This window comes from Autumnicola lenta, from assembly GCF_031846515.1.
Taxonomy (GTDB): domain Bacteria; phylum Bacteroidota; class Bacteroidia; order Flavobacteriales; family Flavobacteriaceae; genus Autumnicola; species Autumnicola lenta.
Genome location: NZ_JAVRHO010000004.1, coordinates 57672 through 115342, shown reverse-complemented (window position 1 = coordinate 115342; position 57671 = coordinate 57672). Strand labels below are relative to the sequence as shown.

52 protein-coding genes, 2 tRNA genes and 1 pseudogene (2 of these 55 cut by a window edge) are annotated in these 57671 nt (G+C 39.0%); 26 read left to right on the top strand and 29 right to left on the bottom strand.

Going from position 1 to position 57671, the window contains the following annotated elements; translation table 11 throughout:
* Nucleotides 1–497 carry the 5' portion of a glycosyl hydrolase 115 family protein gene (locus RM545_RS03880; protein ID WP_311494001.1) on the bottom strand. The gene continues 2377 nt to the left of window position 1, outside the view, so only the first 497 of its 2874 coding nucleotides appear in the window; its start codon is at nt 495–497; its stop codon lies off the left edge, out of view.
* 142 nt (nt 498–639) lie between these two features.
* Between RM545_RS03880 and RM545_RS03875 the strand changes: the two genes are divergently transcribed.
* Together RM545_RS03875 and RM545_RS03870 are read left to right on the top strand one after the other, a co-directional pair.
* Nucleotides 640–1989 (top strand): nucleoside hydrolase-like domain-containing protein, encoded by a 1350-nt coding sequence (locus tag RM545_RS03875; RefSeq protein ID WP_311494000.1) that lies wholly within the window; start codon nt 640–642, stop codon nt 1987–1989.
* A gap of 137 nt (nt 1990–2126) precedes the next feature.
* On the top strand, nt 2127–3635 hold the full coding sequence (locus RM545_RS03870) for a nucleoside hydrolase-like domain-containing protein (RefSeq protein ID WP_311493999.1): 1509 nt from the start codon (nt 2127–2129) through the stop codon (nt 3633–3635).
* A 111-nt stretch (nt 3636–3746) separates the two neighbouring features.
* Here the strand turns inward: RM545_RS03870 and RM545_RS03865 are convergent, their stop codons facing one another.
* The 6 genes from RM545_RS03865 to RM545_RS03840 form a co-directional block, all read right to left on the bottom strand.
* The gene (locus RM545_RS03865) at nt 3747–4160 is read right to left on the bottom strand and encodes a DUF6691 family protein (RefSeq protein ID WP_311493998.1); all 414 of its coding nucleotides are present in this window, start codon (nt 4158–4160) and stop codon (nt 3747–3749) included.
* A gap of 5 nt (nt 4161–4165) precedes the next feature.
* Nucleotides 4166–4723 carry a YeeE/YedE family protein gene (locus RM545_RS03860; protein WP_311493997.1) on the bottom strand — a complete coding sequence of 186 codons (558 nt, stop codon included), beginning with the start codon at nt 4721–4723 and terminating at the stop codon, nt 4166–4168.
* Between the two features lie 78 nt (nt 4724–4801).
* A complete protein-coding gene (locus tag RM545_RS03855) occupies nt 4802–6139 on the bottom strand; it encodes an MBL fold metallo-hydrolase (RefSeq protein ID WP_311493996.1) in 1338 nt (445 codons plus the stop codon).
* Between the two features lie 199 nt (nt 6140–6338).
* Nucleotides 6339–7136, bottom strand: coding sequence for a sulfite exporter TauE/SafE family protein (locus tag RM545_RS03850; RefSeq protein ID WP_311493995.1), 798 nt, complete (start codon nt 7134–7136; stop codon nt 6339–6341).
* Between the two features lie 73 nt (nt 7137–7209).
* Nucleotides 7210–7842 carry a Crp/Fnr family transcriptional regulator gene (locus tag RM545_RS03845; RefSeq protein ID WP_311493994.1) on the bottom strand — a complete coding sequence of 211 codons (633 nt, stop codon included), beginning with the start codon at nt 7840–7842 and terminating at the stop codon, nt 7210–7212.
* A 505-nt stretch (nt 7843–8347) separates the two neighbouring features.
* A complete protein-coding gene (locus RM545_RS03840; RefSeq protein ID WP_311494081.1) occupies nt 8348–8635 on the bottom strand; it encodes a DDE-type integrase/transposase/recombinase in 288 nt (95 codons plus the stop codon).
* Nucleotides 8636–9155: 520 nt separating this feature from the next.
* Between RM545_RS03840 and RM545_RS03835 the strand changes: the two genes are divergently transcribed.
* The 3 genes from RM545_RS03835 to RM545_RS03825 all read left to right on the top strand — a co-directional run bounded on the left by RM545_RS03835 (nt 9156) and on the right by RM545_RS03825 (nt 11988).
* The gene (locus RM545_RS03835; protein ID WP_311493993.1) at nt 9156–9902 is read left to right on the top strand and encodes an IS1595 family transposase; all 747 of its coding nucleotides are present in this window, start codon (nt 9156–9158) and stop codon (nt 9900–9902) included.
* A 40-nt stretch (nt 9903–9942) separates the two neighbouring features.
* Nucleotides 9943–10830 carry an RraA family protein gene (locus RM545_RS03830; RefSeq protein WP_311493992.1) on the top strand — a complete coding sequence of 296 codons (888 nt, stop codon included), beginning with the start codon at nt 9943–9945 and terminating at the stop codon, nt 10828–10830.
* Between the two features lie 654 nt (nt 10831–11484).
* Nucleotides 11485–11988, top strand: coding sequence for a cupin domain-containing protein (locus RM545_RS03825; RefSeq protein WP_311493991.1), 504 nt, complete (start codon nt 11485–11487; stop codon nt 11986–11988).
* Between the two features lie 37 nt (nt 11989–12025).
* Here RM545_RS03825 and RM545_RS03820 read toward each other — a convergent pair whose 3' ends face one another.
* A complete protein-coding gene (locus tag RM545_RS03820) occupies nt 12026–14017 on the bottom strand; it encodes a retaining alpha-galactosidase (RefSeq protein ID WP_311493990.1) in 1992 nt (663 codons plus the stop codon).
* A gap of 704 nt (nt 14018–14721) precedes the next feature.
* Here RM545_RS03820 and RM545_RS03815 point away from each other — a divergent pair.
* Together RM545_RS03815 and RM545_RS03810 are read left to right on the top strand one after the other, a co-directional pair.
* Complete coding sequence (locus RM545_RS03815) at nt 14722–15405, top strand: hypothetical protein (RefSeq protein ID WP_311493989.1); 684 nt, start codon at nt 14722–14724, stop codon at nt 15403–15405.
* A 78-nt stretch (nt 15406–15483) separates the two neighbouring features.
* On the top strand, nt 15484–16182 hold the full coding sequence (locus RM545_RS03810) for a hypothetical protein (RefSeq protein ID WP_311493988.1): 699 nt from the start codon (nt 15484–15486) through the stop codon (nt 16180–16182).
* Between the two features lie 63 nt (nt 16183–16245).
* Here RM545_RS03810 and RM545_RS03805 read toward each other — a convergent pair whose 3' ends face one another.
* The 3 genes from RM545_RS03805 to RM545_RS03795 all read right to left on the bottom strand — a co-directional run bounded on the left by RM545_RS03805 (nt 16246) and on the right by RM545_RS03795 (nt 19214).
* Complete coding sequence (locus RM545_RS03805; RefSeq protein WP_311493987.1) at nt 16246–17040, bottom strand: response regulator transcription factor; 795 nt, start codon at nt 17038–17040, stop codon at nt 16246–16248.
* Nucleotides 17041–17320: 280 nt separating this feature from the next.
* On the bottom strand, nt 17321–18601 hold the full coding sequence (locus tag RM545_RS03800; RefSeq protein WP_311493986.1) for a sensor histidine kinase: 1281 nt from the start codon (nt 18599–18601) through the stop codon (nt 17321–17323).
* Nucleotides 18594–19214, bottom strand: coding sequence for a DNA-binding response regulator (locus RM545_RS03795; protein WP_311493985.1), 621 nt, complete (start codon nt 19212–19214; stop codon nt 18594–18596). Before RM545_RS03795 ends, RM545_RS03800 begins: the two co-directional genes overlap by 8 nt.
* A 430-nt stretch (nt 19215–19644) precedes the next feature.
* Here RM545_RS03795 and RM545_RS03790 point away from each other — a divergent pair, with 430 nt between their 5' ends.
* Nucleotides 19645–19809 (top strand): hypothetical protein, encoded by a 165-nt coding sequence (locus RM545_RS03790; RefSeq protein ID WP_311493984.1) that lies wholly within the window; start codon nt 19645–19647, stop codon nt 19807–19809.
* On the opposite strand, the gene RM545_RS03785 is transcribed toward RM545_RS03790, so the two are convergent.
* The 6 genes from RM545_RS03785 to RM545_RS03760 form a co-directional block, all read right to left on the bottom strand.
* Complete coding sequence (locus tag RM545_RS03785) at nt 19781–20767, bottom strand: aldo/keto reductase (RefSeq protein WP_311493983.1); 987 nt, start codon at nt 20765–20767, stop codon at nt 19781–19783. The genes RM545_RS03790 and RM545_RS03785 overlap by 29 nt on opposite strands.
* Before the next feature lie 458 nt (nt 20768–21225).
* Complete coding sequence (locus tag RM545_RS03780) at nt 21226–21807, bottom strand: PAS domain-containing protein (protein WP_311493982.1); 582 nt, start codon at nt 21805–21807, stop codon at nt 21226–21228.
* 213 nt (nt 21808–22020) lie between these two features.
* On the bottom strand, nt 22021–22179 hold the full coding sequence (locus RM545_RS03775; RefSeq protein ID WP_311493981.1) for a hypothetical protein: 159 nt from the start codon (nt 22177–22179) through the stop codon (nt 22021–22023).
* Between the two features lie 273 nt (nt 22180–22452).
* Nucleotides 22453–24036, bottom strand: coding sequence for a carboxylesterase/lipase family protein (locus RM545_RS03770; protein WP_311493980.1), 1584 nt, complete (start codon nt 24034–24036; stop codon nt 22453–22455).
* Nucleotides 24037–24230: 194 nt separating this feature from the next.
* Nucleotides 24231–24545 (bottom strand): hypothetical protein, encoded by a 315-nt coding sequence (locus RM545_RS03765; RefSeq protein WP_311493979.1) that lies wholly within the window; start codon nt 24543–24545, stop codon nt 24231–24233.
* Between the two features lie 40 nt (nt 24546–24585).
* Nucleotides 24586–25317, bottom strand: a complete 732-nt coding sequence (locus tag RM545_RS03760) for an SDR family oxidoreductase (RefSeq protein WP_311493978.1) — start codon at nt 25315–25317, stop codon at nt 24586–24588.
* A gap of 1365 nt (nt 25318–26682) precedes the next feature.
* On the opposite strand from RM545_RS03760, the gene RM545_RS03755 reads away from it, so the two are divergent.
* Entirely contained in the window at nt 26683–27198 is a 516-nt protein-coding gene (locus RM545_RS03755; RefSeq protein WP_311493977.1) for a hypothetical protein, read from the top strand.
* 131 nt (nt 27199–27329) lie between these two features.
* Here the strand turns inward: RM545_RS03755 and RM545_RS03750 are convergent, their stop codons facing one another.
* The 3 genes from RM545_RS03750 to RM545_RS03740 form a co-directional block, all read right to left on the bottom strand.
* Nucleotides 27330–27584, bottom strand: coding sequence for a hypothetical protein (locus RM545_RS03750; protein ID WP_311493976.1), 255 nt, complete (start codon nt 27582–27584; stop codon nt 27330–27332).
* Nucleotides 27585–27688: 104 nt separating this feature from the next.
* Nucleotides 27689–28243: a DinB family protein gene (locus tag RM545_RS03745; RefSeq protein WP_311493975.1), complete on the bottom strand. Its 555-nt coding sequence runs from the start codon at nt 28241–28243 to the stop codon at nt 27689–27691.
* A 57-nt stretch (nt 28244–28300) separates the two neighbouring features.
* The gene (locus RM545_RS03740) at nt 28301–28837 is read right to left on the bottom strand and encodes a Crp/Fnr family transcriptional regulator (RefSeq protein ID WP_311493974.1); all 537 of its coding nucleotides are present in this window, start codon (nt 28835–28837) and stop codon (nt 28301–28303) included.
* A 336-nt stretch (nt 28838–29173) separates the two neighbouring features.
* On the opposite strand from RM545_RS03740, the gene RM545_RS03735 reads away from it, so the two are divergent.
* The gene (locus RM545_RS03735) at nt 29174–30982 is read left to right on the top strand and encodes a DUF885 domain-containing protein (RefSeq protein ID WP_311493973.1); all 1809 of its coding nucleotides are present in this window, start codon (nt 29174–29176) and stop codon (nt 30980–30982) included.
* Nucleotides 30983–31022: 40 nt separating this feature from the next.
* Here RM545_RS03735 and RM545_RS03730 read toward each other — a convergent pair whose 3' ends face one another.
* From RM545_RS03730 to RM545_RS03720, 3 genes are all read right to left on the bottom strand, one after another.
* Complete coding sequence (locus RM545_RS03730; RefSeq protein ID WP_311493972.1) at nt 31023–32198, bottom strand: type II restriction endonuclease; 1176 nt, start codon at nt 32196–32198, stop codon at nt 31023–31025.
* Nucleotides 32137–33375 carry a DNA (cytosine-5-)-methyltransferase gene (gene dcm, locus RM545_RS03725; RefSeq protein ID WP_311493971.1) on the bottom strand — a complete coding sequence of 413 codons (1239 nt, stop codon included), beginning with the start codon at nt 33373–33375 and terminating at the stop codon, nt 32137–32139. Before dcm ends, RM545_RS03730 begins: the two co-directional genes overlap by 62 nt.
* Nucleotides 33376–33478: 103 nt before the next feature.
* Complete coding sequence (locus tag RM545_RS03720) at nt 33479–33904, bottom strand: very short patch repair endonuclease (RefSeq protein ID WP_311493970.1); 426 nt, start codon at nt 33902–33904, stop codon at nt 33479–33481.
* Between the two features lie 167 nt (nt 33905–34071).
* Between RM545_RS03720 and RM545_RS03715 the strand changes: the two genes are divergently transcribed.
* Nucleotides 34072–34296 (top strand): hypothetical protein, encoded by a 225-nt coding sequence (locus tag RM545_RS03715; RefSeq protein WP_311493969.1) that lies wholly within the window; start codon nt 34072–34074, stop codon nt 34294–34296.
* A gap of 20 nt (nt 34297–34316) precedes the next feature.
* On the opposite strand, the gene RM545_RS03710 is transcribed toward RM545_RS03715, so the two are convergent.
* Nucleotides 34317–34601 carry a hypothetical protein gene (locus tag RM545_RS03710; protein ID WP_311493968.1) on the bottom strand — a complete coding sequence of 95 codons (285 nt, stop codon included), beginning with the start codon at nt 34599–34601 and terminating at the stop codon, nt 34317–34319.
* Between the two features lie 63 nt (nt 34602–34664).
* Nucleotides 34665–35075, bottom strand: coding sequence for a DUF983 domain-containing protein (locus RM545_RS03705; RefSeq protein WP_311493967.1), 411 nt, complete (start codon nt 35073–35075; stop codon nt 34665–34667).
* 139 nt (nt 35076–35214) lie between these two features.
* On the opposite strand from RM545_RS03705, the gene RM545_RS03700 reads away from it, so the two are divergent.
* The 7 genes from RM545_RS03700 (at nt 35215) to RM545_RS03670 (ending at nt 43714) form a co-directional block, all read left to right on the top strand.
* Nucleotides 35215–37134, top strand: a complete 1920-nt coding sequence (locus tag RM545_RS03700; protein WP_311493966.1) for an ABC-F family ATP-binding cassette domain-containing protein — start codon at nt 35215–35217, stop codon at nt 37132–37134.
* A gap of 65 nt (nt 37135–37199) precedes the next feature.
* Nucleotides 37200–38315: an efflux RND transporter periplasmic adaptor subunit gene (locus RM545_RS03695; protein WP_311493965.1), complete on the top strand. Its 1116-nt coding sequence runs from the start codon at nt 37200–37202 to the stop codon at nt 38313–38315.
* Nucleotides 38316–38337: 22 nt separating this feature from the next.
* Nucleotides 38338–41535, top strand: a complete 3198-nt coding sequence (locus tag RM545_RS03690; RefSeq protein ID WP_311493964.1) for an efflux RND transporter permease subunit — start codon at nt 38338–38340, stop codon at nt 41533–41535.
* Complete coding sequence (locus RM545_RS03685; protein ID WP_311494080.1) at nt 41519–42856, top strand: TolC family protein; 1338 nt, start codon at nt 41519–41521, stop codon at nt 42854–42856. The genes RM545_RS03690 and RM545_RS03685 overlap by 17 nt, the downstream gene beginning before the upstream one ends.
* Before the next feature lie 16 nt (nt 42857–42872).
* Complete coding sequence (locus tag RM545_RS03680) at nt 42873–43055, top strand: CPXCG motif-containing cysteine-rich protein (RefSeq protein WP_311493963.1); 183 nt, start codon at nt 42873–42875, stop codon at nt 43053–43055.
* A 77-nt stretch (nt 43056–43132) separates the two neighbouring features.
* Nucleotides 43133–43486 carry a SpoIIAA family protein gene (locus tag RM545_RS03675; RefSeq protein WP_311493962.1) on the top strand — a complete coding sequence of 118 codons (354 nt, stop codon included), beginning with the start codon at nt 43133–43135 and terminating at the stop codon, nt 43484–43486.
* A gap of 155 nt (nt 43487–43641) precedes the next feature.
* Nucleotides 43642–43714: transfer RNA gene (locus RM545_RS03670), tRNA-Met, on the top strand.
* Nucleotides 43715–43827: 113 nt separating this feature from the next.
* On the opposite strand, the pseudogene RM545_RS03665 reads toward RM545_RS03670, so the two are convergent.
* A pseudogene (locus tag RM545_RS03665) lies at nt 43828–44267 on the bottom strand (ISL3 family transposase).
* Between the two features lie 82 nt (nt 44268–44349).
* Nucleotides 44350–44422: transfer RNA gene (locus RM545_RS03660), tRNA-Phe, on the bottom strand.
* A 101-nt stretch (nt 44423–44523) separates the two neighbouring features.
* Between RM545_RS03660 and RM545_RS03655 the strand changes: the two genes are divergently transcribed.
* The 6 genes from RM545_RS03655 to RM545_RS03630 all read left to right on the top strand — a co-directional run bounded on the left by RM545_RS03655 (nt 44524) and on the right by RM545_RS03630 (nt 52146).
* Complete coding sequence (locus RM545_RS03655; protein WP_311493961.1) at nt 44524–45255, top strand: type III pantothenate kinase; 732 nt, start codon at nt 44524–44526, stop codon at nt 45253–45255.
* Entirely contained in the window at nt 45252–46487 is a 1236-nt protein-coding gene (bamG, locus tag RM545_RS03650) for a BamG family beta-barrel-assembly machinery protein (RefSeq protein WP_311493960.1), read from the top strand. Before RM545_RS03655 ends, bamG begins: the two co-directional genes overlap by 4 nt.
* A gap of 15 nt (nt 46488–46502) precedes the next feature.
* Entirely contained in the window at nt 46503–47879 is a 1377-nt protein-coding gene (locus tag RM545_RS03645; protein WP_311493959.1) for a hypothetical protein, read from the top strand.
* A gap of 1 nt (nt 47880) precedes the next feature.
* Nucleotides 47881–48450 (top strand): LPS export ABC transporter periplasmic protein LptC, encoded by a 570-nt coding sequence (gene lptC, locus RM545_RS03640; protein ID WP_311493958.1) that lies wholly within the window; start codon nt 47881–47883, stop codon nt 48448–48450.
* Nucleotides 48451–48639: 189 nt separating this feature from the next.
* Nucleotides 48640–49929: a hemolysin family protein gene (locus RM545_RS03635; protein ID WP_311493957.1), complete on the top strand. Its 1290-nt coding sequence runs from the start codon at nt 48640–48642 to the stop codon at nt 49927–49929.
* Nucleotides 49930–50025: 96 nt separating this feature from the next.
* Entirely contained in the window at nt 50026–52146 is a 2121-nt protein-coding gene (locus RM545_RS03630) for a peptidylprolyl isomerase (RefSeq protein WP_311493956.1), read from the top strand.
* 674 nt (nt 52147–52820) lie between these two features.
* Here RM545_RS03630 and RM545_RS03625 read toward each other — a convergent pair.
* The gene (locus RM545_RS03625) at nt 52821–53738 is read right to left on the bottom strand and encodes a GYDIA family GHMP kinase (protein ID WP_311493955.1); all 918 of its coding nucleotides are present in this window, start codon (nt 53736–53738) and stop codon (nt 52821–52823) included.
* Nucleotides 53735–55066, bottom strand: a complete 1332-nt coding sequence (locus RM545_RS03620) for a hydroxymethylglutaryl-CoA reductase, degradative (protein ID WP_311494079.1) — start codon at nt 55064–55066, stop codon at nt 53735–53737. The genes RM545_RS03625 and RM545_RS03620 overlap by 4 nt, the downstream gene beginning before the upstream one ends.
* 175 nt (nt 55067–55241) lie before the next feature.
* Here RM545_RS03620 and RM545_RS03615 point away from each other — a divergent pair, with 175 nt between their 5' ends.
* Both RM545_RS03615 and RM545_RS03610 read left to right on the top strand, forming a co-directional pair.
* Nucleotides 55242–57413, top strand: coding sequence for a S9 family peptidase (locus RM545_RS03615; protein ID WP_311493954.1), 2172 nt, complete (start codon nt 55242–55244; stop codon nt 57411–57413).
* A gap of 22 nt (nt 57414–57435) precedes the next feature.
* Nucleotides 57436–57671, top strand: the start of a protein-coding gene (locus tag RM545_RS03610; RefSeq protein WP_311493953.1) for a peptide MFS transporter. Its footprint extends 1372 nt past the window's final position; 236 of the gene's 1608 nt are visible here — the first part of the coding sequence; its start codon is at nt 57436–57438; its stop codon lies beyond the right edge, outside the window.

Genomic DNA, 57671 nt, shown 5'->3' with positions numbered 1-57671 from the left:
GGTACATCTGCCCAATAGTACCAGGGAGAGACTCCCATTTTTTCGGATAGGCTGAAGACTCCAAAAGCAACTCCTCTTCTGTCACTTCCTATAATAACCAGCGCATTCTTCACACCAGGAAAAGGATCTTTAATAGTTTGTATAATAAAACGTTCCCATTGGTCTTTTAAAGGATCGACATTTATCCTTCCCTGATCGATCAACTCTTTAACTAATCTATTATTTCCTACAGTAGCTAAAATAATCATATTGCTATCTGTTGTTTTCTGAGCTTCGGATACACCGGGTTTCCTACCAGTGACTCTCTCAATATCTTCCGCTAAGAATTCAGCAGATTTCTTTATGAGGATATTTTCAGAGGAATCATAAAAAATGGAGGCTTCTCCAGAATTGGAAACAATTGGAAAATTTTTTATCTCATTTCCGGAAGTGCTAATATTTATTTGAGAATATAAAAATGGAGGTATTAGCAGGAAGATTATGAAGAAGTATTTCATGAGTAATGATTATATTTCTTCGTAAATATAACGCAATCGATTGCGTATTTACAAAAAATAAAGTAATTTTATTTTTGGTTGAAAAACCCAGCAACCATTCACATATATTAGCATTTAATTTTTCTTAATAAATAAGTTTTCTATGAAGTCAGTTTCTTTAAAAATCTTATTTTCTTCTTTTTCGTTATTGCTTTTCATACAGCCACTTTGCGCTCAACACGAAGAAAACAGAACTCATAATTATAAACCGAGGGTAATTAACACCACCGATTTAGGCGCCGATCCAGATGATGAGCAGTCTATGGTACGTCAATTGGTTAGTGCAAATGAATTTGATATTGAAGGTTTAATTGTAGCTACCGGTTGCTGGAAAAAGTCGCAGAACAATACGGATATGCTGGACAAGCTTGTCGAAGCTTATTCTCAGGCATACCCCAATCTGAAAACTCATGCTGACGGATATCCTTCACCAGAATATTTAAAATCTATCTCTGTAATGGGACAGGATGAATATGGAATGGGGGATGTAGGTTCAGGTAAAGATAGTCCCGGGTCTGAACTAATTATTAAAGCCGTAGATAAAGATGATCCACGCCCTGTTTGGGTGATGGGGTGGGGTGGTATGAACACCGTAGCGCAGGCAATCTGGAAAATTCAGGAAACCCGTTCTCCGGCTGAACTGGAAACTTTCCTTTCCAAATTGCGCCTGTTCGATATCCTGGGCCAGGGTGATTCGGGTGCCTGGATCGCAAAAAACTTTCCGGAAGTTTTTTATATACGTGCCACTGAAGTTTACGGCTGGGCTCCCTCTGATGAATATATAGATAAACATATTCAAAGCCATGGTCCCTTGGGTGCTGCCTATCCCGACCGTAAATATGCTACTGAAGGGGACACTCCTGCATTTATGCATGTTTACCCTACTGGTCTTAATGACCCGGAGCAAATTGATCAGGGAGGCTGGGGTGGCCGCTTTAGCTTCACCAAAAAAGAGGGTATTCGAAGTATGTCGTGCGTGGAAAAAGAGAACGAAACCAAATACGATCCCTATTATATGTACGGGAATACTTCAGAAGGATCAGAAGCGATAAAGCGATGGAGTGAAGCTTATAACAATGATTTTGCGGCCCGGATGGACTGGAGCATTACCGGTGATTATTCAGATGCCAACCATCATCCTGTAGCTGTGTTAAACGGGGATGAAACCCGGCAGATTATGAAAATTAAAGCTGCTCCCGGTTCAACTGTTGCACTTAGCGCAGCAGGTTCCAGTGATCCTGATGGTAATACTATTAGCTACTCCTGGTCCTTTTATGACGAACCTAGCTCTTATGATGAACCCGTTAAAATTCAAAATAGTTCATCCGTCTCTGCTACTGTTGAAATTCCTGAGGATGCTGGAAATAAAACCATTCATGTTATACTGGAAGTTCATGATGACGGGGAACCAAATTTATATGCCTATCGGCGTGTGATAATTAGCGTCAATTAACTATCCCAGTATATACAAATCGGTTATGTTTGTTGGTAAGTAAAAACTTTAATTTAAGAGAAGCAATGAAATTCTTTAGTCTATCTATTATTTATTTCTTATTCCTGTCAGTTTCGTATTCGCAATCTGCGACAATAATGGGAATTGTTAAAGATAAGTCCACATTACTTCCGGTTAAAGGAGCTGAAGTTAAATTGCTAAAATCAGACGTCAATGTTAAGACTGATAAAGAGGGAAAATTTGAAATAGAGATTGCTTCTCTTTCAACCTCTAATTCCATTGATTCACTAATTGTTTCAGATAATCGGTACTGGCCTCAGCAGGTAAAACTGCAAGGTTTAGATACATCAAATCTGGAAATTAAACTCAATGCAGCAAAGCACAGACTAATTGTAACTTCCGATCTTGGGGGCGCAGATCCTGACGATGAACAATCGATGGTTCATCTGTTGCTGGGCGCTAACGAATTTGATCTGGAAGGATTGATCATGGGATTAGCCTGGCTAAAAGCTGATCAAAACCAACCGGGAGTTGAACCACTGCGAGCGATAATTGATGCCTACGAAAAAGTGTATCCAAACTTGAAAATACATGCTAATGAATATCCTAATCCGGATTATTTACGTTCCATTGTAGCCGTGGGACAAACCTTACCAAACATGTCAGGTGTGGGAGGTGATAAAGCTTCCCGGGGTTCAGAATTAATAATTAAAGTAGTTGATAAGGCTGATGATCCTCGTCCGGTTTGGTTGAATTCCTGGGGAGGTGCAAATACTATTGCACAGGCGCTATGGACAGTAAAGCAAACCCGTTCTAAAGAGGAGGTCTCTCAATTCATCAACAAGATTAGAATATTTGACATACTTGGACAGGATGATGCTGGAGCCTGGATGGCGAAAACTTTTCCTGATCTAGTTTATATACGCACCAAATCTATATATGGTTGGGCTCCCTCTGATGATTGGATAAGCAATAACGTCCAAAGCCACGGACCGATGGGTGAAGTCTATCCCAACAGGAGATGGGCTACAGAAGGTGATTCTCCAGCTTTTTTACATTTATGGTCCAATGGTTTAAATGATCCTGATGAAATCGATCAGGGTGGTTGGGGCGGACGCTTTAAAACCAAAAAGGAGGATGGCATAAGGGTAATGGATATAGCTGCCAAAACCCCGGGTCTGGACGAAAAACGTTATGATCCCTACTATATGTTTACGAATACGTCTGAAGGTATGGAAGCGATTAATCGTTGGAAACAGCATATCCACAACAATCTGCAGGCCCGTATGGACTGGAGTATTTCAGAAAATTACGAAGATGCCAACCATCACCCTGTAGCTATTTTAAATGGAGATGAAACAAAGCAAATATTGGAAATAAAAGCCGCACCGGGTTCAACTGTTGAACTTAGCGCAGCGGGTTCCAACGATCCAGATAGAGACAGCTTACAATATTCCTGGTCCTTTTATGACGAACCAAGTTCCTATGATGGACCCGTAAAAATTCAAAATAGCTCATCAATCTCTGCCACTGTTGAAATTCCGGAAGATGCTGATGGTAAGAATATTCATATTATACTACAAATTCATGATGACGGGAAACCCAACCTCTATGCTCTTAGGCGTGCAATTATTAGGGTGGAGTAATTATCTTAAAAAGTTCGTATATAACTGAAATTCATTTAAGTCATTGACTTCTATTGGATAAGATTATATTATGATGCCCGATATTTGCCATTTATAGAGGTTGGTTTAATTCTAATGCGGCAATTTATCCCGTAGAAGTCCATAAATAAAAGTTCCCATTAAAGCGCCCAAAAGCACCACCAGAATAGAGACATATCCAGCCCCGATTAATGTATAAATAGGGCCGGGGCAGGAACCGGCAAGTGCCCAGCCGAGGCCAAAAATGATCCCGCCATACATATACCGGCTAAAGCTTTTTTCCTTCGGAATAAATTGAATAGGTCTCCCGTCTATTGACTTTAACTTGTACTTCTTAATAAGATAAGTGCCCAGCACACCCAGTGCCAGCGCAGAACCTATAATACCATACATGTGAAAGGACTGAAACTGAAACATTTCATAAATCCTGAACCAGGATGCAGCTTCACTTTTAAACATTACAATCCCGAAGATAATCCCAATCAATAAAAATTTTAAATACTTCATATCTTTTAAAATATTAAAGGAAACAGTAAATGTATCATAACAAGACCACCAATAAAAAATCCAATTACAGCAGTAAGTGACGGTAACTGCAGGTTGCTGAGACCGGAAATAGCGTGTCCTGAAGTACATCCACCGGCATATCTCGCGCCAAATCCAATTAACAGTCCGCCTGTAAGCAGAATGATTAGCGATTTAGGATCTGATAAAGCATCTGTTGCAAAAAGTTCATTTGGAAGATAAGCCTCTCCTGCACTTTCAAATCCCAGGTTTTCAAGAGTAGAAACAGTATCAGGATTTATAGCTACAGAGGTATCACTGCTTAAAAAGTTAGCTGCTATAAATCCGCCAATTATGGCACCGGCTACCACTACTAAATTCCATCGTTGACTCTTCCAGTCGAAATTAAAAAACTCTACTTTTTTACCGGCTCCTCCTATACTACACATGGTGCGCAGGTTGGACGACATTCCGAAGGTTTTACCTCCAAACAGTAACAAAAACATTATTCCGGCAATAAGCGGCCCCGAAACATACCACGGCCAGGGTTCAAATATCCATTCCATATTTTAAAATTTTTTCAGGCTGCAAAGAAAACATGATTAAACCTGATTTACGGTAACAAATGCTCTTCAACACAATACCTATTTAAATTCCTGAATTGCTTCGCTCAGATCAAAAACCTTTTGATTTTTGAACCTGTTTTCCAGTATACTGCTCCCGGCAGCCGAACGATATCCACCCGCACAATGCACCACAAACGGCTTGTTGTCTGGCAACTCGTTTGCACGGTCTCTCAACTCGTTTAACGGAATTCCTATAGCGTTATCAAAAATTTTACCTTCTGCGAGTTCACTTTCATTTCTGATATCTACAATCGTGTAATCTTCTTTGTTGTTTTTAAAGTTTTCAAGATCAAATTCATCTGATTTCCCTGAGACCTTCTCGCTTAGCGTAATTACTCCTTTCATTTGTTTCTCATAGCCAATTTTGGCTGTCTTTTCAAGCAGTTCATCAATATCTTCTACAGAGCTCACGGCAAGATAGAACGGCTCGTTAGGTTCAATAATTGCTCCCAGCCAGGTTTCGTATTTGTCACTTTCTGTACGTGACATAATGTTAATGCTGTCCGGCAAATGTCCATTTTTGTAAGCAGCTTCATCCCTTACATCTACCACTTTAATTCCTTCTTCAACTTTATCTGAAGCTATTTTTAAAGGTATACGGTATTTTTCCTGCTGTACATTTCCGGCACCATCGCGGTTAAGGTCTACGTTAAATCCGAAATATGAAGGAATAAATGGCTGATCTTTAAGTATTTCTTCTACAAAATCTTCTTCAGTCTGATCTTTAAAGGCCCAGTTCCCCATACGTTCGTCTCCTAAAGTGCTGGATGGGGAAGCACTCATATTTTTACCACATAAAGATCCTGCCCCATGCGCAGGATACACCAATGCATTATCTGGCAGATCATTAAATTTGGTCTGCATAGTGTGATACATTGCTTTTGCAAGCTCCACACGCTTTGCCTTCATATTTCCTGCTTTTTCTCTAAGATCAGGCCGGCCCACATTTCCAACAAAGAGTGTGTCGCCAGTGAATAAAGCTGTTTCACCACCTTCTTCGGCCACAAAAGTTAAACTGTCCGGCGAGTGCCCCGGCATATGTAAGGGTCGGATAGTAATTTTGCCAATTTTCGTGCTCTGTCCTTCATCAAAAGTTTCGTGCGGATAACTTACTCCTACCTTCTCACTTATATATATAGTGGCACCTGTTTCATTATGTATTTGTAAATGTCCGCTCACAAAATCGGCGTGGGGGTGGGTCTCAAATACTGCCACGATCCTGGCGTTATGCTCTTCCGCAAACTTGTAGTATTGCCGCGGATTTCTGCTGGGATCAACTAAAGCCATTTCGCCTTCGCTTACTATAGCATATGAATAATGTGCTAATGGTTCGTCTTTAAATTGTTCTATTTTCATCTCTTTCAATTCAAGTTATTCTACTTCAGAAATGAACTCAGCCATTTCCTCTAATAATTTACTAATGCAAAAATACCTTCAAAATGAGCATTACGCAGTAACATTTGTTACACAATTCAGTACGAACATTATTTCAGCCACTTAAAATTAAGCCTTTGCAGCGCTTCTGTTGATTCAATTTTAAGCTTCAGAAGAACGCTTAAGACAACTCTTTCCAGATAATATAAATTCCCATCACAAGGACAAACCATCCAAAGCTTTTTTTTAGTTTTTCACCATCAATAAACTTATTTAAATATCCTCCAATAAATATCCCAAGGATGGAAAGACCTGAAAAAATCAAAAGAAAATTCCAGTCTATATCCAGGTTCTGCACATCCCCAATAAAGCCAATTAGAGATTTTATCGCTATAATAAGGAGGGAAGTTGCAACAGCTTTTTTCATTGGTAATTTGGCCAGCAGCACAAGGGCAGGAATGATTAAAAATCCACCACCGGCACCTACAATTCCTGTAAGCATTCCCACTACTATCCCTTCAATGACAATTAACGGATAGTTATATTCTACTTTAGATCCCTGCTTTTTATTCTTACCATTATCTCTAATCATCGAAATAGAAGCCACGACCATAATAATTGCGAAAAACAACATGATCCCGATGCTCCTGGTTACTTCAAAATCCCATAGCGTGAAAATATGTTCTGGTATCGCGGGAACAAGAAACTTTCTTGTACTGTAAACAGCTATAAAAGCTGGAATGGAAAACACAATTGCGGTACGGAAATCCACCAGTTTCTTCTTCATAAAATTGACCGCTCCTACAAGTGATGATGTTCCCACGACAAAAAGAGAATATGCTGTTGCTGTAATGGGATTTACCGCTAACAGGTAAACCAGGACGGGTACGGTAAGAATTGAGCCCCCACCTCCAATAAGTCCAAGTACAATCCCAATTACTAACGCACCTAAATATCCCAGGAAATCCATTAATTCCATATTTTTCTTTTATTCAGTGCAAAAGTAATTTTCAATCGCTCACCTGGCAGTAACAAAAGTTACAGACTTGAGGTCAGAGATCATAAACAACCAGATGATTGCGTTGCAGAAGAATTTTCCCCTCCAGTTCAAGTTTTTTTAATAATCTTGAAATAACCACTCGCGAAGTGTTTAAATCATAAGCTATTTGCTGATGTGTGACCTGCAATTCCTGCGATTGATTTATTTTGGCCTTGTCCTGAATGTAACGTAGCAGGCGCTGGTCCATATTCATAAATGCTAAAGTGTCTATAGTTTCAAGCATTTCTGATAGCCGGGACTGGTAACTTTCAAAAACAAAATTTCTCCAGCTCTTAAACCTGGTGGTCCATTCCTCAATCTTTGCAATGGGCACCATGATGTATTGTGTATCCTTTTCGGCTACTGCTCTTATCTCGCTCTTGGTCTGGCCAAGGCAGCATGAAAGGGTAAGTGCACAGGTGTCACCACGTTCCAGGAAATAAAGCAATAATTCGTTTCCTTCTTTATCTTCACGTAAAATTTTAATCGCTCCCTCCAGAAGTAAAGGCATAGAAGTGATATAATTACCTATATCCATAATAATTTCACCTTCCCTGGCAGATTTTAAAACGCCCGTTTCGGAAATTTCCTGAAGTAATTTCTCTTCAAAAATAAATCCGTAAGCATCTGTAAGTTCCTGTAGCATATTCTATATCCTTAGAAGGGTTTAAGTTACTGTATAAATTGAATTTCCCCAAAGCCCTTATGCAAACCTAAGAAAATTGAAGACCGATAATTGCCATTTTTGGACGGCCTCTTTATTTTCTTCAGAAATTGTTCTTTACTGAAGAAATTTCAACAGAAAACATTTCAGAAAAGACAATAATTATCTTTTTTCGGTTTAAAAGATGGTGGCTATAGCGCACTAAAGGAAAATGATATTCCCGTAGAACTTCATATCTAGGGAAAAGGTTGTTACGGATTTGGATTGGGAAATATTGACCATCGACACTAGAAAAATGGGTATAGCCACATTCCTTTCTGGAGGCGGGGGAAAATGCTTCGAAAGATTTGAAAAACCTTAAAAACTTTTTCTGAAAATTAAGTGGTTCTGGCATCTGGGGGAGAACTGTAGCTCGAAAGTGAGGTTACACTCCCTTTTGAACAGCATTTATAACCTGTATAAAAAATTTTAAGTAAATCCCGTTGGTCTATGGTGTTGCAGGTTTTGTCAGCCTATGGTCAATATTGTTCTCCATACATTTTAAAAGGCTGGTCACAAAGTTTTCCTTTTTTGGACATAATGAGCCTGTGGTGAATTCAAGTACATTATCGGTTAGGATATGAGCGATATAGACAGGAAAAAAGTCCAGGCATTTGTCCATGAAATCTTCTGTGCTTTCAGCCTTTTTATTTTCATAGACCTTATAGAACATCATCCTGGTGGCCCTATCTATTGCCACAAATAAATAATATGACCGCCCTTCAAATTTTGGCAGCTAGGTTACATCTATATGTAGGTATCCTGGTTTGTATGCTTTAAATTTTTTGGCAATATTTTTTTTTTGAGGGACTTTATTGATGTTTTCTTTGATAAAACAACGGTAAACAAAACTTCTTGACATGGTTGGGTTGCCCCCAACAAAGCTTCCCAGAGTTCTTCTATGAACAACCACGGGGAGCTACTCAAGCTTATGGCAAGGGCTTTTTTCCAGATGGGTCAAAGCATATCCAATGGTAAGGGGTCTACAGGAAACATTTTCGACAAAATCCCTGTTTTTACATTTTGAAATGGTCTGGCGCGAAACGTTGTACCTTGATGCCGATTCTGAATTTGTAACAGAACTAGTTTAAATTTGGGTACGAATATTTATATTCGTGTTGGCAGTGAAATGATAGATTTGTTGCATAATGATTTCCGCTGGGGGATGAAATGCCATCAACAATGTGGTGAAGCTTTATAAATAAATTGAGTTAGTCATTTAAGTTCTGTATCTTGTCGTCAATAAAATTGGGATTATGAAGGTATTTGAAGGTCAAAATATACTAAACTTTATAAAAGAATTACCCGATGATGATGCTTGTAAGGCTTATTTGGCCAAGATGAAGTGGCAAGATGGTTTTATTTGTTCGAAGTGTGGCCATACCAAGGGATGTGAAAAAGTAGGTTACAAGTACCAATGCTATAATTGCCAACATGTTGAAAGTTCAACGGCCAATACCTTGTTCCACAAGGTCAAATTTGGCCTACAAAAGGCCTTTTGTATTGTTTTCGAAATGTCCACCAGCAGTAAAAGCATATCGAGCATCCAAATGGGAAAACGTTTTGATATCCGCCAGGGAACGGCTTGGTATTTTATGCAGAAGGTAAGGACTTCTATGGAAAGCAGCCGGCAATACTCACTGTCGGAAATTGTGCACGTTGATAAATTCACCGTTGGAGGAAAGGAAGAGGGGAAACAAGACCGTAGCTATGATTCCAAGAAGAAAAAGGCGGTCATAGCAGTGGAGCTCAACAACAAACACCAAATTAAAAGGGCTTATGTCAAGTCTATTGAAGATTATTCCTCGAAATCATTGACCCCTATTTTTGAAGAGCACATTGGTGCCGGTGCTAAAGTGGTAACTGATAAATGGCGCGGTGAGTTCTGCTTCAGGTTGAACCGGTCCCAGGCAAAGCAAACTATATTTCACAAAACAATGGAAAGGATGATGGCCAAAAAACCGCTTTATCAGTCACAAATAAAACAGACACTAAGTGTGTAACTCAATAAATAATAATTAAATTAAAAATAAGATGAAGAAAATGAAAAGTGTTTTATTATTGCTTGTTGCACTAATAAGTTTTAATAGCCCAAATACCATTGCTCAAAATAGTCCTAATGATTCCGATGGCTCTGATGTTTCAGATGAAGTGCTGCTGGAATTGTATCGTGGCGCAAGAGTAAATGATGTTGTAGATGGGCTAGTGACTGTGGGATATATGGATGTAGGGGTTATGGATCCAAAAATTGCACCTTTATGGCGGGATGTTCAAACAATGGAACACAGAATATCAGGAATTGCTGTAACTGCCAGGTATGCCCCCACAAATAGACCAAGAAATGCAGGATCTGATCTTACCAAGCCAGAGAATTATGAGGATTACAGGAATTGGAGAGGGATGTGGTATTCAACTTTAGCAGGAGAATCTTTTAATGAACATATAAAAGAGGGAAGTGTTGTTGTTATTGATAATCAGGACGATAATGATGCTGGTTCAACAGGATCAAAAAATATTTTAGATTGGCAGGAACGTGGAATGGTTGGATTGGTTGCTGTAGGTGGGGTAAGAGATCTAGATGAAATTATTTTACAGAGAAACCCTGTCTACATGAACTATGAAGAAAGGGGGAGGGGTGAACGAATTGGAAGGAACGAATTATTGGATGTTCAGGCACCAGTAGTTGTTGGTGGAGTTCTGGTATATCCCGGTGATGTTGTTGTAGCAGATACGGACGGGGTAGTTGTTGTACCTAGAAGAGTAGCGGCAAGAGTAGGACAAATTGCTTATCAGGAATTGATTGCAGATATAGAAGGGCGAAGAGAACTCTATGAAAAATTAGGCAGGGAAATTGACGAAACTGTTGCTAATCGTCCTTCTCCTGAGGAGTTTTTTAGAAGCCTTGGCCTGCCCGAAGATCCTAATAAATAATGTGATTAAGGGTAAAGGTTTCCAGCAATTTATGTGATGGGTAAAAGAGTAGGAAAAATTACAAGTGCTTAGTTTGAGTTGATACGTTTAATTAAATTTGTGTGTTAATAAGAAGGGCTGATTCATAAGGATCAGCCTTTTTTTTTGAGACCGTCTGGAAAAGTACTTATCCCAGTGAAAAACTGCAGGCCGATAATTGTCCTTTTTGGACTGCCTCTTTATTTTCTTCAGAAATTGTTCTTTACTGAAGAAATTTCAACAGAAAACATTTCAGAAAAGACAATAATTATCTTTTTTTTGGTTTAAAAGATGGTGACTATAGCTGAAAAGACTTTAAAATGACCTTTCTAGCATCCACTCCTGCCTGAAACTGCCATATTTGGAAAGCTATTCTTCTGAAGAAGCGAAAAAATAAGAATCTCTGAAGAAGTTTTAACTAAAATTTTGTCTACTCACCGCCAGGAGAATTGAAGGTCGAAAATTGGCAATTTTTGAACCTGAGGTAAAATTTCCGAAGAAAATCTTTCTCCTAATTCGCTGTGGAAATATTACCAAATTTCTGTTTAAGGTTCAATTCAATTCGGGATGAAATGCTTATCTTATCAAGACAGTACGATAACTGTCTAAAAAATCAAATCTTCAAAAATCAGCTTTATGAAACCAGAAAAATACTTTTTTAAGGACGACGGGAGCATTCCAAATAATAAGCTTCCCTTACTGTTATATAAAAAGGCTTTTTCCGAAAGGGGAGATTCCGGTGCGGAATGGCTTGAGAACCGTTTTTCAGAAAATAACTGGAGAAATTCCTGGAGGAATGGCGTCTTTAGTTATCATCATTATCATAGTAACACTCATGAAGTTCTCGGGGTTTATAGTGGAAGCGCTTTACTTCAGTTAGGCGGAGAAAAGGGTGAGAAGCTGGAGGTAACCGCCGGGGATATTATTGTTATTCCGGCTGGAGTAGGCCATAAAAACCTTGGAAGTGAAGATTTTCATATTGTAGGCGCCTATCCCAACGGAATGGAGCATGATATGAACTACGGAAAAGAACCGGAACGTCCTAAGGCCGATAAAAACATTGCTGCGGTGCCATTGCCGGAGGCCGATCCTTTACTTGGAAAAAACGAAGGTTTACCTAGACTTTGGGCTGAAGCTTAATTCTGAAATGAACACCGTTACTTTTCAATTCTACTTGCTATTGTGCAGGATAAATTCGGGCTGCCCAGCCACCTCCATTCGCCAAATGAACATCCAGTTGATCTCCTGATTTTACGTTAATCACCTCTCGCTTGTAATCTGTTGCTTCCCTGTCGGCATTTATTCCGTCTTTAAAAATTACAGCCTCATACTCTCCTTCCGGTAAAAATGAAAGGTCCATTTCAAGATCACGCGCATTCCAGTTAGTAATCGCACCTACGTACCAGATATCACCTTTTCTTCGTGCTATGGCAGCATATTCTCCCACTTTACCGTCCAGGGCGATGGTTTCATCAAAAGTAGTGGGTACAGAAGCTATAAATTCGGTGCTTTCCGGTTCTTTTTTGTAATTGGTTGGATTATCTGCGAGCATATTAAACGGAGCTTCATAAAGTACGTATAAGGCCAGCTGATGTACCCGCGTTCCCTGGCTCATAGGCGCAGAATTGATTGCCCGGAAGTTTGCTTTACTGGCGTTTTTCATTGCGCCCGGCGTGTAATCCATTGGGCCTGCAAGCATTCTTATAAACGGAATTTGTGTGTCATACAACGGGAAATCAGTATTAGACCATTTCGTATTTTCCAGTCCGCGTACGCCTTCAAAATTAACAACATTCGGGAAAGTCCGCTGCAGGCCCGTAGGTTTGTATGCGCCATGGAAATCCAGCATAAGCTTATGTTCCGCAGCTTTTTCAGATAAATTGTAATAAAAATCAACCATTTTTTGATCGTCCCTGTTCATAAAATCCACTTTTAGACCTTTTACGCCCATTTCAGAATAAGTGGCTAATGCTTTATCCATATTTTGGGCTAACGGCAGGTAACCAGACCATAACCATACTCCCACATTCTTACCTTCGGCATAACTAATAATTTCGTCCAAATCTATTTCGGGGATTGTATTAAGAATTTCTCCACGCGGAGCCCAGCCTTCATCCAGCAAAATATTTTCAATATTATTTTCTGCGGCAAAGTCGGTGTAATATTTATAAGTTTCAGTGTTAATGCCAGCCGGGAAATCCACTCCGGAAATGTTCCAGTCGTTCCACCAGTCCCAGGCAACTTTCCCCGGTTCGATCCAGGAAGTGTCATCCAGACGCGGGGCAGAAGCCAATATATAAACCATATCGTTATTAAGAAGTTCTCTGTCTTCATTGCTGATAATAACAACGCGCCAGGGGAAATGACGTGTGCCGGAAGTTTTTGCAATGTAATCGGCTCGTTTAGTGACAAAAGATTGCAGACCATTGTGCCCGCCCTGTTCCTCTTCAAGAGGATAGCCGGTAAATTCTCCTTTTAAAGAAAAATCTTTCTCACCTGCTTTCAGGAACATTCCCGGGTAACTTTCCAGATCTGCTTCTGTAATTGCCGCTTTCATCCCGCTTGGCAGTTCCACCAAAACAGGGGCGAAAGCGACAGTATCTTTGTTAATTTCAGATAAAGGAATATGCTGGTAGAGGTTTTCAAAAGAAATCTGGTAAACATCATTGGCAGGATCATTAGCGTAGGGAATATAGATCATATGATCCTCAGGAAAATTAAAATTCGCCTCTTCAGAAACAATGGTGATCTCTTTATTTTTGTTGGTGGTGAAACGGTAAGCAACTCCGGAATTATAAGCCCTGAAAATCAAGCCGTAATCCTGATTAAACTTTAACGTCAGTTGGTTATAATAATTTTCAATTACATCCTTTTTGTAGTTGATCGCATCTATAGTTGTATTTACTTCTTTTTTTTCAGAATCGCGAACTTCGGGACTGTCGCCAAGTTCTTCACCATTTTCCAGTGTCATCGCAATTCGCGACGGGGCGATAATTTTCTGAGAGCGGTTTGTAACCGTCCAGCTAATGTCTTCGCCAATATTCACATCTACTACTATTTCAGAATTCGGAGATTCTAAAGTGTAAGTGCCTTCTTTTTGAGCAAATAGAACGTTATTGCAAATAGTAACAACAAGGAAAAGGAGTAAGCTTCTTTTGATGCGCAACATAATTGTTAATTTTTAGGTGACACAATATACCCTATTTCCCATTGTCCTGAAAATATTGGTTGGAGACGCCCGAAAAAAATCCTTAAATCCAGATTTTGCTGATGTTTCTAAAATGGCAATTCTCGACCTTCAGTTTGTGATAAGCTGAATTAATCCGAACTTTTTATCCTGATTCTTTACTTTTCCTCTTTTCCTCCTTCACTCCTTTACTTCTTTACTTCTTCACATTTTCAAAATCTTTTAAAGAGTGCTTCAAAAATGGCAATTCTCGACCTACAGTTTGTGATAAGCTGAATTAATCTGAACTTTTTATCCTGATTCTTTACTTTTCACTCCTTCACTCCTTCACTCCTTCACTCCTTCACTCTTTCACTCCTTTACTTCTTCACATTTTTAAAATCTTTTAAAGAGTGCTTCAAAAATGGCAATTCTCGACCTACATTTTGTGGTAAGCTGAATTAATCCAAACTTTTTATCCTGATTCTTTACTTTTTACTCTTTTCCTCCTTTCCTTTCATGTCGACCACGAATATTAAAAAATGATCCTCAGATCAATTTACTAATTGCCCTTCACGTTTCACTCAAACAAAATATCACTATAAATGGGTATTGTGTGGAGTTGTACGCTCCTCTATTTTTACTACAGTAATGAAGAGTAACATAATACCTCTACTTCTATATATTAAAAATTAATTCAGAATATTATGAAAAAAGCTATTCAATTTTCTTTTATCACCTTGTTCGCGATTTGCTCATCTGTTGTTTCAGCTCAGAGTATGGATGAAGATCAATTCTATTCGGAAAATGAGCCAAAAGTAAGGCCCTTTAGGATTGGAGGGAAATTGGGTTTTCCAAACCTGATAGGAGGAAACGTGGAGTATGTGACGCCTTTATTAGGAGACAAACTTGCTGTAAGTGCCGATTATTCCACGATTTCAACTGACTGGATTGTACCTGAAGAGGAGGAAGGTTATGAAAGTTCCGGAGATAAACTTGATTTTTCATACATAGAGGGTGGACTTAACTATTATCTTTTTAGACCCGGAAGCGGACTTTATGTAGGTGCCAGTTATGGGAATATTAAAATTGAGGGGCAAATGGTTCGCTACTCTACTGAGTCTGACAGAACAGAACCAGGGACAGGGGACATCGATTTTGCTAATGGTTCCTTTAATTTGAAGTTAGGAGCAAAACTTGGAGGCCTATTTTACTTTAGACCCGAGGTGGGATATCGCTTTTCAGCGTTGCCGGAAAGTTATGACATGGAAGTGGTATTTGACGATGGTTATACCGAAACACAAAGCTATACTTTTGATACCGAATCGTCTCCTCAAAATCTTCTGTATAAAGGCTTAATAGCAAATATCGGCCTTGGGTTTGCTTTTTAACAACAGGTCAATTATGGTTTCTAATTCTTCAGGAGTACAACAATACTTATCAGTTATTAATTATTTAAAAATTCAGTTATGAAGAAAATTACATTTTTGATTTTATTTGCGCTTACATTTTCCCTTTTGCCTACAACCAGTGCTCATGCTCACACTGAAGCAGATTATTACGGAAAGAAAAAAGTTAAGGTTGGAGTTTCAGAAACAGATGCAGAAATTTATGTGAACGGTAAACTATTAGGAAAAGGATCTACAGAAGTGCTGGTGCCAAAAAATTCGTGTGTTACAGTAGTGACAAAAAAGACAGGCTTTCTTAACGAAACTATAGAATTTTGTAACCAGAAAGGAATGACTAAGCCTCCAAGAACTCATTATGTAAAGATGAGAAACGACGATGCTTTTGATGCTTCTGTCCAAACAGATATTGCCAATGTCGACATAGAGATTAAAGTGAATGCAATGGATAAAAACCAGGCGTGGAAATTAATCAACCAAATCGTTTTAAACTATATAGATGTTATTGAAATGACCGATAAAGAAACAGGTTATTTAAGAACAGCATGGTCATTACAAACTTTTGAGCAAAATACGATCCGCACCAGGATGATTGTAAAAGAATCATCAACAAATCCGCTTAGGTTTAAAGTAAAACTGGTAAGCGAAGAATCGGGAGATTCTATGACGAGTGTAAAAAGTGACCACCTGTACAAGGAATGGGACCGGGTATTGAGGAGTTACAACAATGTTATTTCAGAATTCCAGGCCCGTATAAAATAGGAGAATTAGCCTGCCATAGGAGAATGAGAGTATCAAGATCTCAAGATCCTATGGTTTTTCTTCTTATATTATTCCAGCCATCAGACTCTCTGCAATAAGTTCAGCAGTATTTTTACATCCGCTTTTAGCAAGGACATTTTTTCTATGGGTGTGGATGGTGTGAATAGAAAGGTGCAAATTATCTGCAATCTGTTTGGCACCATAGCCCCGGGCAAGCAGATCTACAACCTCTCTTTCCCTTTTGGTAAGTGCAGCAGAAATATTAGGTTCTGCATTTCCCATAGTAGGCTTAAAAACACCTTTATCTACCGGAACGTTATAAAAGGACTTTCCCCCGTGAATATTTACAAATGAGACACTGCGGGTACTATTGGCTGCAATATGTGAAATATCGCTGTGAATTGTAAACACGTGCATTGGCGTATTATTTTCTGCAACAGAAATAGGAGTGGCCTGCATAAGCATGATACGGGTTCTCTTTTTATGATCTACCATTTTATAGGAATAGATTATTTTGTATTTTGTAATCTCAGATGATTTGAGATAGTGACAAAAAAAATCTTTTATTACCAGTTCTTTTTTTTCCAGTTTTTCGACTTCTTCTGGTAAGGCAGTCTTAAGCAATTGCTCCATACTGATGTCTTTAGAAGCAATACCCATAAAATTTTCTACGCTGGGGGAGATATAATCCAGCTCCAGGTTGTGCATGTTTAGTATGTAGAAATAAGACTCTCCAGGAGCAAAAAGAGCAGCCATTCTTTCGAATTGTTCAGTAATCTGATATCGCGAATACTCCATAATTTCAGAAGAATATTCTCTTCTCCACAATTCTGAAATTTTGTGGGCTTCAGTTTTCATACTACCTACATGTTAAATTTTTAACAATATAGTTAATAATTCCACACTACAAAATGCTGTCCGTCGAATCTTACCTTATTTAGGTAATTTATTAAAGTGTTAATTTTCTGATAATTAAGTTTTTAGCAGGTCAAGCCGTAGTGATTCAAAATTAGTAATTTTATCAAACTTTAACATTTAAAATGTCTAAAATTCAAATAAGAAGCGGTGGAAATGAAAATTATCTCCACTTTTATGAGTTCTTTTTTGCGGTTTATTACAGCAGAAATCAGCTTGTGGTTTAAAAATTCAGAAAATAAATTGTTCCATTTCCTGGCTTCGTATCTATAGTTAATTTTCCGCCTAATTGCTTTGTAAGGGAATGGATTAAAGACATTCCTGTCCTGTTATTATCTTTGTTGTAGATAAAACCTGAACCGTTATCTTCTATTTCAAGATGATAATGGGAACCTGTAAACTTAAAAGTTACTGTAATATGCGGATGTTCAGCATTATGAAAAGCATGTTTAAAGGAGTTGGTTATGATTTCATTGATAACAAGTCCCAAAGAAATTACCTTTTCAACGTTTAAATCGATGGGCTCGACGTTATATGCAATTACTTCTCCCTCAGTAGTCAGTGGTTTATTAAAGAATTCTATAGACTCACAAAGTTCTTTAATATAATCTGGCATAAAAATAGCAACACCCGTTTCCTGTCCGTACAGCCGTTGATGCACCAGAATAAGTGCGGTGAGCCGGTTTTTTGTTTCCTGTACCTGGGATTTTTCAGGTGATTTTTCTTCTTCCATAATCTGCATATCCAGAATACTTATTACCAGCTGCAAATTGTTCTTTACCCGGTGGCTTAACTCCCGCAGCAGGGTTTCTATGAAGGCGTTTCTTTCCTGTAGTTCGTTTATAGTTTTCTGAAGTTCCAGCTGCCTGCTTTCAATCTCCATCTTCTGAATCTGGATTTCTGAATTCTTTTTCAGGATTTCCTTTCTGTCCTGCAGCATCTTATTCCTGAAGTTGATAATCACATAAGTCGTTAAACCCATAGAATAGAGCATCGTCGTCATATGGTCAATTACAGCTTCACCACGGGAAGAATAGGGCGTAATCCAACCTGGGAAGTTGAGTTCAAGTAGGAGCAGAGCTGTAAAAAACAGGAACAGAATCCCGGCAATTCTGTACTGAAATCTTGCCGGTGCTACCAGAATAAAAACATTCAGAAGGACAATAATGAGATAGGCCACTGTGCCGCCAAGTCCATTGTTATAAAAGTACATGACGCCCAGGACTGTAATTATCGCTAAAAGGTAATAGCTTATAAGCTGGTTGGAATATTTATTCCCGTACCTTGATAAATAAAACAGATAAAATGCGATAATACTACCAATAAAACTCAGGCCAACAACCGCCATATTAAGGCCTATAATGTAATTTATAAAAGTTCCCACTAATGCAAAAACAGAGATGGAAAAAGAGGACACATTAAAAATCTTCTGTTCAATTTCCAGCCCCGGTGTCCCACTTAATGTTCTAAAGAAGTGGGAAAACTGCAGTCTTTTCCTATTCATTTTTGACCCACTTAAGCCTGGCTGCCAGGGCAATTAATTCGTAAGTGGACGCCACGTCAAATTTTTTCAGAAGATTTTTGCGTTGGGTTTTGATGGTATGCTCGCTTAGAAAAAGAATATTTCCAATATCGCGGCTATTGAATCCACGGGTGAGTAAGGCTATGATTTGAAGTTCTCTGCCACTGGGTTTAGCAACCGCATTATCCATTTCAAACTTTTCAATTTTATTTAGTGCAATAGAAAAGGCTACCAGTAATTGTCGTTCTAAAAAAGGCTTTACGAGGTAGACCACAGGTTCGGTTTCTAATGCAGAATCCAGGAAGCTTTTATCTGTGTAAGCAGAAATATAAATTACCGGCACCCAGTGTTCACTCTGTATCTTTTTCACAATACAGGTCCCGTCTGCGCTATTGTTTAGATGGATATCGCTTACAATGAGTTTCACGGGATTGTTTTTAAAAATTTTTAGCGCATCTTTCTCATTAGCCGCAATAGAAAATATAAAATCTCCCTGTTTACTCAGGATTTTGGCGATATTTTCTGCAACCAGAATTTCATCTTCAATTATTAAAATATGAAGATCTTTAGTAGAAGTATTTTCTTGAGATGTCATTGCAACAGCGTATTACATAGGTAAAGCTTAAAATTTTATACACTCGTTCTGTAAAGCACTAACAAATACAATTGTAGTAACATTGTCACGTCGAGCGCTGTCGGGACGCCTTTTTTTGACCTTCCTATTCCGCTAAAGGGACAAAACTGAGTTAGTATTCAAACGGACAATAATTAAAATTCAAATCAATTATATCTTTAGCATTAAAGCTGAAAGTAATAGGAAAGATAGTTCTTCTCCAGAATATTTTATCAGCTTAATAACTCAAATTATTTTCAGTTAATTCTGAAATCTAAAGTTAGAAGCTTTAGCAAATTTTTGTGTTCAGGGGAATAAGAAATTCAGAAAAATATGAGCTAGAGCTTTCCGGTAAATTTAAAGGGAAAGCTTTGCTGATACAATACCCACTTCTAGTGAAAGAGTTTAAGAAATGATTTTAACTGAACTTTTTCAGGAAAAGAAAAAGCCGCCCGAAAATAAGCCTGTCAATTCTGATACAACTTTAGTTGACGAAAACTGGCATTTTGGGACGGCCTCTTACAGACTATTTATTACGGCTATAAATACTACCAGCGTTGGTGTACTTGTGGCTTAATGTATTTGTTATAAATAGCATTCATTTTTTCAATTTTTTCCGCAGATAACGGCGGAAGGTCATAAACTGAAGTATTTGATAACAAATGATCTTCTTTAGACGCACCGGGGATAATACAGCTTATTTCCTGAAACTGAAGAATCCATTGTAAAGCTATGGGCGCAAGGTTTTTTGCATCTGGAAAAAGCGCTTTTAGTTCGTCCACCGCTTTTAATCCCTGCTCAAAATCTACTCCGGCGAAAGTCTCACCTTTGTCGAAAGCTTCTCCGTTTCTGTTGAAATTCCGGTGATCTTCTTTGTCAAAATGAGTGTTAGAATCGAATTTTCCGGTTAGTAATCCACTGGCCAAAGGTACCCTGGCAATAATTCCAATGTCTTTTTTCTTCGCTTCCGTAAAAAATAATTCTGACGGACGTTGCCTGAAGAGGTTGAAGATTATCTGAACAGTAGCAACGTTATCATATTCCATTGCTTTTATAGCCTCTTCAATTTTTTCAACACTTACTCCCAGATTGCGGACCTTTCCCTCATCTTTAAGCCGATCAAAAGTTTCGAAAATTTCGGGACGATAGTAAACATCTGTTGGAGGGCAATGCAGTTGAACAAGGTCCAGCCGTTCAAGTCCGGTTCTTTTTAAACTGTCTTCCACAAACTTTGTAAGAACTTCCGGAGTATAATTTTCGTTTATGTGCGGATTAATTTGTCTGCCGCATTTTGTTGCCACATAAATTTCTTCAGACCGGGAACGGACGACTCTACCTACTGCCTTTTCACTCAAGCCCTCTTCATACACGTCGGCGGTATCAATAAAATTCACACCCTGATCTATTGCTGTATTTATGATCTTATCAGCTTTTTCGTCATCAAAACCCGATCCCCATTTTCCTCCTACCTGCCATGTTCCAAGTGAGATTTCTGAAATTTTTAATCCTGTTTTTCCCAGTTTTCTATAGTTCATTATGTTCTGTTTTTTATAAAATTAGAAATTAATACGGGTATAAAAAAGTAGAGAGAGTAATATGAACAAAGTTTAGGAATTCTATAACAGGATAAGTGCTCTTTACTCGATAATCGAGATTTTAATGCTCCGAGGCTTGCCTCGCAATTGAAAATTATTTCTTCTTAATACTTCGTGGGCTTGCCCCGAAGCGGTTTACTTAAGTTATTTGAAATAGTACAGAAAACTCATGCACACTTTGTCAGGCTCAGTATAACCTGCTTTCGAGACTAAAGAATAAGAGAAGAGTGAAAAGTGAAAAAGCTTTTTTAATTGGAGCTTACTGCTTATTCCTTCGGACTTTAAACCAGGCCCAATATTTGCCAATTTTAGTACCTCTTTTTGAGACTCAGGAGAATAAAAAAAAGATCCTTTTACTTCCTGCCTCGTAGTTCCTTTTCATTTCGTACTTCAAATTTCTAAGCAGCGACTTCTCTTTCCAAGGCCAGGAAATGAGTAAGTTTCGTGCCATAGGAGAGCAATGGAATCACTGTTATTTCACACAAGTATTCCTCTTTATTTTTTCTGTAGTTGGTGAAGGTTTCAGTAAAAATGATTTCCTCTTTTAATTTTTGGGAGACTCTTTTCTTTTTTTCTTCTGGAGTGCTTTTTCCCTGCAAAAAGTCAGGAGTTCGCCCCATGGCGAAGCTGGAGGAATATCCGGTCATCTCGAAAAAGCCTTTGCTTACCCAGTTTATAACACGTCTGGCATCCGTTAACACCAGTGCATCATATTCACCCTCCAGAACAGAATCTATATCGAACTGCCATTTAAATTTCTTCTGAAATTGCTTTAGACTTCTGAGTTCTCTCTCTTTGCTTTTTCGATGTAGTAACCTCTGGAAACTATTTGAGGAGATATCCATACCCGCCAAAGGGGCAGGAATTAATTTCTGAGATCCAATTTTACTTCTTACTTTCCGGTATTCCTCATTGCTAAGGGTTTCCAGGTAAAGATCCAAAGATCTCATATTGCTCAAGTCATCCTGATATCTACTCATTTTCTTATTTTTGCCCCATTTCCACCTTAAAAAATTCCCATGGGAACTCTGTAAAAGAAGAATAAATGTAGTGGTAATCGCCATGCAATTGTAATGTTATTCACATTAACTTTAAATGGAAAGCTTATTTTGATCATAAACTTTCCATCAAGATTGTAACTATTACACTTCTGGATTTTTAACCTGAAGTGCCGGCGTGTAGTCCGCTATGTTTTATTCGTAGTTTTCCTTGTAGAATTGATATCCAAGATAGGCTACTCCCGCAAGAGCTCCCCACTTTAGGAGGCTTCCGGCTAGTCCAAGCCCTTTCTTTGCAGCCCATAGTTTAGCTGCTTTTTCTCCTGCTTCTTTTGCTGTTTTCTTTACTTTCATGATGTTTAATTTTATTTGAAAATTATTCTTTACTTCGGCCTCTTTGGGCGCAAATCTCCCTGTTTCAACATTTAGATTTATTTAAAATTAAACGGAATTAGATTGATCTTCAAAAGCTTTAAAACATCTTTAACTAAGCTGTAACCATGTTTAACGAAACTTACAAAGTTAAAGGAAGCTTGCAGACATTTTTTAATAATTAAGAGACTGAAGATTCCTTTGTTTTAACACCTTGCTCGCAGAATATAGTTTAAATCAGTGAACTATAAAATCCTACTGATTGTTACCGTAAGCCTTATCCAGGAAGAAATATCGTCCGTCGTTTTGTGCATCCCTGGCTTCAAACTTTGTGTCGATGATCATTACCGGCGGAGTAACATCAGAAGCTTTTGCAGCGGGCCATTCAGGTAAATTTTCGCCGTTTGGATTCCCGGTTTTGATGAAATTTCCCAAATATTGCATGATGGTATCAGAAACCAAATAATCGTCTTCTGTCCATTCGAAAGTATCGATACGGTCCAGATTGCCCATAAAATATTCAATTTCTGCAGCATGTGGTGCGCCAATTTGGTTTTGCTGTGGTTCATTTGTTTTGCCGCTAAGCTGTGGTCTTAATTTGCTGTAAAGGTAGCGGTATACAGGTGCATCGCTGTTTTTACGGTGCAGGTCAAACCATTTCCAGGTACTGTAAGAAATAAACCTGTCGGAAGCCAGTGCAGTGGCAGATTCTTCGATTTCTTCTGAAGAACCGTGCGGGTACAGTTCCAGCACTTCCTCAAAATCTTCAGGGAATGTTTCTTTTACTTTTAGAATATAATTTTCTTCGGAATAAGGTTGTCCCTGCATAAAAGCTGTGCCGGAAATCTCGGCAGAATTCCATCCTAAAAGCAGCGGAACCTGAGCCTGATTTCCGTTTCTGAAAATCTCCGGAAGTGTTTCCGGAAAAAAGTAACCGTCGATAACACTGGAAAACCTGAAAGCACCAGATTTTTGATAATCTTCAAAGATTTCAGAAGTGCTGGTGTCACGCATCTCTTCAATGGAAGTATAACCATTTTTTTTAGCAAATTCAGCTCCCTTTTTTTCAGCTTCAGCTAAAGAAACCGGCGCCATGGTCGGTTTAATGGCAGCACCGCTCTCACCAATAGCTCCATCAATAAGATCTTTGGACAGGGGAGAAGCCATTTGCGCGCTAACAGAAATTGAACCGGCAGATTCTCCCGCAATAGTAACTTTATCGGGATCGCCGCCAAAAGCCGCTATGTTTTCCTGCACCCATTTTAATGCCGCATGCTGATCGAGAAGGCCGTAGTTTCCTGAGGCACTATATTCTGCTTCCTCACTAAGTTCGGGGTGAGCAAAAAATCCGAAAATGTTAAGTCGGTAATTTACTGTTACTGCAACAATACCTTTTTGTGCCATGGCAGCGCCGTCATACCGTGGTTCAGACGCATCTCCGGCCACAAAACCACCGCCATAAAAGTAAACGAGTACGGGTAACTTTGCGGTGCCTCTTTTGGCCGGTGTCCATACATTAAGATAGAGGCAGTCTTCACTCTGGCTATTGCTACGGAATATCATATCATCAAATACCCTTGCCTGAACCGGAGAAGGACCAAAATTGGCAGTTTCTTTTACACCTTCCCAGGTTTCCAGCTCCTGCGGAGCCTTCCATCGTAATTCTCCCACCGGAGGTTGTGCAAAAGGAACGCCCAGATAAATTGAAAGATCTTTTTCAGCATCATAATAGCCTTCTATTTTACCTTTTTTAATTTCTATTTGTGCAGGTTTTCTGGTTTGGGAGTTGGAAGGGAAAGCAATGGAAAACACGAGCAAAAGCAGCAGTACATTTTTCATGGAAAGGAAAGTTTATCCACTAAATATACTGATAATATGATACAAAAAAGAGGCAGTCCAAAAATGACAATTATCGACCTGCTGATTAATTTCCTGTATTTGTGTAGAAAATTTTAGCTACACCAGAAAATAATTCTGCCAGTCTGGATAATCGATTTTTGGACTGCCTGCTATACTTTTATTGTGGTGGAGAATTAAACCACGATCTTCTTATCTCCTTTTACTCCTTTATAGTTACCACTAAGATCTTTCTTCTTCTTTTTCAGCTTGTTTTTAAACTTCGTTTTTTTCTCATTGATCCCATCGCTGTTAGTCTCCATGTACTTGTAAGCAAGATAGCCTACACCCGCTGCGGCTGCAATTCCCACGCCTATTACTCCACCTCTGGTTGCAAGGGTTTTTCCCACTTTAAAGGCTGTGGCTTTGGCAATGAGTTTTCCACCCATTGCTGCGAGATCGCCGCCTCTTGCTACTAATTTTTCTCCTGTTTTTATTACTGCGTCATTCATATTGATCTGATTTTAGATTTAGATTAGAATTATCTGTAATTTATGCTTTTCCTGTTGGTTTGATGAGTAATTCGTTGACGTTTACACTTTCGGGTTGCGATATTGCGTAAAAAACAGCGTCGGCTATGTTTTCTGTATCCAGTTTTGCTTCGCTATCGCCATATTCCTTATCATCCAGCAATTCCTGATCTGTAATATCGTCCCGAAGGTTGGTGGCAACCGTTCCCGGTTCTATCGCGGTGACGCGAATATTAAATTCCGGGGAAAGTTCCATCCGCATAGCTTTGGAAAGTGCAATAACTGCAGCTTTTGAAGCACCATAAACGGCACCGCCTTCAAAAATTTCTTTTCCGTCAACAGACGCTATGTTCACAATATGTCCGTTTTTCTGCTCCTTCATATGCGGAAGCACGGAATAGATACACCTGAGACAACCTTTTAAATTGACTTCTACTGTCTGCAGCCATTCATCCAAATGACGGTTTTTAAGATAGGTAAGCGGCATAACACCGGCAGAATTAACCAGAATGTCTATTCTGCCAAATTCTTTTACTACCTGCTTAAAACCGTGGGAGACGCTGTCTGTAAGACTTACGTCCATCTCCACGACCATGCTTTTTTTTCCGAGTTCCATTTGTAACTCTTTTAATTTATCTACACTCCGGCTCGCTAATGCCACGTGGCAGCCTTCAGTAGAGAGTTTTTTTGCAATGGCCATTCCTATTCCGCTGCTGGCTCCTGTTACTACTGCGACTTTATTACTAAGGTCCATTTTCTCTTCATTTCCCTAAATATCCAATTTTCCTGGTGGGAAAGGAGTTAAGAGGTTTGTAAATAACAAGAATTTAACGAGTTGAAAAGGTATGAAATGTGGCAATATGAAGGTTTGCTGATGTTTCTTTTGCCATGAATCCACGAATTTTTTTAGCATCCCGGCGCTTGCCTCCTGTATCCACCATTCAGAATTTAGTCCCCCTGAGCTTGTCGAAGGGATGTTAAAAAAGACAATTTTCGACCTGCAGCTTCAAAATTGTTTTACTTGATTCACCATGAATCCACTAATACCAGATAATATATGCCCCGGAAATAGTGGTCTGTTGTGAGTTGTGGAGGTTTCTTTATTTAAAATCTCTTTGCGTTCAGGATTTATAGTCCCCCTGAGCTTGTCGAAGGGATGTTAAATTGGTAATTATCAATCTTTAGATCAACATTTGATCTACCGGTTTATGAAAAGAAGCAGCTCTAAAATGGTAATTTTCGGTCTACAGTAAAACGGGCTTCGACAGGCTCAGCCTGACTCTCAACTGTTTTGTTCGGGATGTCACACAAAGCTTGTCGAAGTGTGGACTGGTTTCAGCAAATTTATATTATCTATTTTTTATTCAAATTAAGCAATAGGAGCCAACTCTAAAATGCCAATTTTCGACCTACAGTGAAAACGGGCTTCGACAGGCTCAGCCAGACTCTCAACTGTTTTGTTCGGGATGTCACACAAAGCTTGTCGAAGTTTATTCGATATCTCTTTGCGTTCAGGATTTATAGTCCCCCTGAGCTTGTCGAAGGGGAGTTAAATTGGTAATTATCCAGTCTTTAGATCAACATTTGATCTATTGGTTTATGAAAAAAAGCAGCTCTAAAATGCCAATTTTCGACCTACAGTGAAAACGGGCTTCGACAGGCTCAGCCTGACTCTCACTGTTTTGTTCGGGATGTCACACAAAGCTTGTCGAAGTTTATTCGATATCTTTTTGCGTTCAGAATTTAGTCCCCCTGAGCTTGTCGAAGGGATGTTAAATTAGAAAATTTCGGTCTTTAGATCAACATTTGATCTACCGGTTTATGAAAAGAAGCAGCCCTAACATGGTAATTTTCGACCTACAGTCTAACAGTCTAAGACCAATTTATTCCACCACGAATACACGAATTTCAAACAATTTTTTCTCAAAAATCTCCCGCAGATCGCGCAGATTTCCGCAGAAGTTATTCTGAAAACCGTTTCCACTTTTAAATTCTTACCTCTAATTTCTTCAAGTTGCTATAAGAACTGAAACGTTATAATATTCCAAAGAGCATTTTAGTGCAATTTATTTTCCTTCAGAAGTCTTATCTTAACAGGTAAACTAAAAAACCATAGATTATGAAATTTTCAAAATTATTATTCTTACTAACATTTGCAGTTTTTGCTTCCTGTAACTCCGGACCGGAGCGAAATGAGGAAATTCAGGAAGAAGAACCAGAAATTCAGGATGAGGTTACTGTAGAAAACGAGATAAACAATCCGGGAAATCTCATGGAGGACTGGGACAAGTATTGGGAAGATGACGAGAATGAGAGTAACAACGAAGCAGATTCGTTGCGGTTTAGGGAAAGCATTTCAGATGATGCTGTTTTACTTACCGGTGGGAAAAGGATTTCTACTGTTGATAGTATAACATCCTGGTTCGATACCAATGCAGCCACAATGAGAGGCCTTGCCAGGGAAGCGACTCTTGATGGCTCTGGTGAAACAATTAAATACCAGGCCGGGACTTTTTCTAATGTACAAACTATGCAGGAGGAAGGAACCTATACCATTATTTGGGAGCAGGAGAGTGGCGACAGCCAGTGGAAAATAAAACTGATTGACATTTCTTCTGCTGAAAATCCAAACTAGAATTAAGCAGCAATTCAATACTGAAGTTTTAATACTAATACTTAAAAAGGTTGATAAGTGGCTGTTCTAAAATGCCAATTATCGACCTTTTATTATTTTGAGTATAATTGCTGCGGAAGAAGAATGCGGAATTAATTAAGGGAGCGGTTAAACCGCGTCATCATCTTATAGGCGCATCGGAAGATTTTCTGCTTTTTTGATTTTTTTGAAGATCCGGAATTTATCATTTCTATTTTAATAAATTTTCCGCCCAGTTTATAAAAGCTTATTTCCTGCGGAAGAACAAGTGCTCCGGATTCATTGACTTTTATGCCACTGTGCTTCCTGAAAATAAAATCGCCCACACACTTTTTTATCAGATTTGAATTTTTTGAAGCATCTTCCATGACTGCATATTTTTTAATTAAAAGTGATATAATTTACAAAAAATAAATTGATGGTCGTAAAATTTTGATGGTTTTATATTTATAAGGAGGTTTTTTTATGGGTTTTATATACTGGTTTCTTTTAGTGATTTTTGCGCCTGCAAAACATGCCGTTCGTTGTGATAAATCATTACTCTAAAAGTATCTCCCAATTTCAATTTTAGGAAACTTGAGATGCTAATGGAAGTCTTTGTTTTATTAAGGCTAACATTTCTGGCGCTGTCCAGGAGTTCCAACAGCTTCTTTTGCTGAACAATAAATTCTTCAATGGTTCTCTTGTCAAGCTTGCTGCCGGCGGGATTTTTATTTTTAAAGGTTTTTATCTTTTTCATGTTTTCTCCGGGCAGCATCATTTGGGCAAAGTAATTACCGATTCGGCCGGATTTGAACTTATCTTCAGCAGCGTGAGAACTTCGGTTGATCCGCTTTTCTATCTCGGGCAAATAGAAGTCTCCGTAAAGGTTAAGGTGTTTCAAACATTCTAACGCACTCCAGGACCCGATGTTCTCCTTATGATTTAATTTTTCCAATGGAAGCATCATTAGTTGTTCTGCTTTTTGGAGATTATCACGGGTTCGCTCACTCAAATCAGCAATGAGGTCTTCAGAAGATGATTTCATATTATATATTTTAAAAACAAATATCGAAGCTTTTGTAAACGCAAACCTTGATCTGAATCAAGACTTTTTAATTCTTGAAAATGTTTCCGGAGTCATTCTTAAATAGGAAGCGATATAGCGACCGGGAATTTCCTGAAAGAGCCGCGGACTTCTTTGCAGGACCCTTTGATATCTTTCGGAAGGGGAGGAAGTAAGCAGGTCTCTTTCTCTTTCCATTTGCTGAAAAACCAGTTGCTCCAGGATTACGTGCCATAGTTTCAGGTTTTCGGAATTGCTGAAAATGAAGTCTTTATATTTCCTTTTTTTGATCATTTTTACCCGCGTCTTCTTCAAGGCCTGGATATAAAGATCTGAAGGTTGTTCACTAATGAAGCTATCGAGCGCGGCCACAAAATTGCCCTCGTATGCAAAACGAATAGTATGCTCCTCTTCCTCGTCAATTATGAAAATCCGCAGGCTACCTTCAGAGACATAATAAAGTTTGGTGTCTGTACTTCCGCCTACTTTAAGATATTCATTTCGGGAAAGTTCGGCTTCCGCATCCCATAAATTTTTAGCATCTATTTTCTGTCTTAGCAGCTTCAGTGGATCCATAAGTTTGAATGTTCTTTCCTATTTTTTTTAAGTTGACTATTTACTGTCCTGCAAGGTCTTTTTTGACCTTGTAGGTCTGATTGAAAATGGAATTTTCCATATAAAATAGACGAATTTTAATTATACCTACGAGGTTTCAGAAACCTCGCAGGATTTTGTAATGTAATGTCACGTCGAGCGCAGTCGGGATGCTCTATAATTACAGTTTTCTCCTGGTTTTTATCCATGCCGGAAAAATCCAATTTAATCAATAGCAATAAGCAGTTGGCAATAAACAATAGATAATGAACAATGAACATTTTTCCTATCTTCGTTACTTCATCTAAACTTTCAGGAATGTTTAAAAAGGTAATTACTGCGTTACTACTGGGCCTCGTGCTTACAGGGTGTAAAGACGAAAATACTAATCAGGAAGATATAGCTATGGCGGCCGGTGCAAAACTGGATACCATCCTGAATAATTATTACGAAGACGGACTGCGGCTGAATCCAATTTCAGCAACCACTTCAGGGGATATGCGCTATAACGATCGTTTTCCGAATTCACTTTCAGATGATTATCACGACAGTTTGCGTGATTATTACACGACCTACAGGGATAAAGTGCAGGCAATTGACGATGCAAATCTTGCAGAAAGTGAAAAAATGAGCAGGGAGATCCTGTTGTGGGAGACAGAGATAAATCTTGAAGGGCTGGAGTTCGAAAAGAATAAGTATATGCCTATCGACCAGATGTGGTCGGTTAACCTTTTTATGGGGCAGCTCGCCAGTGGCATGGGAGCGCAGCCGTTTAATACGGTAGCAGATTACCGAAACTGGCTTAAGCGTGTGGACGGTTATCTTACCTGGATGACTTCTGCGGAAGAAAGAATGCGCGAAGGAATGGCCAAAGGATATGTCCTGCCGGTTTCCCTGATCACGAAGGTGATTCCGCAGTTCGCTTCTATGGCTGAAGGTAATGCTGAAAATCACCTGTTCTTTGGACCGGTGAACAATTTCCCTGAAAATTTTTCTGAAGAGGAGAAAACGCAGTTGACGGAAGAATACAGGCAGATGATTGAAGAAAAAGTGATTCCTGCGTATAAAAAAATGCACGATTTTATGACAGAGGATTATCTTCCGGAAGGTCGTGAAAGTAGCGGAATTGCTGATATTCCCGGCGGTGAGAAATTCTACAGGCACCAGATCAAACTTTATGCTACCACGAACATGACTGCGGAAGAAATTCATCAACTCGGGCTGCAGGAAGTGGAGCGTATCTCGGAGGAAATGATCGAGGTGAAGGAGCAGGTAGGTTTTGAAGGTAGCCTGAAGAAATTTTTCAATTATGTGCGGGAAAATAAGGAGCTGATGCCATATAGTTCTCCGGAAGAAGTGATTGCGAATTTTGAAGACATTCACCAGCGAATGCAGCCGAACCTGAACAAGCTTTTTAATGTAAAGCCAAAAACAGCTTTTGAAGTGCGAAGGACTGAAGAATTCCGTGAGAGTTCTGCCAGTGCCGAATATAATCCAGGCTCTCTGGACGGCACCCGTCCCGGAATATTTTATGTTCCTGTTCCCGATGCTGCTGCGTACAATGTGTACAGCGACGAATCTTTGTTTCTGCATGAGGCGATCCCGGGGCATCACTACCAGATTTCTTTAACCCAGGAAAATGAAGATTTGCCGGATTTCCGGAAAACCCTTTGGTACAGCGGCTATGGTGAAGGTTGGGCGCTTTATTCTGAATCCCTTGGAAAAGAATTGGGACTTTATACAGATCCTTATCAATATTTTGGAATGCTTGGCGCAGAAATGCACCGTGCGGTAAGGCTGGTGGTAGACACGGGTCCGCACAGCAAAGGCTGGACCAGGGAAGAGGCGATACAATATTCGCTGGATAACGAAGCCGAATCTGAAGCCAGTGTGATTTCAGAAATTGAAAGGTATATGGCCAATCCCGGCCAGGCGCTTTCTTATAAGATCGGTCAGCTTAAGATACAGGAATTGCGTGATAAAGCCCGTACAGCATTGGGAGACCAGTTTGATATCAGAGAGTATCATAGCAAAGTACTGGAAACCGGAGCCGTACCTCTACAGTTATTGGAAAATAAAATTGACCGGTGGGTGGAAGAAGCTCAGGCTGAAGGAAGTCAGGAATAGAGGATCCAAAAATTGGCATTTTTGAAGCCTCTCTAAAAAGTTACTTTCCTTGTACTTGATTTACATATCCTATGAAATTCTCAAGAGAAAAAATCTGTTCTCGAAACTCTTCAGGGAATGTGAATTTATTTTGTTTGGGTACAACCAAGCGGACGCCCTGATCCGTCATTTCCCGCAATTGATTTTTGCTAACTCCTTGTTGAAGGGTGAATAAATGTTTTGTCCGGATTCTATCTGCCTCGCTCGTTATCTGGCGCCATCGATCTTTACATGTTGTTTTTGCACCCAGAAAAATCAATTTATTTTCATCAAATTTAGGATTATCGTAAGCTTCTTTTCCAGGAAAAATGAAATCAGGGATTTTTTTTCCTTCTGTTATTACCTGAGTTTCGTATGTGACTTCGAATGCTCTGAAAATTTCGTCAAGATGATGTTCCAAGGATCTTCCCGCTCTGCTCTTTCTTCTGTTAAGAATTTGATTAGCCGTTTTTACCAACTGCTCTACATCCTGAAATGGTGTTTGAATTAAATGCGAATAGCGACTATTTTCGACCATTCGGAATAGCTGGAACTCAGCGTTTACCCATTCTAGGATTTGTTTGTCAGGATTCCTGCGAATGCCTGCTGCTGTAAGGTTGTTAGCTGTGTTGTAACACCTCCGGGCTTGCAGAGCCATTTGGACTGTTGGAGGAAAATCTACTTTCAGATTATCAATAAAACGGTTGAAACATTCTAGAAGTATGTTTTCTGCTGTTTCTGCAAACTGTGAAGGAATAATTTGATTCGTATTATTAGCTGAGATGTTGACAGCAGTAAAAAATTCTTCCATTTCGTCATCTGTCTGCAAAACAAATCCTTCGTAATAATCATTAGCCTTTTTGCAAAGAATAAGTAAATCACCCACATTATCTTCAGATAGAAAAGGAAAGCCTTTCTGAAACCTAGTGATACGATATTCATTCCTGGTTCCTACACCATAGTAGATAAACCGGCTTTGAGTCTCAAAGTTGTCTTGCCAATTAATGGTGACGAATTTTTCCTTATTGCTTCCCTTTTGCCCTTCTTCATCAAAAAGAAGAGACCACGCATTCTTTGCTATATGGAAGCCGGATTGATGTCCGCCGGTGGCCCCAGTATCATTTGGTGTAATAAATTTAGAGTATGCTATTTGCGACTCCTGTACAGCCTGAATGGCTTTTTGTAGAATTTCCTGCATTTATTTTTTCCAATTCTTTAATAATATTTGCTCCCACTGCCTGCATAAGGGGTACAACTACAGAGTTTCCGAACTGTCTATAACCTTGGTTATTCGATACGGGAATTAAGAATGAATCTGGATATCCTTGTAGCCTTGCACATTCTCTTGGAGTAAGTCTTCTAGGATTTCTTCTTTCCTGAGGGATAAGAATTTCAGAACCATCTTTGTAATATCTTGCGCTCAAGGTTCTTGTAATTCCATCCATACTGGCCATGCCAAATCCGAAACCGTTACCTTTTGCCTTGTGTTTTGCCGCGTAGTCCTGTAAATACTTCCATAATTTATCAGAAAGTGTGTATTTTTCTTCTACTTTTTCTTCAAGGATATCTTCAAGAGCAAAAGGGATTTCTTCTCGTTCCGGAAATTGAAACTCCTCCTTACCTCCGAAGATATCTCTTCGAAAACCAACTATAATAATTCTCTCCCTGTGTTGAGGAACATAGTACTTGCCATCCAGTACCTTGTAATGGATGTTGTATCCTAATTCTTTAAGAGCTTCTCTAATCACTATAAAAGTCTTCCCCTTGTCATGAGAAACTAAATTTTTTACGTTCTCAAGAAGAAAAGCTTTAGGCTTCTTTTTTTTCAATATCCTGACGACATCAAAAAAAAGTGTACCCTGAGTTTCATCTAGAAATCCGTGCTTCCTCCCAAGAGCATTTTTTTTAGAAACTCCGGCAATGGAAAATGGTTGACACGGGAAACCGGCTACCAGAACTTCATGATCTGGTATATTAGCCTCATCAATTTTTGTAATGTCACCAAAAGGAACTTCTCCGAAATTTGCCTCATATGTTTTTTGAGCAAAATGATTCCATTCACTGGTGAAAACGCATTTTCCTCCTAAATTCTGAAGGGAAAGTCTAAAACCTCCTATTCCTGCAAAAAGATCTATGAATTTAAATTTTGGTTTCTCAGGAGGGGGAAAAGGTACATCCCATTCTATAGGGAAGCTTAATTGATCTGGATCTTTGTCTTTAAGAATATTTTCCTCGCCTAAATTTTGGAGATATTCCTTTGCAGGATTTGAATAGTATTTAGCAGATCCATTTTTATCTGCATGTAAAAAGTGGGTCAAATAAGCCAATTCCATTTGTTCTGGCTTAGAAACCTTAATATCTAATTTGCTTCTCAATTCGGAATATTTCTGCATGCTTCCCTCTCAATTTTATCAGTGGCAAAATACAAAGTTTCGTTTCTAATAAATGATTTTCATTTCAGATAATTTCAAAAACTTTCTAACAGACACCATCGGTTATCTTTTTCAGTAAGTTTTCTAACGTGTTATTTATTTTTTCTGATTTTAAGTCACATTCATAAATTTGAATAATTTTCCATCCTAGATCTTTTAATTTTCCTTCATTCTCCTGATCCTTGTTCTTTGTCTTTTCTATTTTCTCTGTCCACCATTCGGTTCGGGTCTTAGGAATTTTGAAGTATTTACAGTCTTCATGTCCATGCCAGAAGCATCCGTGAACCATAATTATAGTTTTATATTTAGGCAAGACAATGTCTGGCTTTCCTGGAAGTTTTTTTTCGTGAAGTTTATATCTGAATCCGTTCGAATGAAGAAATTTCCTAACCAGCATTTCGGGTTTGGTATCTTTGCCTTTAATTTGGCTCATGTTATAGCTTCGGGTTTTTTTATCGTGTACATCCGCCATGCAAAGAATCCTGCAAAATTCTTTCCAAACTGCAGGAATTTGTAATGTATAAAGGTACCGAAGCGAAATTTATTTAAGATATTATTTGTAGTTATTCTGCTGGAAATTAGTTACTTATTTATATTTTATCAGTATCTTTAAGAAGATAAAATAAAAAATGTTAAGTTGTGGAAAAGTTTCTTGTATTTGGAAAAAGAGCAACTAATGCTCTATGGGAGGATGAAAGTGATCTTGATGCTGTTGTAGAGGCTATTGATGATTTGGAAGCAGAGCTTTGCAAATTTGATCCTCAAACTACTCCAGTGCATGAGATACTGAATATGTATAGTCAATGGACTGACTATTCTTATTTAACTCCTGAACAGTATACGTCCATAAATGAGCGGTTATAGCATTTACCTTTTTTATTTAATCAGGGAATAAGAGATTTAGTTTTTATTCTTCCGCTAATGAAGGTCATCATCTCGTAAGCTTTTTCCAGTGCTTCTTCCTTATTAGCTGCATGCGCTGAGTATGCGCCATCTTCAAAACCGATTTTTGTAAATGTTCCGCTTAGTTGCTGAAAATTTATTTCGTAAGGAGGAGTAAAGTTTCCCATTCTATCTACGCTAACGCTAAATTGATTTTCTGCATCTTCAAAAATGAAGTTGCCTTCGTATTGCTCCACCATTTGCCAGTTTTCGGGTATATTTTTCATTTTTTAAAAGGATTAAAACCGATATAATTTACGATTTAATCCTGAAATCCTTTAAAAAAAACATTATCCGTTTGCATTTTTTTCAGTAGCTCTTTTTCCCGCCGCACTATCATAGCTAAAAAAGAAATTGATCCAGATATTTCTTGAAAGCCGCATTATTATGGGTCCAAAAACAACAAGGGTAGCTACGATTACAAGGAATGCAGTAAGGGGTGTGCTGCCAAAGAAAAAGTAGGAAATAATAAATGCTGCCACGGCAAACGCGACTCCCACGGCATAGCTTACATACATGGCGCCAAAGAAAAATGAAGGTTCGATCTTGTACTTAGTGCCGCAATTGGAACAGCGCTCGGGCATTTTAAAGATGCTGCTCAATTTGTATGGATTCGGTTCTTTATAAATGCTTTCTTCCTGGCATACGGGACAGGTTCCGGTAAGTATGCTGTACAGTTTTGTTCCCTTTAAAAATTTCATCTGAAGTCGGTTTTTGCAAAATAGTCTGCTGAGGTGAATGCCTAAAAATTCACATTATCGCAAAAAGCATTTAAGCGCCTCAATATCATTTTTTTTGCTTCACAAATTTAATCATCTTTGCAAAAATTAATCAATTTTCATGCTTAACATTCATAATCTTTCCGTTTCGTTTAACGGAGAATATCTTTTTGAAGAAATAACTTTTCGTTTAGGTGCCGGGGATCGTGTAGGTCTTATCGGGAAGAACGGTGCGGGAAAATCTACGATGCTTCGTATAATTTCCGGAGAACAGGAGTACGACACGGGTAGTATTGCAAAAGATAAGGAGCTGAGAATTGGCTTTTTAAAGCAGGATATCGATTTTGTAAGGGGCCGTACCGTGCTTCAGGAAGCGCAACAGGCTTTTGAAGAAATCAAGAAACTGGAAAAGCAGATCGATCATATTAACGAGCAACTTGCAACAAGAACAGATTATGAGAGTGAATCTTATACGCAGCTTATCCAGGATCTTAGCGAAATAACGCATCAATATGAGATTATTGGAGGTTATAACTATGAAGGTGAAACCGAAAAGGTACTGCTGGGTCTCGGATTTAAACGTGAAGACTTCGGGAAACTCACTGATACTTTTTCGGGAGGATGGAGAATGCGTATTGAACTGGCAAAACTTCTGCTTCAGAGTAACGATATTTTGCTTCTGGATGAGCCTACCAACCACCTGGATATTGAAAGTATTATCTGGCTGGAATCTTTTCTGAATAATTATGCCGGGTGTGTGATCCTGGTTTCTCACGATAAAATGTTCCTGGACAATGTTACCAACCGTACCATTGAAATAAGCCTGGGTCAGATCTATGATTTCAAGAAGCCTTATTCAGAATTTATGGAGCTAAGGGGAGAGCTTCGGGATCAGCAACTGGCTGCCCAAAAGAATCAGCAGAAAGAAATTGAGCAAACGGAAAAACTGATAGATAAATTCCGCGCTAAAGCTTCTAAAGCTTCGATGGCGCAATCGCTGATCAAAAAACTTGATAAAATAAATCGTATTGAAGTTGATGAGGATGACAATGCGGTAATGAATATTACCTTCCCTGTTTCTGTACAACCGGGAAAAGTTGTGGTGGAAGCAGAACACGTAGGGAAATCTTACGGTGATAAAAAGGTGCTGGAAGATATTAACCTGTTGATCGAGCGGGGAAGCAAAATTGCCTATGTTGGCCAAAACGGACAGGGGAAAACAACTCTTGCCAAAATGATCATCGACGAAATTCCATATACCGGTAATCTTAAACTGGGACATAACGTACAGCTTGGATATTTCGCCCAGAACCAGGCAGATTACCTGGATGGGGAGAAGACAGTGCACGAGATTATGATTGATTCTGCAAACGAGAAGAACCGAAGTAAGGTGCGTGATATGCTGGGTTCATTTTTATTCCGTGGAGATGAAGTAGATAAGAAAGTGAAAGTTCTTTCCGGTGGTGAGCGTAACCGGCTTGCCTTATGTAAATTATTACTGCAGCCTTTTAACGTGCTGGTAATGGATGAGCCCACCAACCACCTCGATATAAAATCCAAGAATGTTTTAAAGGAGGCGTTAAAGAAATTTGAAGGAACGCTTATTCTTGTTTCACACGACCGGGATTTTCTGCAGGGATTAACGTCAAGAGTTTATGAGTTTAAAAACAGGAATGTAAAAGAGTATCTTGGGGATATCGATTATTACCTGGAGCAACGGCAGTTTGAGGATATGCGTGCTGTAGAGAAGCGGGAGAAGCAAAAAGCGGCAGTCCAGGATAAAGCTGAAGCTTCGCCTAAACAATCTTACGAAGATCAGAAAAAGCTAAAATCACTGAATAACAGGCTGAGTAAGGCAGAAGCCAGTATTACAAAGCTTGAAAAAGAGCTAAAGGAAAAAGATGTGGCACTTGCCTCCAATTATGAAAAAACAATGGAGCAGCCGGAATTTCTTAAGAAGTACAATTCAAAAAAAATGGAACTTGAGAAATTCATGAAGGAATGGGAGAAAATTCAGCAGGAACTGGACAGGTATAACTAGCATTATTAAATTTTTTTTGACTTCAATTAAACTAATTCGGTTTTTTTAAGTCCTAGTATTGAATTATGGACAAACGTAAAATTATTCTCTCGGTATTAGGACTGGTTCTAATAGTTCTATCTTTTTTTGGGGCAAAGGCAATTATTGCCAGTAATGTGCAGGAAACACCGCCTGTTTCAAAAGTTGTAAAAAAGGTTTTTGTTGATACTGTTCAAAACCGGACGGTGCCAATTGTAGTTCCCGCCAACGGAAGTGTGACGGCCTTGCAAAGATTCGAATTATATTCAGAAGTACAGGGAATCTTCCTGAGCAGCAGCAAAGAATTCAGACCCGGGCAAAAATATAGCCGGGGTCAGATTTTGCTCAATATCGACTCAGATGAATTTCAGGCCAGTGTGCAATCGGCAAAAAGTGATCTCTATAATAGCATAACGGCTATTATGCCCGATTTGCGTATGGATTATCCGGAGGTTTTTGAGAAATGGCAAACTTATCTCAACAATTTTGATATCCGCAAAACGGTTCCTCCTTTGCCGGAACTGGACACAGATAAAGAAAAATATTTTATTACAGGCCGCGGCATCATCTCTTCCTACTACGCTATTAAAAATCTCGAGGAAAGGCTACGGAAATACGCAATAGTCGCTCCTTTTAGCGGGGTGCTTACTGAAGCGCTGGTAAATGAGGGAACGTTAATCCGGCAGGGTCAGAAATTAGGTGAATTTATAGATCCATCTGTATACGAGCTGGAAGTAGCTATTGCCAAAAAATTCAGTGATTTGCTTCAGGAGGGAGCGAAAGTAGAACTACATAATCTTGATGGAACTCAGACCTATGAGGGTACTGTAAGCAGGATAAACAGCCGGGTAAACCAGGAAACACAAACAATCCAGGTTTTTATTCGCATTGAAGATGAAGATGTTAGCGAAGGAATGTACCTGGAAGCGAGACTGGATGCTAATGCCGAGGAGAATGCCATCGAAATACCGCGTGAACTTTTAGTAGATCGTTCCAAAGTCTTTGTTGTTAAGGATAGTGTGTTGGATCTTGTGGAAGTAAATCCTGTTTATTTCACAAATAATTCTGTTGTAGTAAAAGGGCTGGAGGACGGTGCCAGGTTGGTATCTGCATCTGTACCCGGAGCGTATTCAGGAATGTTGGTCACCATAGAAGAAGAATAGCTCCGGCAAAAATCCGATAGTCTTGAGAAAAGTAATAAGTTATTTTATTAAATATGAGGTTGCGGTAAATATCGTAATCTTCGCATTTGTCATTTTTGGGGTTGTTGGGGTCTTAAACATGAAATCCTCCTTTTTTCCGCTTCAGGATTCAAGGATTATAAACATAAATATAAATTATCCCGGATCAGCTCCGGAAGAGATTGAAGAAGGAATTATCCTTAAAATTGAGGATAACCTTAAAGGGCTGGACGGGATAGATCGTGTTACTTCTACCGCACGTGAAAGCGGAGGTTCTATTACTGTAGAAATTGAGCGTGACGAGAATATCGACGTTATGCTAAGCGAGGTGAAGAATGCGGTAGACAGGGTGCCTAATTTTCCCGGTGGCATGGAGCCTCTTGTCGTTGCCAAGGAGGAAAGGGTAAGGTCCACCATTAGCTTTGCTATTAGCGGCGAGAATATTCCGTTGGTTACCCTTAAAAGAATCAGCGAACAAATAGAAAATGATTTGCGCCGGCTGGACGGGGTTTCCCAAATCGAAATCTGGGGTTTCCCTGAAGAAGAAATTGAAATTGCAGTAAGTCAGAACGACTTGCTGGCTTACAATCTTACGTTTGAAGAGGTGGCGCAAACCGTTGCCAGTGCAAATATCCTCTCTACCGGCGGTACCATTAAAACCGATGCTGAAGATTATCTTATTCGTGCCAACAGCCGTGTATACTATGCAGATGCGCTTAATGATTTGGTGGTTCGATCTACATCTACAGGGCAGATTATAAGACTTGGAGATATTGCAACGGTAAGGGATCAATTTGCAGAAACTCCAAATGCCTCTTTTTTTAACGGAAACGTTGCCGTAAACGTTCAGGTAAGCAATACCAATAACGAAGACCTTCTCTCCACTGCAGAGCAGGTGAATGAATATGTAGAAACGTTTAATGAGAGAAACAGCAATATAAGACTGGATGTAGTTAGCGATTCTTCCATTACACTTGGCCAAAGAACACAATTACTGCTGGAAAACGGACTGGTGGGAATGTTGCTCGTGCTGTTTTTTCTTTCGCTTTTTCTAAATACCCGCCTGGCGTTTTGGGTTGCTTTTGGGTTACCTGTTGCCTTTTTGGGAATGTTTATTTTTGCAGGATCTCTGGGTGTAACAATTAACGTTCTTTCCTTATTTGGAATGATCATCGTGATTGGTATTCTTGTAGATGACGGGATAGTAATTTCAGAAAATATTTATCAGGAATACGAAAAAGGCAAGCCGCCAATCCAGGCAGCACTGGACGGAACAATGGAAGTGTTGCCTTCTATCCTTTCTGCTATAATTACTACTATTCTTGCTTTTTCAACCTTTATGTTTCTGGACAGCAGGATAGGTGAATTTTTTGCTGAAGTATCTACTGTGGTAATTCTTACTTTGGTGGTTTCCCTGGTGGAGGCACTTATTATTCTTCCCGCGCATATTGCTCATTCCAAAGCTTTAAGAAAGAATACAGAAGAAAAAAAGACCGGTATTGCGGGGCTTTTTCAAAAGATGCGGGTGATAAACCGTACCGGAGACAAAATTATGCAATATCTGCGTGATAAAATATACAGCCCTGTACTTGCTTTTGTGCTTAGGCAACAGATTCTCTCCTTCGGAATTTTAATGGCTGTCCTGATCCTTACCATAGGATCTATAGGAGGAGGCTGGATACGCGTCACCCTTTTTCCCAGTATTGCCAGTGACCAGGTAAATATTAGTCTGTTAATGCCGGAAGGTGTAAATCCTGCCCGTACAGATTCTATTATTTCTATGGTTGAAGCTGCCGCCTGGAGAGTAAATGAAGATTATTCTGAAAGACAATCTGGTGATAAACAGGTTGTCGAAAATATTATAAAAAGAGTAGGTCCTGGAAATAATAAAGCTTCTCTACAGGTAAATCTACTCCCAGGAGAGGAAAGGGATTTTGGTTCTCCGGAAATAACAAATTCCATTCGGGAAGAAGTAGGTCCTGTATACGGAGTCGAAAATTTAACTTTTGGATCTGGTGGTAATTTTGGTGGTTCCCCGGTTTCGGTTTCTCTTTTAGGTAATAACCTCGAGGAGCTTGAGGCTGCCAAGGAAGACCTGAAAGCCATTTTTGAAGATAATCCTTTGCTAAAAGATGTAACCGATAGTGATCCGGAAGGGATAAAAGAGATAAATGTGAAGCTTAAAGATAATGCTTATGCCCTGGGGCTTGATCTTGGTAACGTAATGCGACAGATCAGGAATGGTTTCTTTGGAGCCCAGGCGCAACGTTTCCAGCGGGGACAGGATGAAATAAGGGTGTGGGTGAGGTATAATCGCGAAAACCGTTCTTCTATAAATGACCTGGACGATATGCGTATCCTTACACCTTCAGGCGACCGGGTTCCTTTTGACGAAATAGCCAACTATGAAATTATTAGAGGAACAGAGTCCATTAGTCACCTTGAAGGACTTCGGGAAATAAGAGTTAGTGCAGATATGGAAGATCCTAACGGCAGTTCTACCGAAATTCTGGCAGATATAAGGGAAAATGTAATGCCGGAGATCCTGGCTAATTATTCCAGTCTTACAGTTTCTTATGAAGGGCAAAACCGGGAAGCAGATAAACTTTCAAGTTCGGCTAAAGCAGTTCTTCCAATCATCTTGTTCCTTATTTATGCTACGATTGCCTTTACTTTCAGAAGTTATAGTCAACCCTTACTGTTAATGCTTATGATTCCATTTAGTGTTATTGGGGTGGCATGGGGGCACTGGTTACATGACTTCCCTATAAATGTTCTTTCCGCTCTGGGCATAATAGCGCTGGTGGGAATTATGGTAAACGATGGGCTGGTGCTGATAAGTAAATTCAATGGATTTATGAGGGAAGGCCTGCTGTTTAAAGATGCACTTTATGAAGCAGGACGGGCCAGGTTCAGGGCAATATTCTTAACGTCGCTAACCACAATTGCAGGGCTTGCACCTTTGCTTCTGGAAAAAAGCCGGCAGGCGCAGTTTCTGAAACCTATGGCTATTTCAATTTCTTATGGGATTGCTATTGCTACCGTCCTAACTCTCTTGCTTTTGCCTTTGCTATTGTCTATTAGTAATAATATTAAAATTGGAGGGAAGTGGCTTACCTCAGGAGAAAAACCAAAGGCTGAAGATATGGAGCGCTCTATTAAAGAACAAAAAGAAGAAAATGAGCATGAGGATAATAAGTAGCTGTATTTTTCTTTTAGTTATTGTACTTACCAGCCAGCTGACTGCACAGGTCCGGGATTCGGTATTGACCAAGGAAGAGGTTATAACCCGTGCGCTGGAAAGTAACTACGGAATCAAAATTGCAAATAATCAGGTAGAAATTGCGGAAAACAACCAGAGTATCCTCAACTCCGGTTACCTTCCATCTCTGGCAGGAGTTGCCGGGGCAAATTATGATCTTAATAACCGGACCACAGAACCCGAGAATGGAGATATTTTAGAACAGAGAGGAATTGAAAGTAATAGATATAATGCTGCTGTAAATCTTAATTATACCCTTTTTGATGGCCTTGGCCGGTATTATAATTACAAAAGCCTGAAAGAACAGTATAACCTGTCACAACTTGAAGCGCGGGAGACAATAGAGAATACCATGCTTCAATTATTAAGCATATATTACGAAGTAGCCCGGTTAACAGAAAATATTCAGGTTTTGGAAGAAACCCTGCAAATATCAAAAGAACGAAAAATAAGAGCGCAGTATCAATTTGATTATGGGCAAAGCAATAATCTTGCGGTACTCAACGCACGTGTAGATGTGAATAATGACAGTGTAATCCTTATTGATACAAGGCAGCAGCTTGCCAACTCCAAAAGAGATCTAAATGTGCTCTTAAACAGAGAGATTTCTGCAATTGGTTTTGCCGTGGACACTACTGTAAATTTTCTTCCTGGACTACGACTGGAAAGTTTTATAGAAAATGCGGAGGCAAACAATGTTTCCTTACTTCAGATCGAAAGAAATATCACTATAAGTGAATATGATATCAAAATAAGTAGATCCAGATATTTACCCGCTATTGGTTTGAGTGGCTCTTATGGCTGGAATAGAAACCGTAGTGCAGCGACGGCATTTTTTCCTGGTTCTACTACTATTACAGACGGACTCTCTGCCGGGGTAAGTTTAAGTTGGGATATTTTTGACGGGGGTCAAACTTTTGTGCAGGTGCAAAATGCAAAGATTAATTATGAAAATCAGGAATTACTTAAGGAGCAGATAGAACTTGAAGTAAAACGAGACATTGCAAATGCGCTTAATAACTTTGAAAATAAGTATTTCATTTATAAGATTCAGGAGGAGAACGTGTCCACTAATCTTGATAATTTTGAACGATCCCGGGAAGAATTTAGCCTGGGCCAGATAACTTCTATAGAGTTCCGGCAGGCGCAAATAAATCTTCTTAACGCAAGAACAAGCCTGAATTTAGCTAAATATGATGCCAAACTCGCCGAATTGCAGTTACTGCAGCTCACGGGTCAGTTGCTTAACGTGGAACTGTAAAGAAAAGGAGAGAGATATGTACGAACATTACTTTCAGTGTCCCTACTGCTGGGAAGAAATTTCTGTTTTGCTGGATCCTTCGATGAGGAGGCAGACCTATATAGAAGACTGTGAGATATGTTGCAATCCCCTTGAAATAACCGTGAGTTTCGAGTCAAATGAAATAACAGAGTTTGATGCGCAAAGTATTGAGCAGTAAACAAGATATTATTTAAGAAATAGCTCTAAAAGTATGTCGGATTTTTTTCTAAATTAGGGTCTTAACTTTATGAAACTATGGTCTCGACTTTTGAATTTGCTGAAAATGTTATTGGAGTAACAATAAATTCAGATATTGATGATGAGCTAATGAAGAATTTGGTGTCGATGGTTTCCGAGAGAATGGAAGAACATGATAAAGTAAGCTTGTTTTGTGAACTAAAAGCAGGAAACGAATTATCCTTTACAGCTTTTCTAAGGAATTTAGGCTTTAATGTGAGTCACAGGGGGGAGTTTTATAAAATCGCAGTCGTTACAGATGAGTCATGGATAAAGAATGCCTTTGAATTTAAGGACCTGATAGCGGCAGCAGATATTACAATTTACGACAATGAAAACAGGCTGGAAGCACTTAGCTGGATTACTCAATAATTTTTTTATTTTTTCTTTGTGAAAGTTGAAATCAGTTGTATATTTGCAGTCCAATATCGCGGATAGCAAAGCATGCTTCGGCTGGCTTAACAGAAAGTTCGCTCATCGGGATTATAACCCGAAAGTTCTTATAAAAATTTATTGGAATATTATATCGCGGGATAGAGCAGTAGGTAGCTCGTCGGGCTCATAACCCGAAGGTCACTGGTTCGAGTCCAGTTCCCGCTACTAGCAAAGACAAGGCTTCACAGAAATGTGAAGCCTTTTTTTATTTCTACTAGTACAGAATAGCGGATCAAGAGTAAATGGTGGATCAAGAACATTTTCTGGGTTTTTGGTTTTTAAGCAAATAATTTTTCGAGTCTATACAAGAAGAATTCTGTTTTTCTTGCTCCTCTTAATTGTGCTCTAAATGCTTTTATTTTTGCATTGAATGACTCGGCGGAAGCATTGGTGCTACGATTTTTAAAATTATGGAGTGGTAATTAGAATAGATGCTGTTTGCTACCGTGTTGAAGCTTTTAAATCCGGACTCTTCTACTTGTCTGTACCAATGCGCCAGTTTTGTATAGGCTACACCTTTGTCGATTGCCTTATTGAATATATTCCTCAGTCCATCTACTAGATTGTAGGCTTTTTCTATGTCAGGATATTTGGTAAATAAAATAGCAGCTCTTTCCTTTTGACTATTGGTCCACTTGTCTCTCAATTTATACAATAAATACCTGCTTCTGGCTAAAAGTTGTTTTCTGCTATCGCTCTCATTATTCAATTCCCCCACAACTTTTGAGAATGATCCCTTTTTCAGTCCAAGCGGTGCTGTAAAACGAAAAAACCCAAGACGTTTGTCTCGGGTTTTCAAGTGGTGCCTCCAGGAATCGAACCAGGGACACAAGGATTTTCAGTCCTTTGCTCTACCAACTGAGCTAAGGCACCAGTGCTTGTAAGCGGTGGCAAATATAATTTCATTTTTATTAACTCACAAAGGAAATATTAAAAAAATGCTTTTGTAATTTAGTAATTTCAAATTTTGCCTCATGAATTTAGTAGTAGATATTGGAAATACTTCGGTTAAAATGGCTGTTTTTCAAAAGAATAGCCTTTTAGATAAACGGATTTTTTCCCTGTCAGATTTTTTTAAAAATTTTCGAAAAATAAAAGATCAGTTTCCGGAAATTAAAGATTGCATGCTCTCCAGTGTAGTGAATACCATTTCTGAAGAAAAAAAAATACTTCAGCAAAGCACAAATCTTATTGAACTGACTCCGGCTTTATCACTGCCCTTTAAAAATAAATATGCTACTCCTTCTACTTTGGGGAAAGATAGAATTGCCCTGGTCGCCGCGGCTGTGGCAAAATTCCCCCAGAAGAACACATTGGTTGTTGATGCAGGGACTTGTGTGACTTTCGACTTTAAAAATAAAAAAGAAGAGTATTTAGGTGGTGCTATTTCTCCCGGTCTGGAAATGAGATTTAAGGCGCTGCACAAGTTTACGGCAAACTTGCCGTTATTAAAACCAGGAGAGAATTTGCAGTTAATCGGCACTTCTACAGAAGGGTCTATTAACTCTGGAGTGGTAAACGGACTGCTGCTGGAAATTGAAGGTGTAATGGCCTCGTATGCCACTGAATACAAAGATTTAACAATTATTTTAACAGGTGGAGATACTCAATTTTTGTCAATGCGGTTAAAAAATGGCATATTTGCCAATTCAAATTTTCTCCTGGAGGGATTGAACCACATTTTAGAATTTAATAAGACTCAATGATAAAACGATTTCTGGTAATCGTAGCTATTCTATCTACCGCCTTGACGGCTGCTCAGGAGAACATTGCTTCTCCATATTCATACTACGGCATAGGACTTACTAACTTTAAAGGAACTGTTGAAAACAGGGCTATGGGTGGGTTAAGTATTTTTTCTGATAGCATACATTTAAACCTTAGAAATCCCGCTTCATATGGTAGACTTCGACTTACAACATATAGTTTGGGTGCCAGTCATGAAAGGACTACCCTTAAGTCTGATGAAGCCGAGAGTGAAGCTGAAATTTCTTCTTTGGATTATTTAGGTATAGGAATTCCTGTTGGAAACAATTTAGGTTTTGGACTGGGTTTGGTGCCATACACCTCTGTGGGATATAGGGTCTTAGATGTGAATGAGGATGTTGCGAGTAGACTTAATGGACGGGGAGGGATGAATAAAGTTTTTCTTTCAGCCGGATATCAGTTTAATAAAAACTTTAGTATTGGTGTTGATGCCAACTATAACTTCGGAAATTTTCAAAACAGAAGAGTCGTCGTTCGTGAGGATATCCAGTATGGAACAAGGGATATACGTCGCTCAGATATTCAGGGGTTTAACTTTAACTTTGGATTAGATTATCAGGCCATGCTTTCAGATGACCTAAGATTGCATGTGGCGGGTACCTATGCTCCTGAAGTAAATCTTTCTTCAGAAAATTTCAGAGAGCTGGCTACGGTGGCTTTTATTCCTACAGGCGAAGCTATTGTAGAAGCAAGGAACCTCGATGTGGCTGATACAGAATTTGCTCTTCCGGGACAGTTTACTCTTGGCGGGGGGATTGGAGAACCCCGAAAATGGTTTATCGGTGGGGAATATAACAGCATTGGAAAAAGTTCTTTTCTTTTAAACAATTCAGATGATGCTGAATATATGGACGCCGCGCAGTACAGAGTTGGAGGGTATTATATTCCGCGTTATAACTCTTTTACCAGTTACCTTGGAAGGGCGGTATATCGTGGCGGTTTTAGATATGAAGAGACAGGGCTGCAGCTCAACAATCAAAGTATAAATGAGTTTGGCATATCTTTTGGAGTGGGATTACCTGTAGGAGCACAATTTTCCAATTTAAATCTGGGAATCGAGTATGGTCAGCGCGGTACAACAGATTCAGGATTAATACAGGAAAACTTTTTTAAGGTTTCAATAGGATTGTCTTTAAATGATAAGTGGTTTGAAAGAAGAAGATTTAATTAATCAAATACATAAAAAATGAAAACGAAATTTATAGCATTAGTCACTGGGGCGTTATTAGGTTCAGGCGTAATAAGTGCGCAGTCCAATGATTGTCCAACGATGGCTGCACTGGCGTATGATGATGCCAAAGCTAAAAATTATGACGCGGCTTACCAGCCTCTGCAAAATGTTAGGGAGAAATGTCCGGACTACAGTTTGGCAACATACCAATATCTTGAAAGGATTTTAGAAGATAAAATTAATAAAGCTGGAAGCGAGGCAGAAAAAGAACCTCTTATAGAAGAACTTGTTTCTGTATGGGAGCAGCGTCTTGAGCTTTATCCTGAACAAACAAGTAAAGGGAAAGTTTATGGTGATATTGCACAACTTAAGTACGATAATAAAATAGGTACTAAAGAAGAGTTGTATAACGCATATGATAAAGCATATACTGAGGATAGTGAGAATTTTACCAGTGCAAAAGGTCTTTATGCATATTTTGACCTGATGGTAGAAATGCAGGATGCAGGAGACAGAGAACTTCAGGATGTTTTTGACATTTACGATAGGGTAATGGCTAAAATAGAAGAAGAAGAGAATGATGCTGCTGAAAATTTAGCTCCGCTTCTTGAAAAGCAGGAGGCAGGTGAAGAGCTTACTTCTAAAGAAACAACGCAAATCAAGTATGCTGAAATTAACCTGAATAATTACAATATGGTTAAAAATGCACTTAATGCTAAGTTGGGAGCAAGGGCAGATTGTGATAACCTTATTCCTTTGTACAAGAAAGATTTCGAAGAAAGGAAATCAGATGTAGATTGGTTGCAGAATGCCAACGCCAGGTTGTCTGCTAAAGACTGTACAGAAGATCCGTTATTTTTCGAGGTTTCTGAAGCTTTACACCAGTTACAGCCTTCCGCAAATTCTGCTTTCTCATTAGGACAATTGGCAGAGGCTGATGGCGACAGAGCTAAAGCTCTTGAGTATTATAATGAAGCTGCAGAGTTAGAGGAAGATCCTAGTGATCAGGCAAGGATTTACTATAGAATTGCAAGCAACTATAAAGAAAGAGGAAGCTTTGGTCAGGCAAGAACTTATTATAGAAGAGCTTTGGAAGCAAGACCTTCTATGGGGACTGCTTACTTGCAAATCGCTAATATGATTGCTCAGAGTGCTAACAATTGTGGTGATACTCCTTTCAACAAAAGAGCGGTCTACTGGTTGGCTGCAGATTACGCTGCAAGGGCAGGTAGGGTAGATCCTTCTATCTCCAGTAATGCAAGCCAGGCAGCAGCAAGTTATAGAGGTAGAGCTCCCCAGAAGTCTGAAGTATTCCAGGCTGGTAGAAGTGCAGGAGAAGCGATACAAATAGGATGCTGGATTGGTGAGACAGTCCGTATCCCTCAGATGTAGAATGAAGTTTACATATAATCATATAATTTCAGGTATTGTCACGCTTATCGGCGTGACAATACTTTTTTCATGCCAGGGCAACTTGAATGAAGTCCGTGAAATGGACTTAGAGGGAGATTCGCCGCAGGCGGTTGCTGAAGGTTTAAATCTTAAGTTCACTGATTCTGGCAGGCTCGTTGCTATTTTGCGTAGTCCTAAAATGTTCGATTACACCAATAAAGAATTCCCTTACCGGGAATTTCCTGATGGGGTTGAAGTAGAGTTTTTTGATGAAGAGAATAAGAAGAACACTGTAAATTCCAATTATGGTATTATATATGAGGAAACGGGTTTAATTGATCTTAGGGGCAACGTAATTATTGTTACTAGTGATAGCACCCAGTTAGAAGCGAATCAGCTTTATTGGGATCAGAACAGGAGCTGGGTATTTACAGACAGGGCTAACACCATCAAATTCCCAAATGGTGCTGTAAACGAAGGACAGGGTTTTGATTCTAACCAAAATTTCGGTAATTTCCGTTCCAGGACAAACGTAGGAGTACAAATAATAGACGAAGAAGAGGATGAGTAAATACTTCAAATTTTTTGAATATGCATATTTAGCTTTTGCTGCATTCTTCATCTTTGAAACTATCAGGATATGGGATCTCGAAAGGGACAGAGCTTATATATTCATATTTTTCGCTCTAATTTCCATCTTCATGTTTTTCTTTAAAAGGCGCTTTAGAAAAAAGCTTAAGGACCGAAACAAATAATCTATATGAATATAGATGTTCTAATTATTGTTCTTTCCCTTGTATTTTCTGCTTTTTTCTCCGGAATGGAAATCGCGTACGTTTCCTCCAATAAGATTTTTATTGAAATTGAAAAACGTCAGAACGATTTTCTTGCTACGGTTCTGAAAAAGCTCACAAAAAAACCTTCCAAATTTATTGCTACCATGCTGGTAGGGAATAATATCGCACTTGTTGTCTACGGCTTTTTTATGGGTGATCTCTTAATGGAATGGCTTGTGGGAATGCGTCCAGTGGAGAATGATATACTAAGATATCTCATTGTAGATTTAAGCCTTTTTACCCAAACGGTAATATCTACCTTGGTTATTTTGCTAACTGCGGAATTTCTTCCAAAGGTTTTCTTTCAGATTTATGCCAATTCCATGCTTAAGCTTTTTGCCGTACCGGCTTATTTCTTTTACCTGCTCTTTAGTTTTATTTCTTCTTTTGTCATATGGGTTTCAGACAAGGTGCTGAAGAGGTTTTTTAAAACTGAAGGGGACGAGGTTCAACTTGCTTTTACCAAGGTAGAGCTTGGAAATTTTATAAGTGAGCAGATGGAAACCGTAGAGGAGAATGAAGAAGTAGATTCCGAGATCCAGATTTTTCAGAATGCCTTAGAATTTTCTGAAATTAAAGCCCGCGAGGTAATGATTCCCAGGACAGAAATTATTGCGGTCGATCAAAAAGAAAACCCAGGGGATCTTATTAATAAATTTACAGAAACCGGTTTGTCCAAAATCCTGATTTATAACGAAACCATAGACGATATTATAGGCTACGTTCATTCATTCGAATTGTTCAAAAAGCCAACATCCATAAAATCTGTGCTTTTACCTGTTGTTTTTGTTCCGGAAACCATGTGGGTGAAAGATGTTCTTAACGTACTAATCAAAAAGCGAAAAAGCATAGCCGTTGTTATAGACGAATACGGTGGTACAAGCGGGATGATGACTGTAGAAGATATTGTCGAGGAACTTTTTGGGGAAATTGAGGATGAGCATGATTCCGCCATTCTAATTGAGGAAAAACTTGATGAAGATTATTACCGTTTCTCTGCAAGGACAGAAGTAGATTATGTAAATGAAGCTTACAAACTGGACATTCCGGTTGGTGAAAACTATGAAACCCTTGGGGGGTATATTGTAAATCATACTGAAGAAATTCCGCAGCAGGGAGAGGTTCTTAAAATTGAAAATTTTGAATTCCTGATCCTCGAAGTTTCCAATACAAAAATTGAGGTGGTAGAGGTAAAAGTCAAACCTGCTGACTAATTTTCTGCGAGTTAATATTTTGCTAATTATAAGTTTTATAATTAGGCTAAAAACACTATTTTCGCCCACTATATTTTGATAAAAAATTAATTACAAATGGCAGTATTAAATAAAATCAGACAGCGTTCTGTTTTCTTAATTATCATCATTGCTTTGGCTCTGTTCTCTTTTGTTTTGGCAGATGTTATACGTAATGGCGGATTGTCTTCACAGAAGTCACAAAACGTCATTGCTACAGTAAATGGAGAAGAAGTTAGTCGGGAAGAATTTGCACAGCAGGTAGAGGCCCTTCAGCGTAATACGAGAGGAAATGTAAGCGATATCCAGGCTGCTAACAGGGTTTGGGAGCTAAAACTTAGAGAGATCATTATTAAAGATCAACTGGAAGAGATAGGTTTAAGGGCTGAAGAAGATCAAATAACGCAGATGATCAGAGTTCAGATGGCAAATAATCCTAACTTCCAGAACGAAGCAGGAATGTTTGACGAGAACAGGTTGAAGGAATACGTGGCCAATATGAGAGCTACTTCTCCTCAGGCTTATGCTCAATGGCAGCAATACACTCAGAACATGGCAGCAACTGCCCGCCAGAATCTTTACTTTAACATGATAAGCGCAGGTGTTGGTGCAACAGTAACCGAAGCTGAGCAAGCTTACAGGTTAGAAAATGACAATATCGATCTTAGCTTCGTTCAGGTTCCATACACTTCCGTTCCAGATGATGAGGTGGAGGTTAGTAAATCTGAAATAAACGAATATGTAAAAAATCATCCGGCCAGATTTGAGACTGAAAAAGCTGTAAACCTTCAGTATGTATATTTTGAAGAAACTGCCTCTTCTGAAGATAAATCTGAAGCAAAGGAAGAAATCCAGTCTTTGATGCAGAACAGGGCAGAGTATAATTCTGCTTCAGGAGCAAATGATACCATTTCAGGATTTGGTGCTACAGAAGATGTTGAGGATTTTGTTAATCAATACTCAGATACTCCTTTTCAGGATCAGTTTCAGTTTAGAAGTGATCTTTCCGGAGAGCATGCAGAGCAGATTTTTAATCTTTCAGAAGGAGAAACCTATGGTCCTTACGAAGAAAATAATGCCTGGAAAATAACAAGAATGCTGGAAACCAGACAGATTCCTGATTCCGTAAAAGCCAGCCATATTTTAGTTACTTATGAGGGAGCGCAAATAGATCCTGAAGCTACTAGAACCAAAGCAGAAGCAGAAGCGCTTGCAGATAGCCTTGCTAATGTGGTAAGAAGAGATCAGTCAAAATTTGGAGATTTAGTTTCACAATTTTCTTCAGATCGTTCTAAAGAACAAAATGCGGGAGACTTGGGATGGTTTTCTCCGGGACAAATGATTCCCGCTTTTGAAGATTACGTTTTTGATAATGAAGAAGGTGATGTAGGTGTTGTGGAAACAGAATTGGGTTATCACGTTATTTCCATAGATGAGCAGACGGAAGAAGAGAAAGCAGTTAAAATTGCTACTGTGACAAAAGAAGTCGTTCCATCAGAAAGCTCCAGAAGTGACCTTTTTAACGAGGTGACAAAATTCCAGATTGCTGCAGCTGACGGCGATTTTACTGAACAGGCAAAAAGTGAAAACTATAATGTAAGGACAGTTCAACAAGTAAAAGCACTTGACGAAAATCTTCCCGGTGTTGGTCCTCAAAGAGGTGTAATACAATGGGCATTTGAAGAAGATGTGGAAGTGGGAGAGGTTAAACGTTTTGATACGCCTAATGGTTATGTTGTTGCACAATTAACTTCAAAAAAAGGTGCTGGATTAATGAGTGCCGAAGAAGCTTCTTCTACTGTTATTCCGATACTAACAAAGCGTAAAAAAGCTGAGATTATTAAAGAGGAAATTAGTGGTAATACGTTAGAGGCTATAGCTGAAAACCAAAATGTAATAGTTCAGACAGCCAACGCGGTTAATCTTAACAATCCTACATTGCCTGGTGCCGGTAGCGAACCAGAAGTGGTTGGTACTGCATTTGGGTTGGAAACCGGAAACCTTAGCGCACCTATCGCGGGAGATAAAGGAGTTTATGTGGTTGAAGTAACAGCTAAAAATGAAGCTCCGGCCTTAAACTCTTACAATGCTGTAGCACAACAGGAAACAATGCGTCGCCGTCAGGAAGCCAGTACAAGAGTTTTTGAAGCTCTAAAGAAAAATGCTGAGATTGAAGATAACAGGTCTAACTTCTACTAGAAGTTTCAGTTAAATAACATATGATATAAAAAAGTCTCCACTACGGAGACTTTTTTGTTTAATGTACGATAATTGCCATTTTGAAGTATTTACTTTTTCGGGTGAATTTTTGGCTAAATATTTTGGTATTAAGATTTGTAACCACCAATGCACGAATAATTATAACTAAGATTAATAGAACCGCAATCAGCTGTATGCCGATAATTGCCGATTTTGCAGGTGCATGCTGAAAGGCCAGTAAGATCAAGTTAAAGGCTCCTTCCCTTTTTTCAAGGGAAGGTGGCTTTATCAGCTTCGCTGATAAAGACGGAAGGGTAATAACATGCTGTGAAATCCAATTTCACTTCTAAATCGTATGAATTTTTAAATGAAATTTCCTGGGCGTGTGCGCTAAGGCAGGGCATCTTAGGCGATGCCTCGAAAATGGCAAATATGGTTACCTCAAGCTGTTCAGTGCTATACTTCTTGGTAAAGCTCAGACCAGCCAGGTTTTTAAAACCTGACTGGTCTTGTAGTTATTCTAAGATGAAGCCTCAAAAATGGCAATTATTAACGTATAAGAGTGAGTATATTGCTGCCTGATCCAGAGATTAGACCAAGGACCAACATTTTATCATTTAAAAGCAATTTTTCAGGCATTTCCTGTAGCGCAGGGTTCTTTACTTGAAAAATATCTACAATATAATATCTTCATAAGAAAAGATGGTGTTGTAACCCTTACTTCGGAAATACTCTTTTTCGTTTTCTCCTCCGGTGGCCATTACAAAATCACCGCCCCAGCCGCCAAGGCTTTTTATTTTACGCGGATAGTCATTAAACAGCTCCGTTTTCACCTTCGGAAGGTTTATTGCCTGAGAAATGAGCGTCTCATGAATTTCAATAAGCATTTCAAACTCTGCTAGACTTGTGCATTCAATAAATTGAAGGGTAATATTAGAAATTTTCTCAATTAGAACATTCAGGTTCTCCTGTGGCTGATTTTTATAGTGAGCAATGGCCTGCCTGCTGTTCTGTTTGTTGTTCAGATAAACAAAAAACAGGCCATCTTTAAAAGCAGGATGAAAATCGGCATTTAAGACCGTTCTTCCGGTTCCTGTTAATTGATAAGTCACAGGATTATTATTTTGCGCAGCAGCAATGTCGAATCCGCTGCCACCAAAAGTTTTTGCTAAAAGTTGGTATGCATCAATGTCGAACCATTGTGCAATATTATTTATGAGAGTAGAGGAGGTTCCCAAACCCCAATTTTGGTCAAAATTCAATTTCGTATCTACGTTATATCCCCTGTTTTCAGCAAATACTTCAGGATTTGAATGATACGCAGCCTGTAAAATCTGAATTAAGCGTTTAGCAACTTCAGAAGAAGCATTTTCTGAGATGCACTTTACTTCTCCGTTTTCAATCTTAAATTCTCCCTCAAACCATACTTTATCATCCTGGTCAAAGCTCTTCCAGTTTAGGATAGACACTTCACTTTCGTGAATTATAAGATCCTGAGAAAATTTCGTTGGGACAGTCAATGCTTTCGCTCCGTTTAAAACTGCATATTCGCCCGTGATGAGTAATTTACCGTTACTGTGGAATTTTTTCATTGTTTTCTGATTTTTTCGAGCTGATCTATCACGCTACTGTGCGAAACTTTATTTTTTCTGAAGAAATCTATAATAATTTCTTTTTCCTGCGGCGTTGCATGTTGTTGATTAAGAATATTCATAAGGTGCATCTTCATGTGCCCCTGTTGAATTCCTGTTGTTATTAAAGATTTAACCGCACCAAAATTCTGAGCCAGGCCTGCCACAGCAACAATTTTCATTAAATCTTCTGCGGAAGGTTTTTGAAGGATCTGAAGCGCTAATTTTACCAGGGGATGAAGGCTTGTAAGTCCGCCAACGGTGCCGAGGGCAAGGGGAATTTCCATCCAAAACCTGAAGATTCCGTTTTCAACTGAAGCATGGGTGAGACTGGTATATTCACCATCTTTTGAAGCGTAGGCATGAACTCCTGCTTCCACGGCTCTGAAATCATTTCCTGTAGCGAGTACAACTGCGTCGATCCCGTTCATGATTCCTTTGTTATGGGTGACAGCACGATGTTTTTCAACTTCAGCAATACGAATTGCTCTAAGAAACTTATCTGCGAATTCTTGACCGTCCAACTTGGGATCATCAGAAAGTTCATCCAGAGGGCAGGAAACTTCAGCTCTCACAAGACACTCCGGAACATAATTGGAAAGAATGCTCATCAGGATCTCGATATCTTTTTCTTCAGCAGTAAAATCTGAATAATTATGGGCTTCGTTCTGTAATACTTCAGCAAATTTTTCGAGACAGGAATTAATAAAGTTTGCACCCATAGAATCTCTCGTGTCGAAATTGCAGTGCAACTGATAATAGTTTTCGAGTTTTTCGGTTTTATCTCTAAGCTCCACCTCCAGAACACCGCCACCGCGCTTTTCCATATTTTTGGTGATAGGCTTTACCGCATCAAGCAATTGGGATTTTACTTCAGTAAAAAATCTTTGCAGTTTGCTAAAATCCCCTTTGTAAATAAAATGAACCTGGCCAATCTTCTTTGTGTTTAGCACCGTGGCTTTAAATCCGCCCCGGCTTCCCCAGAATTTGGCGGCTTTACTTGCTGCAGCAATTACCGAGCTTTCCTCAATGACCATGGGAATCGCGATTAGTCTGCCGTTAATTAAAAAATTGGGGGCAAGACCAAAAGGAAGGTAGAAATTGGATATAGTATTTTCTGTAAATTCATCATGTAACTGCTGGAGCTTATCCTCTCTGTTCCAATACTGCTTTAAGACTTTAACTGCCCCTGGATCATTATTTAGATAATTATTGCTAAGCCACTGAATCTTTTCTTCTTTGCTGAATTTGGAAAAACCGGCTACGGGTTCTGTCATTTTTGGGTTGATTTTTGAAAGTTCAAATATACAATTGTTATTTCTAGGAGTATAACCTGAAAGGCCAGGTAGATACAGCTTAAAAGCGAAATTTCCATTAACAGATTATTAGCATTTAACATATAAACGCTCCTTTTTTTGCTGAAAATTTAGTAAACTTGGCCTTTCGTAAAAATTATAAAAATTAATGAAGTTCCCTAAACTTGTTGCTACGTTTTTATTAATTGCAACCTCTTTTGTTCATGCCCAGGAAAAAGAGATCACCCTTGAAGAAATTTGGAATGGTACATTCCGGCAGGAGCGATTGCAGTCGCTGCAGTCCCTAAAAAATGGCAAGGAATACCTTGTGTTGAATAGCGATAGAAATGCGGAAAAGACTACTATAGATGTGTATAATTACAGTACCGGCGGGCAGGTTCGCACCATGCTGAATAGTGCAGATCTTCCTGAAATTTCCTCCTTTCAGGATTTCGAATTAAGTGAAGATGAGGGTAAAATCCTGATCAATACAGCTTCAGAGAAAATATACAGACGATCTTCCCGAGGGATCTACTATTTCTTCAATTTTCAAACTAAGGAATTAACAAAGTTAACCGATAAAATGGTTCAGGAGCCAACTTTTTCGCCAGATGCTTCCAAAATAGCATATGTTTTCGATAATAATATTTTTGTTTACGATATCGCTTCCGGAGAGGAAACACAGGTAACTTTTGATGGTGAGAAAAACAAGATTATAAATGGAGTGACCGATTGGGTTTATGAAGAAGAATTTGCTTTTGTAAAAGCTTTCCAGTGGAATCCTTCAGGTGAAAAAATAGCTTATATCAAGTTCGACGAATCTAAAGTTCCGGAATTCTCTATGGATATCTTTGGACAGAGCTTATATCCTTCAGAATATACTTTTAAATATCCCAAGGCAGGTGAAACGAATTCGCTGGTATCGCTGCACATGTACGATGTAGTTTCCGAAGAGAGTCAGGAAATAGATTTAAGTGAATATACCGATTTTTATATCCCAAGGATCAAGTGGAGTGCAGATCCAATGTTGCTAAGTGTACAGGTGATTAATCGCCACCAGAATGGTCTCGATCTTATCTTTGTAAATGCAGAAGATAACAGTAAAGAAGTGATCCTGAATGAAACTAACAAAGCTTATATAGACATTACCGATAACCTGACTTTTTTAGAGGATAACAGCTTTATCTGGACCAGTGAAAAAGATGGTTTTAATCATATTTATCATTACAATGATAAAGGATATTTGATTAATCAGGTAACTTCAGGAGACTGGGAAGTGACAAATTATTATGGCTTTGATCGCAAAAAGAAGAAAATTTTCTATCAAAGCACAGAAACAGGAAGTGTCAACAGGGCGGTATATTCTATAAATTCGAAGGGTAAAAGGAAAGAACTTTTAACTCCGGAAACAGGAACTAATAGTGCCGATTTTAGTGCTGATTTTACCTACTTTATTAATTCCTTCACTGATACTGAAACTCCCTATGTTTATACCTTACACCGTGCTAAGGATGGAAAACTCATCAGGGAAATAAAGGATAACAGCAAATTATTGGAACTGGAAGAAGCCTATAATTTTTCTCCAAAAGAACTTTCTGCGATTGAAGTCAATGGAAATGAGCTTAATATGTGGATGATCAAGCCTCAGGATTTTGATGAAAACAAGGAATATCCGCTTTTGATGTTTCAGTATTCCGGGCCGGGATCACAGTCGGTTTCCAATACTTATTTTAATTCCAACGATTACTGGTTTCAGTTACTGGCAGATGAAGGTTACATTATTGCTTGTGTAGATCCCCGCGGAACAGGTTATAAAGGTGCGGCATTTAAAAAAGTTACTCAGCATGAGCTAGGAAAATACGAAGTTGAAGACCAGATTGCAGCCGCACAAAAATTTGGAGCAATGGATTATATAGATGAAGACAGGATTGGGATCTGGGGCTGGAGTTATGGTGGCTTTATGTCTTCTAATGCACTGTTGCAGGGGAACAATACCTTTTCTATGGCCATTGCGGTTGCGCCGGTGACCAGCTGGAGATTTTATGACAGTATTTATACCGAAAGATATATGGCAACGCCACAAGAGAATCCTTCGGGTTACGACGATAATTCCCCGATAAATCACGTAGAAAAGCTGGAAGGGGATTATCTTTTGATCCATGGCGGTGGTGATGATAATGTTCACCTTCAGAATACAATGCGAATGGTAGAAGCTTTGATCCAGGCCAACAAGCAATTCGACTGGGCAATTTATCCGGACCGGGACCATGGTATCTATGGCGGGAACACCCGGCTTCATCTTTATACCAAGATGACAGATTTTATTAAGAATAAATTATAAAACCTAATACAAAAGGAATCACATGGAATTCAAATTTGGAGGTTCAGAACATAATCAACGTACAGTTTTAGGACATCCTGCGGGATTGTTCGTCCTGTTTTTTACAGAGATGTGGGAACGTTTTTCCTATTATGGAATGCGGGCTCTTTTGGTACTTTTCTTAACTGCCTCTCTCATGGAAGAAGGCTGGGGCTGGGAGCGACAAGATGCGCTTATCTTATATGGATGGTATATTGGCCTCGTATACGTCACGCCTAT

Bases quoted from the DNA above. Each gene is read 5' to 3' on its own strand.
- RM545_RS03875 (WP_311494000.1), top strand. From the start codon at position 640: ATGAAGTCAGTTTCTTTAAAAATCTTATTTTCTTCTTTTTCGTTATTG.
- RM545_RS03870 (WP_311493999.1), top strand. From the start codon at position 2,127: ATGGGAATTGTTAAAGATAAGTCCACATTACTTCCGGTTAAAGGAGCT.
- RM545_RS03865 (WP_311493998.1), bottom strand. From the start codon at position 4,160: ATGAAGTATTTAAAATTTTTATTGATTGGGATTATCTTCGGGATTGTA.
- RM545_RS03860 (WP_311493997.1), bottom strand. From the start codon at position 4,723: ATGGAATGGATATTTGAACCCTGGCCGTGGTATGTTTCGGGGCCGCTT.
- RM545_RS03855 (WP_311493996.1), bottom strand. From the start codon at position 6,139: ATGAAAATAGAACAATTTAAAGACGAACCATTAGCACATTATTCATAT.
- RM545_RS03850 (WP_311493995.1), bottom strand. From the start codon at position 7,136: ATGGAATTAATGGATTTCCTGGGATATTTAGGTGCGTTAGTAATTGGG.
- RM545_RS03845 (WP_311493994.1), bottom strand. From the start codon at position 7,842: ATGCTACAGGAACTTACAGATGCTTACGGATTTATTTTTGAAGAGAAA.
- RM545_RS03835 (WP_311493993.1), top strand. From the start codon at position 9,156: ATGAAGGTATTTGAAGGTCAAAATATACTAAACTTTATAAAAGAATTA.
- RM545_RS03830 (WP_311493992.1), top strand. From the start codon at position 9,943: ATGAAAAGTGTTTTATTATTGCTTGTTGCACTAATAAGTTTTAATAGC.
- RM545_RS03825 (WP_311493991.1), top strand. From the start codon at position 11,485: ATGAAACCAGAAAAATACTTTTTTAAGGACGACGGGAGCATTCCAAAT.
- RM545_RS03820 (WP_311493990.1), bottom strand. From the start codon at position 14,017: ATGTTGCGCATCAAAAGAAGCTTACTCCTTTTCCTTGTTGTTACTATT.
- RM545_RS03815 (WP_311493989.1), top strand. From the start codon at position 14,722: ATGAAAAAAGCTATTCAATTTTCTTTTATCACCTTGTTCGCGATTTGC.
- RM545_RS03810 (WP_311493988.1), top strand. From the start codon at position 15,484: ATGAAGAAAATTACATTTTTGATTTTATTTGCGCTTACATTTTCCCTT.
- RM545_RS03805 (WP_311493987.1), bottom strand. From the start codon at position 17,040: ATGAAAACTGAAGCCCACAAAATTTCAGAATTGTGGAGAAGAGAATAT.
- RM545_RS03800 (WP_311493986.1), bottom strand. From the start codon at position 18,601: ATGAATAGGAAAAGACTGCAGTTTTCCCACTTCTTTAGAACATTAAGT.
- RM545_RS03795 (WP_311493985.1), bottom strand. From the start codon at position 19,214: ATGACATCTCAAGAAAATACTTCTACTAAAGATCTTCATATTTTAATA.
- RM545_RS03790 (WP_311493984.1), top strand. From the start codon at position 19,645: ATGATTTTAACTGAACTTTTTCAGGAAAAGAAAAAGCCGCCCGAAAAT.
- RM545_RS03785 (WP_311493983.1), bottom strand. From the start codon at position 20,767: ATGAACTATAGAAAACTGGGAAAAACAGGATTAAAAATTTCAGAAATC.
- RM545_RS03780 (WP_311493982.1), bottom strand. From the start codon at position 21,807: ATGAGTAGATATCAGGATGACTTGAGCAATATGAGATCTTTGGATCTT.
- RM545_RS03775 (WP_311493981.1), bottom strand. From the start codon at position 22,179: ATGAAAGTAAAGAAAACAGCAAAAGAAGCAGGAGAAAAAGCAGCTAAA.
- RM545_RS03770 (WP_311493980.1), bottom strand. From the start codon at position 24,036: ATGAAAAATGTACTGCTGCTTTTGCTCGTGTTTTCCATTGCTTTCCCT.
- RM545_RS03765 (WP_311493979.1), bottom strand. From the start codon at position 24,545: ATGAATGACGCAGTAATAAAAACAGGAGAAAAATTAGTAGCAAGAGGC.
- RM545_RS03760 (WP_311493978.1), bottom strand. From the start codon at position 25,317: ATGGACCTTAGTAATAAAGTCGCAGTAGTAACAGGAGCCAGCAGCGGA.
- RM545_RS03755 (WP_311493977.1), top strand. From the start codon at position 26,683: ATGAAATTTTCAAAATTATTATTCTTACTAACATTTGCAGTTTTTGCT.
- RM545_RS03750 (WP_311493976.1), bottom strand. From the start codon at position 27,584: ATGGAAGATGCTTCAAAAAATTCAAATCTGATAAAAAAGTGTGTGGGC.
- RM545_RS03745 (WP_311493975.1), bottom strand. From the start codon at position 28,243: ATGAAATCATCTTCTGAAGACCTCATTGCTGATTTGAGTGAGCGAACC.
- RM545_RS03740 (WP_311493974.1), bottom strand. From the start codon at position 28,837: ATGGATCCACTGAAGCTGCTAAGACAGAAAATAGATGCTAAAAATTTA.
- RM545_RS03735 (WP_311493973.1), top strand. From the start codon at position 29,174: ATGTTTAAAAAGGTAATTACTGCGTTACTACTGGGCCTCGTGCTTACA.
- RM545_RS03730 (WP_311493972.1), bottom strand. From the start codon at position 32,198: ATGCAGGAAATTCTACAAAAAGCCATTCAGGCTGTACAGGAGTCGCAA.
- RM545_RS03720 (WP_311493970.1), bottom strand. From the start codon at position 33,904: ATGGCGGATGTACACGATAAAAAAACCCGAAGCTATAACATGAGCCAA.
- RM545_RS03710 (WP_311493968.1), bottom strand. From the start codon at position 34,601: ATGAAAAATATACCCGAAAACTGGCAAATGGTGGAGCAATACGAAGGC.
- RM545_RS03705 (WP_311493967.1), bottom strand. From the start codon at position 35,075: ATGAAATTTTTAAAGGGAACAAAACTGTACAGCATACTTACCGGAACC.
- RM545_RS03700 (WP_311493966.1), top strand. From the start codon at position 35,215: ATGCTTAACATTCATAATCTTTCCGTTTCGTTTAACGGAGAATATCTT.
- RM545_RS03695 (WP_311493965.1), top strand. From the start codon at position 37,200: ATGGACAAACGTAAAATTATTCTCTCGGTATTAGGACTGGTTCTAATA.
- RM545_RS03685 (WP_311494080.1), top strand. From the start codon at position 41,519: ATGAGGATAATAAGTAGCTGTATTTTTCTTTTAGTTATTGTACTTACC.
- RM545_RS03680 (WP_311493963.1), top strand. From the start codon at position 42,873: ATGTACGAACATTACTTTCAGTGTCCCTACTGCTGGGAAGAAATTTCT.
- RM545_RS03675 (WP_311493962.1), top strand. From the start codon at position 43,133: ATGGTCTCGACTTTTGAATTTGCTGAAAATGTTATTGGAGTAACAATA.
- RM545_RS03655 (WP_311493961.1), top strand. From the start codon at position 44,524: ATGAATTTAGTAGTAGATATTGGAAATACTTCGGTTAAAATGGCTGTT.
- bamG (WP_311493960.1), top strand. From the start codon at position 45,252: ATGATAAAACGATTTCTGGTAATCGTAGCTATTCTATCTACCGCCTTG.
- RM545_RS03645 (WP_311493959.1), top strand. From the start codon at position 46,503: ATGAAAACGAAATTTATAGCATTAGTCACTGGGGCGTTATTAGGTTCA.
- lptC (WP_311493958.1), top strand. From the start codon at position 47,881: ATGAAGTTTACATATAATCATATAATTTCAGGTATTGTCACGCTTATC.
- RM545_RS03635 (WP_311493957.1), top strand. From the start codon at position 48,640: ATGAATATAGATGTTCTAATTATTGTTCTTTCCCTTGTATTTTCTGCT.
- RM545_RS03630 (WP_311493956.1), top strand. From the start codon at position 50,026: ATGGCAGTATTAAATAAAATCAGACAGCGTTCTGTTTTCTTAATTATC.
- RM545_RS03625 (WP_311493955.1), bottom strand. From the start codon at position 53,738: ATGAAAAAATTCCACAGTAACGGTAAATTACTCATCACGGGCGAATAT.
- RM545_RS03615 (WP_311493954.1), top strand. From the start codon at position 55,242: ATGAAGTTCCCTAAACTTGTTGCTACGTTTTTATTAATTGCAACCTCT.